The sequence below is a fragment of the Bartonella grahamii subsp. shimonis genome (assembly GCF_036327415.1).
Classification (GTDB): domain Bacteria; phylum Pseudomonadota; class Alphaproteobacteria; order Rhizobiales; family Rhizobiaceae; genus Bartonella; species Bartonella shimonis.
In genome coordinates this window covers 460,498-518,168 of record NZ_CP123961.1, presented here as the reverse complement: position 1 = coordinate 518,168, position 57,671 = coordinate 460,498, and the positions used below count along the sequence as shown (strand labels likewise).

General features: G+C 37.6%; 39 protein-coding genes, 1 tRNA gene and 2 pseudogenes (2 of these 42 only partly in view). 23 read left to right on the top strand and 19 right to left on the bottom strand.

All coding sequences use genetic code 11. The features are described 5' to 3' along the window. The 6 genes from pheT to QHG57_RS02305 all read left to right on the top strand — a co-directional run. On the top strand, nucleotides 1-491 hold the final stretch of the coding sequence (gene pheT, locus QHG57_RS02330) for a phenylalanine--tRNA ligase subunit beta (RefSeq protein ID WP_330169385.1). The gene continues 1,924 nt to the left of window position 1, outside the view; 491 of the gene's 2,415 nt are visible here — the last part of the coding sequence; its start codon lies beyond the left edge, outside the window; the stop codon is at nucleotides 489-491. Between the two features lie 291 nt (nucleotides 492-782). Continuing rightward, complete coding sequence (locus tag QHG57_RS02325) at nucleotides 783-1,691, top strand: metal ABC transporter substrate-binding protein (protein ID WP_330168474.1); 909 nt, start codon at nucleotides 783-785, stop codon at nucleotides 1,689-1,691. Continuing rightward, the gene (locus QHG57_RS02320) at nucleotides 1,688-2,518 is read left to right on the top strand and encodes a manganese/iron ABC transporter ATP-binding protein (RefSeq protein WP_330168473.1); all 831 of its coding nucleotides are present in this window, start codon (nucleotides 1,688-1,690) and stop codon (nucleotides 2,516-2,518) included. The genes QHG57_RS02325 and QHG57_RS02320 overlap by 4 nt, the downstream gene beginning before the upstream one ends. Then, complete coding sequence (locus QHG57_RS02315; protein WP_330168472.1) at nucleotides 2,515-3,381, top strand: metal ABC transporter permease; 867 nt, start codon at nucleotides 2,515-2,517, stop codon at nucleotides 3,379-3,381. Before QHG57_RS02320 ends, QHG57_RS02315 begins: the two co-directional genes overlap by 4 nt. Continuing rightward, the gene (locus QHG57_RS02310) at nucleotides 3,378-4,283 is read left to right on the top strand and encodes a metal ABC transporter permease (protein WP_330169384.1); all 906 of its coding nucleotides are present in this window, start codon (nucleotides 3,378-3,380) and stop codon (nucleotides 4,281-4,283) included. The genes QHG57_RS02315 and QHG57_RS02310 overlap by 4 nt, the downstream gene beginning before the upstream one ends. 409 nt (nucleotides 4,284-4,692) lie before the next feature. Continuing rightward, nucleotides 4,693-5,079: a YbaN family protein gene (locus QHG57_RS02305; protein WP_330168470.1), complete on the top strand. Its 387-nt coding sequence runs from the start codon at nucleotides 4,693-4,695 to the stop codon at nucleotides 5,077-5,079. A gap of 1,586 nt (nucleotides 5,080-6,665) precedes the next feature. Here the strand turns inward: QHG57_RS02305 and pncB are convergent. From pncB to aroA, 5 genes and pseudogenes are all read right to left on the bottom strand, one after another. Continuing rightward, a complete protein-coding gene (gene pncB / locus QHG57_RS02300) occupies nucleotides 6,666-7,970 on the bottom strand; it encodes a nicotinate phosphoribosyltransferase (RefSeq protein WP_330168469.1) in 1,305 nt (434 codons plus the stop codon). Nucleotides 7,971-8,107: 137 nt separating this feature from the next. Further along, a pseudogene (locus tag QHG57_RS02295) lies at nucleotides 8,108-16,677 on the bottom strand (glycoside hydrolase family 94 protein). A gap of 229 nt (nucleotides 16,678-16,906) precedes the next feature. After that, a complete protein-coding gene (gene rpsA, locus QHG57_RS02290; protein ID WP_330168468.1) occupies nucleotides 16,907-18,607 on the bottom strand; it encodes a 30S ribosomal protein S1 in 1,701 nt (566 codons plus the stop codon). 131 nt (nucleotides 18,608-18,738) lie between these two features. Beyond that, complete coding sequence (gene cmk, locus QHG57_RS02285) at nucleotides 18,739-19,386, bottom strand: (d)CMP kinase (RefSeq protein WP_330169383.1); 648 nt, start codon at nucleotides 19,384-19,386, stop codon at nucleotides 18,739-18,741. Continuing rightward, nucleotides 19,383-20,711, bottom strand: a complete 1,329-nt coding sequence (gene aroA, locus QHG57_RS02280; RefSeq protein ID WP_330169382.1) for a 3-phosphoshikimate 1-carboxyvinyltransferase — start codon at nucleotides 20,709-20,711, stop codon at nucleotides 19,383-19,385. The genes cmk and aroA overlap by 4 nt, the downstream gene beginning before the upstream one ends. A gap of 187 nt (nucleotides 20,712-20,898) precedes the next feature. Between aroA and QHG57_RS02275 the strand changes: the two genes are divergently transcribed. Together QHG57_RS02275 and QHG57_RS02270 are read left to right on the top strand one after the other, a co-directional pair. Continuing rightward, on the top strand, nucleotides 20,899-21,279 hold the full coding sequence (locus QHG57_RS02275) for a TIGR02300 family protein (protein ID WP_330168465.1): 381 nt from the start codon (nucleotides 20,899-20,901) through the stop codon (nucleotides 21,277-21,279). Nucleotides 21,280-21,396: 117 nt separating this feature from the next. Further along, nucleotides 21,397-21,472, top strand: a tRNA-Ala gene (locus QHG57_RS02270). 1,608 nt (nucleotides 21,473-23,080) lie between these two features. On the opposite strand, the gene QHG57_RS02265 is transcribed toward QHG57_RS02270, so the two are convergent. Then, a complete protein-coding gene (locus tag QHG57_RS02265) occupies nucleotides 23,081-23,668 on the bottom strand; it encodes a transglycosylase SLT domain-containing protein (RefSeq protein ID WP_330168464.1) in 588 nt (195 codons plus the stop codon). Nucleotides 23,669-23,779: 111 nt separating this feature from the next. Next, on the bottom strand, nucleotides 23,780-24,961 hold the full coding sequence (locus tag QHG57_RS02260; RefSeq protein ID WP_330168463.1) for a DNA recombination protein RmuC: 1,182 nt from the start codon (nucleotides 24,959-24,961) through the stop codon (nucleotides 23,780-23,782). A gap of 90 nt (nucleotides 24,962-25,051) precedes the next feature. On the opposite strand from QHG57_RS02260, the gene def reads away from it, so the two are divergent. Genes def through truA form a run of 3 tightly spaced genes read left to right on the top strand, consistent with a single transcriptional unit; the run spans nucleotide 25,052 to nucleotide 27,262 of the window. Further along, nucleotides 25,052-25,588, top strand: coding sequence for a peptide deformylase (gene def, locus QHG57_RS02255; RefSeq protein ID WP_330168462.1), 537 nt, complete (start codon nucleotides 25,052-25,054; stop codon nucleotides 25,586-25,588). After that, nucleotides 25,588-26,517 carry a methionyl-tRNA formyltransferase gene (gene fmt / locus QHG57_RS02250; protein WP_330168461.1) on the top strand — a complete coding sequence of 310 codons (930 nt, stop codon included), beginning with the start codon at nucleotides 25,588-25,590 and terminating at the stop codon, nucleotides 26,515-26,517. Before def ends, fmt begins: the two co-directional genes overlap by 1 nt. Nucleotide 26,518: 1 nt before the next feature. Continuing rightward, nucleotides 26,519-27,262: a tRNA pseudouridine(38-40) synthase TruA gene (gene truA, locus QHG57_RS02245; RefSeq protein WP_330169381.1), complete on the top strand. Its 744-nt coding sequence runs from the start codon at nucleotides 26,519-26,521 to the stop codon at nucleotides 27,260-27,262. Between the two features lie 32 nt (nucleotides 27,263-27,294). Here truA and QHG57_RS02240 read toward each other — a convergent pair whose 3' ends face one another. Next, on the bottom strand, nucleotides 27,295-28,158 hold the full coding sequence (locus QHG57_RS02240; RefSeq protein ID WP_330169380.1) for an LOG family protein: 864 nt from the start codon (nucleotides 28,156-28,158) through the stop codon (nucleotides 27,295-27,297). Nucleotides 28,159-28,264: 106 nt separating this feature from the next. Between QHG57_RS02240 and dapD the strand changes: the two genes are divergently transcribed. Next, nucleotides 28,265-29,113: a 2,3,4,5-tetrahydropyridine-2,6-dicarboxylate N-succinyltransferase gene (dapD, locus tag QHG57_RS02235; RefSeq protein WP_330168458.1), complete on the top strand. Its 849-nt coding sequence runs from the start codon at nucleotides 28,265-28,267 to the stop codon at nucleotides 29,111-29,113. 572 nt (nucleotides 29,114-29,685) lie between these two features. Here the strand turns inward: dapD and lepA are convergent. The 5 genes from lepA to dnaK all read right to left on the bottom strand — a co-directional run bounded on the left by lepA (nucleotide 29,686) and on the right by dnaK (nucleotide 39,261). Next, a complete protein-coding gene (lepA, locus tag QHG57_RS02230; RefSeq protein WP_330168457.1) occupies nucleotides 29,686-31,491 on the bottom strand; it encodes a translation elongation factor 4 in 1,806 nt (601 codons plus the stop codon). Between the two features lie 826 nt (nucleotides 31,492-32,317). Then, nucleotides 32,318-33,232 (bottom strand): DMT family transporter, encoded by a 915-nt coding sequence (locus QHG57_RS02225; RefSeq protein WP_330168456.1) that lies wholly within the window; start codon nucleotides 33,230-33,232, stop codon nucleotides 32,318-32,320. A 33-nt stretch (nucleotides 33,233-33,265) separates the two neighbouring features. Then, nucleotides 33,266-34,171: an acetylglutamate kinase gene (argB, locus tag QHG57_RS02220; RefSeq protein ID WP_330168455.1), complete on the bottom strand. Its 906-nt coding sequence runs from the start codon at nucleotides 34,169-34,171 to the stop codon at nucleotides 33,266-33,268. A gap of 1,897 nt (nucleotides 34,172-36,068) precedes the next feature. Further along, complete coding sequence (gene dnaJ / locus QHG57_RS02215) at nucleotides 36,069-37,211, bottom strand: molecular chaperone DnaJ (protein ID WP_330169603.1); 1,143 nt, start codon at nucleotides 37,209-37,211, stop codon at nucleotides 36,069-36,071. 157 nt (nucleotides 37,212-37,368) lie between these two features. Continuing rightward, complete coding sequence (gene dnaK, locus QHG57_RS02210) at nucleotides 37,369-39,261, bottom strand: molecular chaperone DnaK (RefSeq protein ID WP_330168453.1); 1,893 nt, start codon at nucleotides 39,259-39,261, stop codon at nucleotides 37,369-37,371. A gap of 722 nt (nucleotides 39,262-39,983) precedes the next feature. On the opposite strand from dnaK, the gene QHG57_RS02205 reads away from it, so the two are divergent. Next, on the top strand, nucleotides 39,984-40,538 hold the full coding sequence (locus tag QHG57_RS02205; RefSeq protein ID WP_330169379.1) for a copper chaperone PCu(A)C: 555 nt from the start codon (nucleotides 39,984-39,986) through the stop codon (nucleotides 40,536-40,538). 114 nt (nucleotides 40,539-40,652) lie between these two features. On the opposite strand, the gene lysM is transcribed toward QHG57_RS02205, so the two are convergent. Next, complete coding sequence (gene lysM, locus QHG57_RS02200) at nucleotides 40,653-41,108, bottom strand: peptidoglycan-binding protein LysM (protein ID WP_330168451.1); 456 nt, start codon at nucleotides 41,106-41,108, stop codon at nucleotides 40,653-40,655. Between the two features lie 386 nt (nucleotides 41,109-41,494). Between lysM and QHG57_RS02195 the strand changes: the two genes are divergently transcribed. From QHG57_RS02195 to thpR, 6 genes and pseudogenes are all read left to right on the top strand, one after another. After that, a complete protein-coding gene (locus tag QHG57_RS02195) occupies nucleotides 41,495-42,217 on the top strand; it encodes a response regulator transcription factor (protein WP_005774392.1) in 723 nt (240 codons plus the stop codon). 39 nt (nucleotides 42,218-42,256) lie between these two features. Then, complete coding sequence (locus QHG57_RS02190) at nucleotides 42,257-44,041, top strand: sensor histidine kinase (protein ID WP_330168450.1); 1,785 nt, start codon at nucleotides 42,257-42,259, stop codon at nucleotides 44,039-44,041. Between the two features lie 23 nt (nucleotides 44,042-44,064). Continuing rightward, on the top strand, nucleotides 44,065-44,529 hold the full coding sequence (locus QHG57_RS02185) for an HPr kinase/phosphatase C-terminal domain-containing protein (protein ID WP_330168449.1): 465 nt from the start codon (nucleotides 44,065-44,067) through the stop codon (nucleotides 44,527-44,529). 135 nt (nucleotides 44,530-44,664) lie between these two features. After that, on the top strand, nucleotides 44,665-45,063 hold the full coding sequence (locus QHG57_RS02180; protein ID WP_330168448.1) for a PTS sugar transporter subunit IIA: 399 nt from the start codon (nucleotides 44,665-44,667) through the stop codon (nucleotides 45,061-45,063). Between the two features lie 17 nt (nucleotides 45,064-45,080). Then, complete coding sequence (locus QHG57_RS02175) at nucleotides 45,081-45,374, top strand: HPr family phosphocarrier protein (RefSeq protein WP_330168447.1); 294 nt, start codon at nucleotides 45,081-45,083, stop codon at nucleotides 45,372-45,374. 616 nt (nucleotides 45,375-45,990) lie between these two features. After that, a pseudogene (gene thpR, locus QHG57_RS02170) lies at nucleotides 45,991-46,533 on the top strand (RNA 2',3'-cyclic phosphodiesterase). Nucleotides 46,534-46,640: 107 nt separating this feature from the next. Here the strand turns inward: thpR and grpE are convergent. Both grpE and hrcA read right to left on the bottom strand, forming a co-directional pair. Continuing rightward, nucleotides 46,641-47,303 carry a nucleotide exchange factor GrpE gene (gene grpE / locus QHG57_RS02165; protein ID WP_330168446.1) on the bottom strand — a complete coding sequence of 221 codons (663 nt, stop codon included), beginning with the start codon at nucleotides 47,301-47,303 and terminating at the stop codon, nucleotides 46,641-46,643. Between the two features lie 124 nt (nucleotides 47,304-47,427). After that, nucleotides 47,428-48,498 carry a heat-inducible transcriptional repressor HrcA gene (gene hrcA, locus QHG57_RS02160; protein WP_330169378.1) on the bottom strand — a complete coding sequence of 357 codons (1,071 nt, stop codon included), beginning with the start codon at nucleotides 48,496-48,498 and terminating at the stop codon, nucleotides 47,428-47,430. A gap of 524 nt (nucleotides 48,499-49,022) precedes the next feature. On the opposite strand from hrcA, the gene rdgB reads away from it, so the two are divergent. Then, entirely contained in the window at nucleotides 49,023-49,670 is a 648-nt protein-coding gene (rdgB, locus tag QHG57_RS02155; protein WP_330168444.1) for an RdgB/HAM1 family non-canonical purine NTP pyrophosphatase, read from the top strand. Continuing rightward, complete coding sequence (gene hemW / locus QHG57_RS02150) at nucleotides 49,667-50,866, top strand: radical SAM family heme chaperone HemW (protein ID WP_330168443.1); 1,200 nt, start codon at nucleotides 49,667-49,669, stop codon at nucleotides 50,864-50,866. Before rdgB ends, hemW begins: the two co-directional genes overlap by 4 nt. 1,617 nt (nucleotides 50,867-52,483) lie before the next feature. On the opposite strand, the gene dapE is transcribed toward hemW, so the two are convergent. The 3 genes from dapE to QHG57_RS02135 form a co-directional block, all read right to left on the bottom strand. Next, complete coding sequence (gene dapE / locus QHG57_RS02145; protein WP_330168442.1) at nucleotides 52,484-53,656, bottom strand: succinyl-diaminopimelate desuccinylase; 1,173 nt, start codon at nucleotides 53,654-53,656, stop codon at nucleotides 52,484-52,486. A 243-nt stretch (nucleotides 53,657-53,899) separates the two neighbouring features. Further along, nucleotides 53,900-54,646, bottom strand: coding sequence for a M48 family metallopeptidase (locus tag QHG57_RS02140; protein ID WP_330169377.1), 747 nt, complete (start codon nucleotides 54,644-54,646; stop codon nucleotides 53,900-53,902). Nucleotides 54,647-54,677: 31 nt separating this feature from the next. Beyond that, nucleotides 54,678-55,457, bottom strand: a complete 780-nt coding sequence (locus QHG57_RS02135) for an alpha/beta hydrolase (RefSeq protein WP_330168440.1) — start codon at nucleotides 55,455-55,457, stop codon at nucleotides 54,678-54,680. Nucleotides 55,458-55,648: 191 nt separating this feature from the next. Between QHG57_RS02135 and infC the strand changes: the two genes are divergently transcribed. Then, nucleotides 55,649-56,167: a translation initiation factor IF-3 gene (infC, locus tag QHG57_RS02130; protein ID WP_026500140.1), complete on the top strand. Its 519-nt coding sequence runs from the start codon at nucleotides 55,649-55,651 to the stop codon at nucleotides 56,165-56,167. Between the two features lie 596 nt (nucleotides 56,168-56,763). Then, on the top strand, nucleotides 56,764-57,671 hold the 5' portion of the coding sequence (locus tag QHG57_RS02125; protein WP_330168439.1) for an ABC transporter ATP-binding protein. It continues 859 nt past the right edge of the window; the window shows 908 of its 1,767 coding nt (coding positions 1-908); its start codon is at nucleotides 56,764-56,766; its stop codon lies beyond the right edge, outside the window.

Sequence of the window (57,671 nt, the reverse complement as noted above, 5' to 3'; positions counted from 1 at the left end):
GGGCGCCTGATTGGTATCATCCTGGTCGTTCAGGTGTCATAAAACTTGGATCAAAGATTATTCTTGGTTTTTTTGGTGTTTTTCATCCTGCCACATTAGAAAAGTTAGATGTCAGTGGCCCTTTATGCGGCTTTGAAATTTTTCTAGATCAAATTCCAGAATCAAAGAAAAAAACGACCAAAAGCCGTCCTCCTTTGAAACTCTCACCTTTGCAAATGGTGCGGCGTGATTTTGCCTTTATAGCGGATAAAACTGTTGCCTCTTCTCTTATTATTCGTGCAGCAAGTGGAGCCGATAAAAAACTTATTCATTCAGTGCAGATTTTTGATATTTTTGAAGATTCAAGCTTTGGTGAAGATAAAAAATCTGTTGCGATTGAAGTAACTATTCAGCCCATAGAACGGACTCTAACAGATGAAGACTTAGAAAAACTTGCCTTAAAGATCGTAGAGAATGTTACTAAAATGACAGGTGCATATTTGCGCAGCTGAGTATTCTCATTTTTTATGAGATATTTTACATGAAATGGAAGCATTTTTGAGTGCTCCCTTTTTGTTTGGCGTTCAAGAGCTAAAGAGCTTCTTGAAAGAGGGTTTCCTTACAAAAAAACAGGCTGCTTAAATCATCAATTTTTTCAAAATGAAAAAAGCTGTTTTAAACATCTTGAAAAGTTATTTTTTCTCTTAATCCTTCATTGCAAACGTAAAAAATAACTGTTATTGCTAAATGATAATGCAAATTATTTGCAATAAAAGAAGGCATATAAAGGAAAGAGAGAATCAATGAACTTAAGAACGTTTTTCACCATAGTTTTTGGAAGTGTTATTTTTTTTACACCCAATTTTGCTTTGTGTGCTGGTAAATTTAAAGCTGTTACGACATTCACTATCATTGCTGATATGGCGCGCAATGTAGCAGGTGATGCCGCTGATGTTGAATCCATTACAAAACCAGGTGCGGAAATTCATGAATATCAACCCACCCCTCGCGACCTTATGCGTGCTCAGGGAGCTAACCTTGTATTGTGGAATGGATTAGAGTTAGAGCTTTGGTTTGAAAAGTTTTTTCAAAATATCAAGGATGTTCCAAGTGTTGTTGTTTCAAAAGGTATTGTACCCATTAAAATTGGTGATGGCCCCTTTAGCGGTAAACCCAATCCTCATGCGTGGATGTCACCGACCTCTGCTTTGATTTACGTTGATAATATTTGCGATGCATTTGTAAAATATGATCCTGAACATGCTGCTATTTATAAAGAGAATGCTGAAATTTATAAACAGAAAATTCGTGCAACGATTGATCCAATTAAGGCTGAATTAGAAGCCGTACCGCAAGATAAACGTTGGCTTGTAACCAGTGAAGGGGCTTTTAGCTATTTGGCGCGTGATTTTGGTCTAAAAGAACTTTATTTATGGCCCATTAATGCTGACCAACAAGGAACACCACAGCAGGTCAAGCATGTTATTGACATGGTTCGCAAATACAACATTCATGCAGTTTTTTCTGAAAGCACTATTTCCCCTGCGCCTGCTAAGCAGGTTGCCAGAGAAACAGGGGCTAAATACGGTGGTGTTCTTTATGTTGATTCTTTAAGTGAGAAAAATGGTGAGGTACCTACTTATATTGATTTATTACGTGTCACGAGTGGGCGTATTAGCAATGCTTTATTAGAGGGAGTAAAAAGCCAATGACGGAATGTGGAATATTTGCCCAAGGAGTAACGGTAACTTATCGTAATGGACATACAGCTTTACGCGAAGTGAATTTTGAAAGTCCAAAGGGTTCTATTACGGCATTAGTTGGTGTTAATGGATCCGGTAAGTCAACGTTATTTAAAGCGATTATGGGGTTTGTACGCCCCTCAAAGGGGAAAATTCGCATGTTTGATTTGCCCGTTGATATAGCTTTGAAAAAAAACCTCATTGCTTATGTTCCTCAAAGTGAAGATGTTGATTGGAATTTTCCTGTCTTGGTTGAAGATGTTGTATTGATGGGGCGGTATGGTCACATGAATTTCTTTCGCTATGCCCGTACACAAGATTATGAAGCCGTTCGTATTGCCTTAGAACGCGTTGATATGTTGGCTTTTGCCAAGCGCCAGATTGGAGAACTTTCTGGTGGACAGAAAAAGCGTGTTTTCCTAGCGCGCGCTCTTGCACAGAAAGCAAAAGCTATTTTATTAGATGAACCGTTTACAGGGGTTGACGTTACAACAGAAGATAAAATCATTGCTTTGTTACAAGATCTTCGTAACGAAGGAGCAGTGATCTTGGTTTCAACTCACAATTTGGGGTCTGTTCGCGAATTTTGTGATCATACAGTTTTAATAAAAGGAACCGTTTTAGCTTCTGGGTTAACAGAAAAAATCTTTACAAAGGAAAATCTGGAGAAAACTTTTGGAGGGTCTTTGCACCACCATATTTTTGATCTTCAAAGCACAAAAAAAAATGATGTTTTCATGAGAAGAAAGCAATCTGCAGTTTGTGAAGATATTGAAAAAGTGGAGCACGTTGCATGATTTCTTGGTTGCTTGAACCACTGAGCTATCAATATATGGTGAATGCAATGTGGGTTTCTGGGTTAGTTGGGTGTGTTTGTGCCTTTCTTTCGGCTTTTTTGATGTTAAAAGGTTGGTCATTGATTGGTGATGCTCTTTCCCATTCGATTGTTCCTGGTGTAGCAGGAGCTTACCTTTTAGGGTTACCTTTTTCACTCGGCGCTTTTTTTTCTGGTGGTCTTGCAGCAGCAGCAATGCTCTTTTTTAACCACCGGACAAAGCTTAAAGAAGATACTATTATTGGGCTCATTTTTTCTTCCTTTTTTGCCTTTGGATTGTTTCTCAAATCATTAAAACCAATGGCTGTTAATATTGATACGATTGTTTTGGGAAATATTTTAGCAGTTAGTTCAACAGATATTCTACAATTGGCTTTTATCGGCTTTTTTTCTTTGCTTATATTGCTTTTGAAATGGAAAGATCTTCTTGTTTCGTTATTTGATGAAACGCATGCGCATGCCATTGGATTAAACGTAAAGTTTTTAAAAATTCTCTTTTTCACATTGCTTGCCGCTTGTACTGTTGCTGCTATGCAAACTGTTGGAGCGTTCTTGGTCATTTGTCTTGTTGTGACACCTGGGGCAACAGCCTATCTTTTAAGTGATCGTTTCGTGAACATCTTGGTTATTGCAGTTGTAATTGGAACATTCACGAGTGTCTTGGGTGTTTATGTGAGTTATTTTTTGAATGCACAAACGGGGGGGGTTGTTGTGCTTTTTCAAGCATCTTTATTTGTTTTGGCTTTTATTTTTGCTCCTAAACATGGGTATATTGCTGCGCGCTTACGCATAAATGCAGCAAAAAAGGATGTAATATTATCATGATTGATCAATTACTGCTTCCGTTTCAGTTTTCTTTTATGCTTAAAGGTATGCTTATTGTCATGATTCTTTCTATTCCCATGGCGATGCTTTCCTGTTTTCTCATTTTGAAAGGATGGGCACTGTTAGGCGATGCCATTTCTCATGCAGTTTTTCCAGGTGTTGTTGTTGGTTATATGACAACACCATGGGTAATCGCATTTTTAACTTCTTTGCCATTTGCTTGGTTTCAGCATATGCGTCCAGAGAATATTACAATGACTTTGATTACTTGCGGTGCTTTTGTTGCAGGAATGGTGTGTGCACTATTAACGGGTTTTTTAGGGAGCAATAGCCGTATCAAGCAGGACACGGTGATGGGGGTAGTCTTTTCTTCGATGTTTGGTTTGGGACTTGTTTTAGCCACGTCTATTTATAGTAGCTTAGATTTGAATCATATTCTATTTGGTAATCTCTTGGGTGTTAATTGGCTTGACATCACGCAGACGGCGATCATTTCTGCTGTTGTCACTTTTATTTTAGCAGCAAAATGGCGCGACTTTATGCTGTATATTTTTGATACAGTTCAAGGACATGCAATGGGGTTACCAATATCTCTACTCCACTACACCCTTCTAACGATGATTTCTCTTACAATTGTTGCGGCTTTGAAAGCTGTAGGTATCGTGCTCGTTATTTCTTTACTGATAGCACCAGGAGCAATTGCCTATCTTGTTACAAAGCGGTTTTCTTTTATGTTAATAATCGCGATACTTGTTGCAGCTTTTTCTGGTTTTTTAGGGATTTATCTCAGCTTATTTCTCGGCTCTGATTCTGCTTCCACAATTGTGTTGATCTTGACGTTGATTTTTATGGCTATTTTAATGATGATTTTCTTTCGTCGAAACACAGCTCAAGAAGTTTGAAGGTATTAGAATTCATGCATATCAGCCATGCATTTTTATATATTGTTTCTCATGTTTATTTTAATTAGAGTTTGAAGTGCTAGGTTATTTTTCCTCCTAATGTCTAGCAGGTGAATGCAGTATATCTTCTCCCCCCCCCCCAACGCTGCATTCTTAATTAAGAGGCTGCATTGATTTATTCTGCAGCCTTTTTATTTTTTTGTTTTTTAAAATCTCTTCTTTTTTCTTGAAATCATTTAAACTGATTATCATATTGCGTAAGCTATTCGGTATTTTCGAGGAACTTATAACAGCAAAGACGCTTACGCATGAAGGGGTAGAGCGTTATTGTGCACTCAAACATGTAAACAGAAAAAACAGATACAATGTTTTGTATAAGATTTTGCGTAGAGGAAAATAGTACGAGAGAATGAAAAAAGGTTTGAAGATATCTCACCCTTTGCGTATCTGCTATTATATAGCAGGATGGGCGATGGTTATATTAGGTATTATCGGTGTCGTATTGCCTATTATGCCAACTGTGCCTTTTTTGTTGGTTGCCTCATGGTGTTTTACACGTTCTTCTCCACGTTTTCATCAATGGTTGAATAATCATCGTATTTTTGGCCCCCCTATTAAGCGATGGGAAGAAAAAAAAGCAATCTCTCCATTCATTAAAGTTTTTGCAGTGGTGAGTATGATAGGAGGATTTTTATCCTTTTTCGTAATGGTACACCCCCCTTTATGGATTTCCTTACTTGTTGCGGTTATATTATTGCTGATTGCTATTTATATTGTAACACGTCCATCTTCATAATGATAGAAAAGGCTATATGCGACACTCTTTTTAGCTTCGACTTATTTGTAAAAACTATGAGGACTTTTAAGTTGTGAGTATAAGCTCTCTATATTCAAAATGCATATGAAATAGCAAGCTTTTTGAAGGCAATTAATTAATAATATGTTTGTGAAATAATTTTTATGAACAAAGAAGACTGTTTACAAACACTTAAAATGTTCTCATTTGGTAAACAATGATAAATCACATTCATGGAAAAAAGTCATTATTTTTGTAAGGTATATTTGTATGAATCTCTATATATATACATCATTGAGAAATCATTGATATGATAGCTATTTCTTTCTAAAAAACATTTCGTTTGTTTTCATATTTTTTAATGAGGATATAATACAAAGCTTACTAAACACTATCATTTTTATACTTATACAATTAAGAAGCCGGTCTATTATATCAATTTTTAATGTTACATCTGTTCTTAGCTTAAGAATAATTCATAAGAAACAACAGAGTTTTTCAAATGGTTTTATGCATACACGCATTCTTATTATAATATGCGAATAAGTAAATTCTCTGTCTTTGTATAAAACTTATTCGAAATAAAAATATTATTGCATTCTCTGTTTTTAATGAGGTCATGCCCCTCACGTAAAACAAAAGGTCTCCCAAATCATGTTATCTACACATTTATTTTAATGAAACATTTCTCAACGTTTTACTCATTTCATGATAGAAGACCATACATGGTATAAAGTAAAATCTCCTGTAAAGTGTATAAAATCTATTTGAGCACCATTATCCTTGCCTTGCAAAATGCACACCAATAGCCACCATGCTATTTGTCATCCTCCAATGTTGCCTTACCAAGGCCTAATGTTGCAATTGTAGCTTGTCATCTGGTTTTTTATACTTTGATACTAGGTTTTGTACCTATTTATTTTTTTCAAAGAGTTTTAAAGGTGTTCTCAAAAGGTTTTCAAAGCCTTTTCTCATTTTTACTATGAAAACGCACTTTTTTCTGATTTTCAGTAATTTTTGCAATTTTAGGTGCCAAAATCTATTTTAACAGAACGCGCATTTAATGGTAAAAACTGTACATAAAAACAACAAATTACCACGTATTCCTACTTAATCCCACCTCTTCCCACTTAGTACAAAACCTACTGTCAAACTACAACAATAACCTTTAAAACTTAAAAACCTTCATACATGCAAGGAGATGAGTATGCTTGATTTAATAGGGTTGAAATGAGAAAAGTTTATGATATTCGTGCGCACTCATTCAACATGAAAAATGATAGTATCTTGTTATGCCGTATAACACCGTTATTTATGACAATGATATAATAAGGAAGCCTCCTTGGCTAAACTTCCCTAGCACGTTAAGTATTTTTTTAATGCGTAATAAATATTTTTAAGTCTTATCTGTCGATCCTTATGTAAGTGAAGCGTATGCATGGTAGGCCAAGTAGAATCTGCTTAAAAAAACAGCCGAACTATTTACAGATCAGCAAAGGTTCAGAATCCTCATCCTTAGAGTAGAACAAAAATCAATCTTATAAACAATATGATGAGTCAATATACTTATTTTAAAGAACCTGAAACTACATCTTTATGGGTCTAGCAATTCGCTTTTTATTACCAAAAAAATCGAGATAACGTTGTACCTCTTTTGAATCACCAATCGTTTTTTCAGGATTATCTGAAAGTTTTACGGCTGGTCGACCATTGGCATAGGTCACCTTACAAACAAGGGAAAGAGCATCAAGGGTTTCGATTTCCTGAGGTGCACAACCTGTAAAGTCATTGGTAAGATCCGTGCCCCATCCAAAACTCATGCGCACTCTACCATGGAAATGATTATAGGTTTTTTCAATTGTATTGACATCAAGAGCATCAGAAAAAATTAAGAGTTTTTCGCGCGGATCTTTTCCTTTTTCTTTCCACCATTGAATAATACGTTCACCACCTTCAATAGGAGGTGCACTATCAGGTCTAAAACCCGTCCAATCAGCGACCCAATCTGGAGCATTGCATAAAAATGTTTCTGTACCAAAGGTATCAGGTAAAACAATAAGAAGATTTCCACCATAATAACGATTCCAGTCTTGCAAGACTTGATATGGAGCTCTGCGTAATTCATCGTCGTTGTTGCTAAGAGCAGCAATGACCATGGGCAATTCATGTGCATTGGTCCCAAGAGCTTCTAAATCTGTATCCATGGCAAGAAGGACATTAGAAGTTCCCGTAAAAGAATTACCAATGCCTTCTTTTAATGCTTCCACACACCAGCGCTGCCATAAAAAAGAATGGCGACGCCTTGTCCCAAAGTCAGATATTTTAATATCAGGCAATTTTTTGAGACGTTCAACCTTATTCCACACTTTTGCTTTAGCACGCGCATAAAGGACATCAAGAGCAAAACGATCTAGTTTTTTGAGAGCTGCACGTGAACGTAATTCACTGATGATAGCAAGGGCTGGAATTTCCCACATAGAGCTATGAGCCCACGAACCATAAAAATGAAGAATATACTGGCCATCTTTACAGGTTAGTTCATATTCTGGAAGTTGAAAATTCTCAAGCCACTGAAGAAAATCCGGTTCAAAAATTTGTTTGCGTCCATAAAATGTATTACCAGCAAGCCAGATCATTTCTTTTTTTGTAAAGCGCAAACTAAGAGCATGGTCAAGTTGAGCACGTAATTCACTCTCATCAATATCATCGGCAAGACGTATTGTTTTAGAGCGATTTATGAGGGAAAAAGTAACATTAACATTAGGATACAACCCCCAAATCATCTGTACCATAAGAAGCTTATAGAAATCCGTATCGAGAAGTGAACGAATAATGGGATCAAGTTTCCAGGTATGATTGTAAACACGTCGAGCAATATCCGGATGATTCATAACCTTTTTCTTTCAGTTTCATAAAATCTAAAATATTATGCACCAACACGGACAATATAGGCGGTGCAAGGACTATAACAACTTTACCGTTTTGGGCAAGAATAAAAAATTCTGCTCTCTTTTTTCATCTTTCATCTTTAAAATTTGACAATACGTATAATTTCATGCTGACCTGTTTTTTTTAGCTTTATCCCTGTATGAACTTCGGCATATTCTTTGCCATTAACATGGAGCATATTTTTAGGCCCCCATTTTACTTTAATGATATAAACAGCATCATAAAATTTCATTGTTACTTCATATTTTGGCCAAATAGAGGGTAAATATGGCTGTAAAAACAACAGATCTCCTTGACGCTGTATTCCAAGAATAGCTTGTGTTGCGGCACTATAAAACCAACCGGCTGAGCCGGTATACCATGTCCAACCACCTTGACCACATCGTGGTTCAACAGAATAAATATCTGCGGCCATCACATAAGGTTCGACACGATAAGTTTCAGGATCTTGTCCATGAGTAATGGGATTTATCATAGAAAATAAAGCATAAGCTTTATCGTTTTGCCCCATTTTTGCCAATGCTAAAATACTCCAAATAGCACCATGCGTATATTGACCACCATTTTCTCGGATTCCTGGAGGATAACCTTTTATATAACCGGGCTCGAGTGTACTTTTATCAAAAGGTGGCCAAAAAAGGCGAACGAGTCCGCCTTTTTTATCATAGAGACGTTCCAACATTGATGTCATTGCTTGCTTTTGACGTTCAGGCGATGCCATTTGAGAAATGACAGCCCAAGATTGAGCAATGGTATCAATTTGGCATTCATCATTGATTTTAGAGCCTAGAGGTGTTCCATCATCAAAATAACCACGTCGATACCAAGCACCATCCCAACCGTTTTCTTCTAGGGATTTTGTTAAGCGTTCAAGGTATGCACTCCATATTTGCATATGGCTGTTATCACCACGTTTTTTGGCCAAAGGAATAAATGCTTGTAGCGTGCTCCCAAGAAACCATCCTAACCAAGTGCTTTCACCTTTTCCTTCTACACCTACTAAATTCATACCATCATTCCAATCCCCACCTAAAATAAGAGGGAGCCCATGGGGTCCACAACGTTCAATGGCAAGGTCTAAAGCTAAAGCACAATGTTCATAAATTGTTGCAACCTTTGAGGATTGAGTGGGTTGAAAATAAGCATCCTGTTGCCCACTTTTGAGAACATCGCCTTCAATAAAAGGAATGAGCGTATCAAGAAAGGCGTCATCGCCAGTGGTATTGACATAAAAAGCTGTTGCATATGCAAGCCAAACGATATCATCAGAAATGTATGTGCGAATACCAGCATTTGTATCGGGTAACCACCAATGTTGCACATCCCCTTCAAGAAATTGGTGCGCAGCGGCGTTTAACAGTTGTTCACGTGCCAGTTGTGGTTCCAGCAATAATAAAGATAAGCTATCTTGTAACTGGTCACGGAAGCCAAATGCACCACTCGCTTGGTAAAATCCTGCGCGTGCCATGATACGGCATGCATAGGTCTGATAAGGGAGCCAATGATTGACCATAATATCAAAAGAGGGATCCGGTGTTTTAACTTGAAAAGGAGAAACAAAATTACTCCATTGCTGTTTTTGTTTTGTGAGCAGAATTTCAAAATCACTTGCACGTACTTGATTGAGTAATTTTTCAGCTTCTTGTCTATTTTCAGCACTGCCAAGATAGAAGATGATTTCTCTTGTTTGCCCTGGTTGAAGATCAACATCATAGGCGAATGCTGAACAAGGATCACATCCTGCTTCAATGGTATTCGAAAGAGCACCGGCTTTACGGATCGCAGTTGGATGTGTTACGGTTCCCGTTGCACCAATAAATTCAGCACGATCGGTTGTGGTGCTGGTTGGCATTTCAGATGCCGATAAAAATGTGACTTGTTGAAATTTTTCAATGTGATAAGGATTTTGAATAAAATGTACTCCCCTTTTGTCCTCATAAGAGGAAATAATGAAGGGGACATATTTTGTACGGGTATTTCCCAAAACCCATTCAACGTAATTATAAAGGCGTAAACTGCGTGGTTTTTTCCCTTCGTTTGTGAGGGTAAGACGTGAAAAGCGAACTGGTTTTTCCGGATCGAGTGTATGAGTCAGTTCTAATGCAATTTCTGAATGTGTCGATTTAAAAGTTGAAAATCCAAAACCATGACAAGCCTCATAGACAACATTTTCATCACACTCTACAGCAGAAACGGGTGAAAAACGTTTTAAAGACTGGCGATCAACCAGATAAAGCGCTTCTCCTGGCCGGTTAGACGTTGGATCATTTGTCCAAGGAGTTAATTTATAATCGCGGCTATTGTTAACCCAAGTAAAAATTGCACCTTCAGCAGAGACATGAAAACCAAATTTGTGATTAGCGATGACATTAATCCACGGGCGCGGTGTAGTTGTACGTCCATGAAGACGTATTACATAATGGTTATACTGGTTAAAACCACCGTAACCATTCCAATATTTTAGATCTTCTCCATTTATGGGAAAAGAGGATGGTTTTTGTTGGCTAATAAGACCAATGAAAGCAAAAAAATTTTGTTCAGTTTGTGTTGTAACTTGCCTTCCTTCGTTATATTTTTGAAAATCTAATTGATCATGAAATTCATGATAATTTTTATGAATTGTAAGATCAAAATCACTCTTATCAAGCCGTTTAAGCTGTTCAGATAAAGAGCCATTTTGGGCATCAAGAACGATGCGCGCTGATGCAAGAAGCGTTTTAAAACTTTGTTCATTTATTTTGTCACGCTGAAGCATGAAAATATGTTGGCGTTCATCTGCTTCTTGTGCGTGGTGTCGATAAGATTCACAGACCCATTCAAGAGCCCGTTGTGTATTTTGTATATAGGAAAATGCTTGTTCATTGAGAATCACCAAATCAACGATGAGTCCGCGCATACGCCAATATTCGTGTGCTTTAAGGAGCTCACGCAGTACAGAGATATTTCCCTCATTATTTAATCTAAGGAGACAAAGTGGATTGTCCCCTGAAATGGACATAGGCCAAAGATCAGACTGTTTTCCAAGCGTTTTTGCTAATATTTCAGGAGAAAGACGCCATATTCGATCAAGGTAGATAAGCGATGTGGCATATTTTTGATAGACAATAGCTTCTTTAGGCTGGGTTCCACTTTGATATAGTGCAACTTGTGAGCGTGTCCATGCTCTTGAAAGTTCTTTTTGAAACATATCGGGTTGTCGATAATGTTTAATATGATTATACAGCGCTTCTTTTGTATGAGCAGCAAAAGTCCAAAAAATAAGTTCTGCTTTTCCATATGCTGAAATTTTTATACGGCATCGCAATGACATAATAGGATCAAGAACACAACCTTGACTATTACTAAAACGAGCATTTTGGTCAAATGCAGCGGGACGATGAATGGATCGACCCCGCCCAATAAACAGAGAACGATCCGTTTCAGCTTCTGTCTCTTGGAGAATATCTGTTGTACTGGAGACAAAATGAGTAACATAGATTTCAGGATCGCTAGGTGAGCGTTTGCGCCTTTGGGCAAAAATTGTTTTACCTTCCTCAGCAATTTCTGTCTCTATAAACATACGGGAAAAAACAGGATGAGCTTGGTCTGTATCCATTGTGGCAAGCGCTAATTCACCATAAGAAGTCACTTCAATGAGGCGATCTTTATTTGTCGTATTCATCAGTTGAATACGTCTACCTTCGCCACATCCTTCAGATGTAATAAGACACTCAAGTGTTGATTTTATACCGTCAACCATTTTTGTATATTCAGCCTTTTCATCTGTAAAAATGCTGACAGCTTCTTCTTCAATAACACGTGTTGGCTCACTAGTAACAGACCACCACCGTCCACTATGCGTATCGCGTAAGAAGAATAAAGTACCTTGTTGATCTTCTGTTGCATCAGGAATAAAGCGCGTAATCGCATAATCGTGCCACCGACTGTAACCAGAACCATTCGCTGTTAACATGGTAAAATAAAAGCCATTAGACAAAAGTAACGTTGCTCGTGGTTTGAGCAACGGGTTTGTAATAATGCGCAACGGAGCAGCGTCAAATGCTTGAGACTTATTGCGCATGCGATTAACAGCTTTGGTATGGATAATAGGAATGAGATGGGGCGCCCTTTCCTGTAACAGAAATTGCGTTGCTTCAATAACGGGATCACGATGAAAACGATCACGCATTCGCCCTTGAAAGATAACATTGTTAAGAGCAAGGATAGACATGCCATGATGGTGCGCATAATAATTGCGTACAACAGCGTATTTTTCCCCTGTTTTCACGCGTGAAGGGGTAAAATCGACAGAGTCATAATAACCATATGTTCCTAAAGCTCCAAGATCACGGAGTCGTTTTAAATTAGCGACAGCGCAAGCAGGAGCATATTGTGCCGCTAGAAGGCTGGCATAGGGAGCAATGACAGCATTGCGTGAAAGACCACGTTGGAGTCCGAGATTTGGAACACCAAAATGAGCGTATTGGTAATTCATTAAATGATCGCGAGCGTTAAATGCGGCCTCTGAAATACCCCATGGTAATTCCCGTTTATGGGCATATTGTATTTGACAACGAACAATCAATCGATTTGTTTGATCTAGGAGAGATCCTAAAGGTTCATGCATTACGAGAGATGGCATAAGATATTCGAACATCGATCCAGACCATGATAGGAGCGCACCTTTCCAACCTATGGGTACGAGGAGTCGACCAAGACGAAACCAATGTTTAAGTTTTATGTCTCCTTTTGCGATAGCAAAAAAACTTGCAAGACGTGCTTCTGAAGCAAGTAGATCATAACAATTTTCATCGAGTTTGTTTTCTTGAACACGATATCCAATGGATAAGAGATGCCGTTTAGGCTGTTCTAAAAAGTCAAATTTCATATCAAAGGCTATTTGCCGTGCCACTATCGCCAACCTGTTTAGTTTTTTACGTAATTTTTCAGTATCACAATGAGCAGTCGCATCATGATGATAAGCGTTACAGGTATCGATAAGGCATTTAGCCCAAGAAAGCGCACGAGCAGATTCTATCGTTTGAATTTTGTGGTCAAGTTCACTGACTAAGTGCACAATATCGTGGGCTGCATGTGAAAGGTCTATGATGTGAGAAGGAATCGTATTTTCTTGTTCTACAAAAGTGAAGACAGAGTCATGAAAACGAGTGATGTTTTCTTCGATTTTTTGACGTAACGAGCGTAAATTGGGTTGATGCTCTGGAATTTCTTTGACAGTTTCTTCAAGAATAGCAAGAACATCTGATAAGCCTTCTCGATCACTTTGAAAAAAAAGATGCGGTTTTTCAGCCCATTCACTTAAGGCAGAAGAGAGTGTTACCAAATGACCGGCAAGATTTCCTGAATCAACGGTTGATACATAAGTAGGTAAAAGAGGCCTGAGTGTATCCGTTTCATACCAATTATAGAGATGACCACGGAACTTTTCCATTTTTGTAAGAGAGCGTAATGTACATTCAATACGGGTAATGGTCTCTTCAAAACCAATCCAGCCAAAATCACGTGCAGCAATAATAGAAAGGAGATAAACGCCAATATTCGTAGGAGATGTACGTTGAGCAACAAGAGGTTCAGGATCTTCTTGAAAATTATCGGGAGGCAAATAGTTGTTTTGTGCATTAACAAAGGTTGCATAATAAAGCCATGTTCGCCGTGCAATAGAACGAAGTTTTTTTTCATCTTTTGAAGAAAGATCAAGGCTATCTTGAAAGGTTGAAGGTTGACTCACAATCCAAGCAATGAAGGGTGAAAAAAACCATGCTATCCCAAAAGGTAAAGCAATCAAGCTTGCAAAACTATCAGAAAAAAGAGCGACTGCTATAGTAAGGATACCAATAAGCGATGCTGGTGCCATTGTAAAAACATAGAAACGCAAACTATTGGGTATTGATTTTGTTGCGGCAGAAGTTTTCCATTCAAGAAGATGCCGTTTTGAAATCGTCATACGATAGAGTGTACGAACAATCGCATCGGTCATAAAATACGCCGAATAAGCAAAAAACGTTGTTTTAAGAAATATATCAGCGCTTGTAAGAGCAGTTCTGTTCCAAATTAATTGAAAATGTCCACGCAAAGAATGATCTATATTGGACGAGACAAGCGTTTTTAATACACATAGAATGGGTGAAATGAAGGAGCTAAACAACAAGAATATTTGCCAGACGATTGCACTCTTTAAAGGTAAAAAAGTCCATCCTGCAAATGCTGCGATTAACCACATAAGTGGAGTGAGAGAACGACGTAAATTATCCTGCATTTTCCAACGCGTCACAGAACTTATTTGACGGGGACAAAAAAGATAAGGCAAAAGTTGCCAATCACCGCGAATCCAGCGATGATAACGCATAACATCAATATTATAAGCGATTGGATAGTCTTCAATGACTTCTATGCTACTTACCAGAGCAGTACGAGCATAACCTCCTTCTAAGAGATCATGACTAAGAATAGTATTTTCTTTAATTTTGCCATCAAGTGCTTGTTCAAATGCATCAATATTATAAAGACCTTTACCGATAAAAGTGCCTTCCCCTAAAAGATCTTGATAAGTATCAGAAACAGCAAAAACATAAGGGTCAATGCCACGGTTGATAGAAAAAGCCCGTTGGAAAATTGATGTTGTTTTTCCTGTTGTAAGAGAAGGAATAATGCGTGGTTGTAAAATGCTATAGCCTTTTACAACCTTTCCACTTTGCGGATCAAAAATGGGATGATTAAGTGGATGGTTAAGCTTTCCAACAAGTTTCGCGACGCTTTCTGGAGTAAGACGTGTATCACAATCCAGCGTCATAACAAAACGGCAATCCATAGGAAGATGTGGATTGGGAGGATAAAAGCTTGTGTTTTTATCACCTCTTAAGAGCCGATTGAGTTCATGAAGTTTTCCTCGCTTTCGTTCCCATCCCATCCAACATTTTTCGCTTGTATTATAAAGGCGTCGGCGATGTAAAAGGAAAAAAAGAGGAAGTTTATCACTATGATAACGACTATTGAGTTTATCAATACTCTTTTGCGCATAGTGTAATAAATCAAGATCATCTTGCGTTTCTTTCAATGGAGCATCCACCCAATCTGTAATTAATGCAAAATGAATGGCACCTTTGGGATTAGAAAGATAGTGCACTTCAAGATTGCGCACTTGTTCATCAATATCATCGCGTGATGTAATCAAAGTAGGTACAACAACCATTGTCCGTGCATGTTTTGGAATACCTTCTTTATATTCATAACCAATGAGTTGTCTTGATGGGACAAACCACGAAACAACAGTGTTAAATAAAGCAAAAGCAGCATCGATAGCAGGAAAAAGCGCCAATACAGTAAAGCAAAAAGACATCCATTGTGTCATGCCAGATATTTGTAAAAGGACGTAAATTACAAGCAAAAAAGCGAGCGTCAGAAAAGAGACAGGAATGGCGATGACTCTCAATTTTGAGAAACAGGAAGCGCGCATCCATTTTATGAGAAAGGGCGGGATATATCCACAAGCCTTTTCAAATATGCCACGACCATCATCAACAAGGTACCACCCCACACAAGAATGATGAGGCATATCTTTAGAAGTGGAATTTGCCATTTCTACAACTTTATGTGCAATTTCCAGCTCACTAAGAGGTGAAAAGCGTGCAACTTTTTCAATGACTTGTCGATAAATATTGCGTGAGTGAGAATCAATTTCAGAAAAATCACTATTTTCACGCAAAATAGAATCGACACAACTCACTGTTTCAAACCATGCTGTCCAATCAACATCATCTATAGCTTTAAGAGCACAGATAATATTTCCCATGGTCACACCATCTGCTGCTTGTCGGGTATGTTCATCGGCTGTTGCAATCTCTAAGCTACTGCCTTGGCTTTCCAATTGCTTTTCAAGCCACGTTAATGCTACGGTTGAATCGACAGATGCACTGCGCAGGCGATAGAATAAATGTGCTGAAAAAGTTGGATCAACAGTAAATGGTTTATACTGCGTAAAAAGAGAGTGTAGATTTGTTTTATTTTCTACAAGAGAAATTTTATCAGCCACTTGACTAGCAAGATGGCGCAGATGTCGCGCTTTTTCGATACGTACTGAAAGACGACGGACATTTTCAATGAGCAGCATTTGCATAACAGAAGGAAGAGCCCACAATTCACCAATTGTGAGCGCACAAACTTCCTGAAATCCATTGATCATAGCAGTAAGTGTTTCTTGTGAAAAGCTGCTATCGGTATGCGCAATATAAAGCCAAGTTAAAGCAAAAATTCGTGGTATTCCCGCTTTGTGTGTAGAAAGAGGAAGTTGCTTTATGAAGGACTTGGGTAGATTACGACGTAGCTTTTGTATGGTTTTATCAATGGTGTAATGATTATCAATGAGCCATTGAGCAGACGGTGCGATAGTCTCATCATTTCGGGCAGCAAAATCACTGGTATGAAAAGCATGAAGAATACGTTTAGCATTTTCATTCAATCTCTTGCGAAAATCTTCTACTCCTTCATATTCAGGGAGTAAAATTTCTTTACCAGAAGCTATATCATGCCCTAAGTTATAAAGATCCTCCTGTATCTTATAAATTGCACGAAGAGGAAAATCCGTATTAATAAAGTGTTTTTTTTCTCTTTTTGAGAAAAAAAGCCCTTTATGAAAGATATTATGCACGTCATAATGTCCCATTGTTATTCAATTACATCGTTTTTTATTTAAATTGTAAGCATTTTATTTGAATAGTGAACCGTTAATAGACAAAAAACAAACTTTTTGTTTTTATTTGCAAGCATTTATAATTTTTGACGTAATAATTTAGAAAATAAGCAGACAATTTTTTTAGAAAATAAAAAGGTCACTCCTAAAATGAGTGACCTTAATAACACCGTCAACTTTAATGATTGATGATTAATCTTGCTCTTGTTTTTTCAAAGCTGCACCAAGAATATCTCCAAGAGAAGCACCTGAGTCTGTAGAACCATATTGTGCAACAGCTTCTTTTTCCTCTGCAATTTCTAAAGCTTTAATCGATACTGAAATTTTACGTGTTTTTTTATCAAATGCTGTGATACGAGCATCAACCTTTTGCCCAATTGCGAAACGCTCAGGACGTTGCTCATCACGATCACGCGCGAGATCAGCACGCCGAATGGTTGTCTCAAGATTGTGGTCAATCAATTTCACACCAATGTCATTGTCGTTAACAGCAATCACTTCGCATGTTACAACAACACCTTTTCGCAATTCGCCAGAAGCAGCCGCCTCTCCAACTTTATCGCTGGAAAGCTGCTTAATTCCAAGAGAAATGCGCTCTTTTTCAATGTCAACATCAAGGACCACAGCTTTAACGATATCGCCTTTATTGTAAGTATCAATGACTTGTTCACCAGGACGGTTCCAATCAAGATCAGACAAATGAACCATACCGTCAACATCGCCTTCAAGCCCAATAAACAGACCAAATTCTGTTTTATTTTTAACCTCTCCCTCAATTTGCGAATTGACAGGAAATTTATTAGCAAAAGCTTCCCATGGATTTTCAAATGTTTGCTTTAAGCCAAGAGAAATACGCCGTTTAGAAGGATCAATTTCAAGAACAACCACTTCTACTTCTTGTGATGTAGACAGAATTTTTCCAGGATGAACATTTTTCTTTGTCCAGCTCATTTCAGAAACATGGATCAGCCCTTCGATTCCTGGCTCAATTTCAACAAAACCACCGTAATCAGTAATGTTGGTAACAGCACCCGTAATTTTTTTACCAATCGGATACCGAACACTGATGCTTTCCCAAGGATCACTTTCAAGCTGTTTCATTCCAAGAGAAATACGATGCGTATCTTGATTAATGCGAATAATCTGAACTTTAATTGTTTGACCAATTGTGAGGACTTCAGATGGGTGGTTAACACGCCGCCATGCCATATCTGTAACGTGCAAGAGACCATCAATCCCACCAAGATCAACAAAGGCACCATAATCTGTGATATTTTTCACTACACCTTCAACGATTTGGTTTTCTTCAAGATTTTGTACAATTTCTGAACGTTGCTCGGCGCGACTTTCTTCTAAAACAGTACGACGTGAGACCACAATATTGCCACGACGACGATCCATCTTCAAAATTTCAAAGGACTGAGAATTATGCATGAGAGGTGAAACATCACGAATGGGACGAATATCAACTTGGCTGCGCGGCAAAAAAGCAACGGCACCATCAAGATCGACTGTAAAACCACCTTTTACTTGGCTAAAGATCACTCCATCAACGCGTGCACCAGCATTGAATTTTTCCTCCAAACGGACCCAACTTTCTTCGCGCCGTGCTTTTTCACGCGATAAAACAGCTTCACCCATCGCATTTTCAATGCGTTCAATGTAAACTTCAACTTCATCGCCAACTTGCAAAGAACCGTCTTTTGCTTTAGCTCCAAATTCTTTGAGAGGGATACGTCCTTCGACTTTAAGACCAGCATCAATAATGGCCATGTCTTTTTCGATTGCAATAACACGGCCTTTAACAACAGATCCTTCATTAAGATCATTGGTTTGAAAAGATTCTGTTAAAAGGGCTTCAAAATCCGCTGTTGTGGGATTGTATTGTGACATAAGAACTCCTAATATATACCTTTGTTATAAGGTATGAGCGCTAAGTTAGTGTTAACACGAGCAACTTCCCGCCTTTTTCCTTGAATAAAGGAAGAAAAGTTAGCGCTAGGCTGGAAGTCACCTTAACGAATTTATCCAATTATATGCATTTTTATGATTGGATCAATAAAACTACATGCAATTTCAAATGTTGCTTCTATACTCAATTCTGACGTATCAAGCAAGTGGGCGTTTTTTGCTGGTTTTAGTGGACTTTGTTTGCGCGTTATATCGCGACTGTCGCGCTGTTCTAGTTGAGCTAGGATTTCATGATAATTTGCTTGAACACCCTTTTTTAAAATCTCCTGGTAGCGACGTTTGGCGCGTGTTTGAACATTGGCTAGAACATAAAACTTGATATCGGCATCAGGACAAACAATAGTTCCGATATCACGCCCATCAAGCACACAGCCGGGCAAAACTTTAGCAAAGTTGCGTTGTTTTTCGACAAGAATTTTGCGTACAGCAGGGTTAATCGCTATTTTTGAAGCCGCCTCACCAAGTTCATGAGAAGAAAGAAAAGCAGGATTCAAGGTATTAAAATCAAGTTTTTTAGCATAAATAATAGCATTTTTTTCGTCATTAAGAGCTAAATTTTGCTGTAAAAGCGTATGAGCAACACTACGATAAGTAAGACCAGTATCGAGATAGCGAAGACGATAATATGCAGCAATTTTGCGTGCTAAGGTTCCTTTGCCTGAGGCTGCAGGTCCATCAATGGCAATAATAAAAGGCTTCAAGCGATTTTCCCCCCAAGTTGTTTTATAAAAGGAATAAACTCTGGAAAGCTCGTAGCGATCATTCGTTTATCATCAATGGTAACAGGTTTTTCTGACACAAGCCCAAAAATGAGAAAACACATAGCAATTCGATGATCAAGATGTGTGGAAACATGTCCACCACCCAAACCTTTGGCAGAACCTTTCCCATAAACAATAAGAAAATCTTGACCTTCTTCACAGTCTACGCAATTAATTTCGAGTCCTCGAGCAACAGCAGACAGTCGATCTGATTCTTTTACGCGCAATTCTTCAATTCCTAGCATCACTGTTTTGCCTTCTGCAAAAGCTGCTGCTACTGCCAAAGCAGGATATTCATCAATCATCGATGGAGCACGTTCTTTGGGCACCGTAACGCCTCTAAGGACCGATGATTTTATCCGTAGATCAGCAACATCCTCTCCACCTGTTTGACGTCGGTTCAAAAATTCAATTTGAGCACCCATTTCCCACAATGTTTCGATAAGTCCTATGCGAGAGTTATTTATCAAAACATTTTCAATGGTGATATCAGAGTCTTCTACAAGAAGGGCTGCGATAATTGGAAAAGCAGCAGAAGAAGGATCCCCCGGAATATGAATCGTTTGCCCCGTAAGATGGGGTTGACCATTAAGATGAATCAAACGCGCACCTTCATTATCTTTTTCTATTTCAAGTTGCGCGCCAAATGCTTTTAACATTTTTTCCGTATGATCTCGTGTCAAAACTGGTTCAATAACAGTTGTAATGCCGGCGGTATTGAGTCCAGCAAGCAGGATTGCTGATTTAATCTGGGAGGAAGCTATTGGAACACGGTAACGAATCGGATTAGCCATTTTCGGACCATAAAGCGTTAAAGGAAGGTGATCGTCGTGCGTTGCCTCAATTTCAACCCCCATGAAACGCAGTGGATCAAGGATACGTCCCATTGGACGCTTAGAGAGAGAATCATCACCAACAAAGGTTGTTTTCATATGATACGGGCCAACCATTCCCATAACCAAACGAGCACCTGTTCCAGCGTTTCCAAAGTCTAAAGGTTTTTGTGCAGCTAAAAGGCAACCATTTCCTGTTCCTCGTATGATCCAGAAATCATCTTTTTTAATAATACAGGCACCCATAGCTTGCATAGCAGCAGCTGTATTAAGTACATCAGCACTTTCAAGTAATCCATGAATATATGTCTCACCACTTGCTAATCCTCCCAATATAAGAGAGCGATGAGAGATTGATTTATCTCCTGGTATTTGAATTTTTCCAGAGAGACTACTTGATTTATAGGCGGTTATAGGGATTGCTTTTTGCATGAAAATTCTATTTAATTCTATCTAACTTTTATGAAATTGTGCATCCTTTAGCACATGCTTTAAAAGACGTCATGAAAAAATCATTGTGGAACAGTGTATTTATCTTTGACAAAGGCATTATTTTTCGATTAAGCACCATAAAATTTATCTTTTAATGGAATAATAGTTAATCAAAGAGGCACGGTTTATGGCAAAACAAGAACTTGGAACTAAACGTGTTGATCCAGAAACAGGAAAAAAATTTTATGATCTAAATCGCGATCCTATTGTGTCGCCCTATACAGGGATTTCTTATCCGCGTTCTTACTTTGAAGTTGCTGCAGCTGAAGCAAACAATGAGGAAGAAGTTGATACTGAAGAGCTTGATACAGCACTTGAAAAATCTGCTTTTATGCTTCTTGAAGAGGATGATGAGGATTCTAAAGATGACGATCTTCCTGATTTAGAAGATAGTGATGTAGATCTCGGTGATGACGATGATACATTTTTATCTCATGATGATGACGATGAAGATGATGACGTTACTGATATTCTCGGAGGTGGTGTTTCTAATGATGACGATGCTTAAGAGAAGTAAAAGAAGATATCTTTTCCATTGAGTGCAAATTCTTCTTGATCTTCAATTTTGATCGTTCTAGAAAAGCGGGAATTGTATACTGTCCTTTTGGGAAAATTTGTTTTTATAGGGGCTATAGCTCAGCTGGGAGAGCGCTTGCATGGCATGCAAGAGGTCAGCGGTTCGATCCCGCTTAGCTCCACCAAAAGGACCAGTTATTCTATCAAGAGAATTAATTGTGATAGAGAATGTGTGCATCAATTTAAAAGGTTTATGTGCTATTTAATCATCGTTTCAATAGCGCCTGTTCCTTACGTTTTAATGATATTATAATATATCTTTAATTGTTTGTTGGGTTATAAAATTTTACTGTCGTAACCGTGAAAGTAGATAATTTTTTATGCTTTGCACAGAAATAGAAAATGAGCTGTTTAACTTACGCCTTGTTTTAAAGGATAAAATTTGAATTCCCTTTACCACAACATTCCCACAAAATCATAATATGTTAGTTACCGATATCTTTTTAAAAGGTACGAAGTACCTCAACAGAGATTAGAAAATAAAATATTAAAATATACTTCTCAATTATTGCGAATCAGAACTTTTTTCGAGTATTTTCAGCCTAATCAGATGTCCTTCCAATTAAAAATTAACCACCTTAAGTAGCATCTACCTGCTTAATACTAAGGTATATTAACGCTTAAATAGTATATTGAATCTATTAATTTTGTTTCCTTGCACGCCACAAGCAAAGTTGAGGTGTGAGAGAAAAGTGGCGCCATCATTATACGTGCTAATTTCCAATGTTGCCTATAATTCTTACATTTGAGAATGTTCATAAGAAATATTTTTAGTCTTTTCTTTCACAGTTTTTATCCCCATGCCAATTGTGCTTGTTATGTGCATGCCAATTGTTTTTATTGATTCAACCTCAAGAGATCTAAAACGATAAAACCCTACGCTATTCGAGATTCTTACTTTAATATGAATAACGATATATTATCTTTATAAATCAATATGCTGTAAACCATTTAAGAAAAGAATAAAAATGCTTCTCATAAATATTCTCAAATACAAAAACTATCACAACATTGGAGGATGACTTGTTACTTCATAAGCGCTACAGACAAATCTTTCTCTGAATATTCCCTACCCTGAATATTCATTGTGTGTAAAATTGCATATATCTTACCATCCTATAAACGATAGTGTTTTTACAATACAATAAGATAACGTCTTTCAACTAAGATGGACAAACAAGATGAATGGACATGCTTCATTTCATACAATATTAAATACTATTAGTCTTTTTGAGGAATATAGCTGCCCCTACAAAGCAATGTTTTATGAAGTAATGTTCTTTCCTTTAATGTATTTCTCGTTTTTTATATTGAATGTTTTTTTACAATGCTCGAATTGCATTTGTTTTTAATTGCTATTTTATACGCTTAACAAAGAAAATATTCATGTAATAATCCGCCATTAATACGCATTGTGAAAATAAAAAAGATACTAGCTTTAAAAATTTCTCTTCAACAATCTCTGGTATTTCATCCAGCGCTAAATGCCAGCACCAAATAGAAGATCGTTTCCATTGTAAATTCTTTTAACAAAGGAGGTAAAAATATCGAGAGTGCGTTCAAATATATTGTGCTTTGCAAAAGCTTTCTGTCGCTTGAGTTTATTCTATTCAATAACAATTTATTTTGTTAGACAACCGGAAAAACAATACAGCCTTACCACACTATAAGAAATTTGGTTCTCAAATAATTTTACCACAACAATTCCCTGATTAAGACTTTCAGAATCCTTTCTAACGCCATCCACATCTCTTTAACTGCTGTTCATAGAGCCTCGATATTCTTGCCATGCGCTGTGCTGCCTGTGAAAGTGCAGCATTGGCATGCCCACCACTACGTGCATAAGCACCATGTCCCATATGATAATTTAAATAAAGGCTATAGGCATCATCAAACCTCACACCATTGCGTTGAACACTTTGGCGATGGTACCAAGCAACAAAATCAGCAGAATCTGCAAAATTCGTACGCCATGCAAAAGACTTTTCCGTGGAGCGAAGATACATTGCCCATGTACTGTCAAGCGCTTGAGAATAACCATAGGCTGTCGATCGACGCTTCCATGGAATAAAACCAAGTAGTTTTTTACGTGGAGGACGTGCATTGTGACGAAAGCTCGATTCCATATTAATGGTTGCAAGAATAATAGGCATAGGAATCCCATAACGCATTTCTGCACGTTTAGATGCCTTACCCCAATTGTTAAAAAAACCATTTTTTTGCGCCAAAATAGCACAAGCATTGTTTGTGTATATGGGAGTAGTTGTTGCACATCCCTCTAGCAGAAACACCAGTGCCCCTAAAAACAAAAGGTGTCGCATATCCCTATTCCTCTCGTTTAAGAAATAAAACAAGATAGAGATACTAAAAAACTATTACCAATCAATAAAGAACATGATCTGACCTGTGATATTTAAGAAGCTTGCTTTGCTTTATTCCTCATCAGCAAAACGCAATGTTTGCGATTGAGCCGATGTTGCCATTTTTGTTGATTCAGAGTACTTTTCCTTTAATTCGATAGTTTCAATGCGATTTGCCCGTTTCATAATTTTGGATGACGATATTAAAATTCCCTCTATATCTTCACCGGCTTTGTGAAAGTGCTTCTGTAGTGCGCGAACACGCATATCCATTCGTCCAAAATCTTCCATCAATTTTGCTACTTCTGATTGAATTAAATGCGCTTGTTCACGCATCCGCGCATCTTTCATAATGGTTTGGACAACTTGAACAGAGAGCATCAACAAAGACGGTGAAACAATAATTACATGGGCTCTATTGGCTTTTTGTACCAATGGCTCAAAATCCTCATAAATTGTTGCAAAAATTGATTCCGACGGTACAAAAAGAAAAGCAGTGTCATGGGTTTCTCCAGGAATCAAATATTTTTGCGCAATATCACGGATATGGACTTCCATATCGGTACGAAATTGGCGTTCTGCCTCTTGACGCTCTTGCGTTGATTCTGCCTTACGCATAGCATTCCAAGCCTCCAGAGGGAATTTAGCATCAACAACAAGAGACGGTGCTTTATTAGGCATATGAATGAGACAATCTGGGCGCTTTCCGTTGGAAAGAACAGCCTGAAAAGCATAAGCATTTGTTGGTAAGGCATCGGCAATAATGGCTTCCATCCGCCCTTGACCAAAAGTACCACGTGTCTGCTTATTGCTTAAAATAGACTGCAACTGAACAACTTGTCCCGTAAGCGATTGAATATTATTTTGTGCCGCATCAATCACTGCTAAACGCTCTTGCAAACGATTCAAATTTTCATAAGTGGATTTGGTCTGTACCTGAAGTGTTTGGCCTAAGCTTGTTGTCATCCCATTGAGTTGCTCACTGAGTGATTTATTCAATTCAGCTTGCCGTTGACCAAAAATTTCTGCCATCGTTTGCATTCGCCCTTGCATTTCAGCTTGTGTTTTCAGCAAAATAGCCATCTGCATTTGTGCTTCACGCGCGCGTTCAGCAGTTTCATTTTCCCACAATGTTTTTTTTCGATGAGAATGTATCAGCATAAAAAATGCCAAACAGACAAGTATACATAAAAGCAAAAGCATTAATTTAGAAAAAAACTCATCTGCGAGTATGGAAAAAAACGAATCAAACATAAATTGTAATATAACGCTCTTATCGTAAAAAAGCGTAAGAATCCGTTATTCAATATTGACCAATAACAAACCATTGATTAATCTCTACTTATGCCAATGAGATCTTTAGTTACTTTACCTGATCCGATTTTACGAGAAGTGTCCAAACCCGTTGAGCAGGTCGATTCAGCTCTCCAAAAACTTGCGAATGATATGTTGGAAACTATGTATAATGCTAAGGGCGTTGGTCTTGCTGCTATTCAAATTGGTATACCGCTACGTATGTTGGTTATAGATGTCTCTAGAAATTCTGAAGATGAGCAGAAAAAACCATTTGTTATTATCAACCCTGAAATTTTATGGCTTTCAGATGAGCGTAATATTTATAAAGAAGGTTGTCTTTCTATTCCTGACTATTTTGCAGAGGTTGAACGTCCTAAACGCCTTTGTGTTCGCTATCAGAACCGTGAAGGAAAGCAAACAGAAATTGAAGCAGACGATCTCTTGGCAACTTGCTTGCAGCATGAAATTGATCATTTAGATGGGCGCCTTTTTATTGATTACATTTCAAAGATCAAACGCGATATGGTGATACGAAAATTTAAAAAACGCGCAAAAGAAAAAAACATGCAGGAAACAGTTTTGTAATGGCTTTACGACTAAGTTTTATGGGGACACCAGATTTTTCTGTTCCTATTTTACATGCTTTATTGGATGCAGGTCATGATGTTGTTGCTGTTTATAGTCAACCCCCTCGCCCTGCAGGACGTCGAGGACTTAAATTAATCCCCTCAGCTGTTCAAAGTGCAGCGCAAGAAAAATCCATTCCTGTCTTTACGCCTCAAACGCTTAAAACAATCGAACAACAGGAGAAATTTGCAGCACTTTGTGTTGATGCTGCTATTGTGGTGGCTTATGGCCTCCTGTTACCCAAAGCTATTCTCGAAACACCGCGTTTTGGTTGCTTTAATGCTCACGCTTCACTCTTACCACGTTGGCGTGGTGCTGCGCCTATTCAACGAGCAATTATGGCTGGTGATAAAGAAACAGGGATCATGATTATGAAAATGGATGAAGGATTAGATACGGGACCTATCGCTCTTTCTCGCTCTGTTCCCATTACTGATAACACCACAACTGCTGAGCTTTCAGACAAACTTTCACATATTGGCGCAGAACTTATGATAGAAACTCTATCAACTCTTGAAAAAGGACAACTTAAACTGATCCCACAATCAGAGAAAGGCATCACCTATGCTGCTAAAATCAAAAAGGAAGAGACCCGCATTGATTGGACAAAACCTGCAGAGTTTATTCATAGGCATATCTGTGCGCTCTCTCCTTCTCCTGGTTGCTGGTGCAATATGAATATTGGGGGACGAGAAGAACGTGTAAAAATTCTTGATAGTCGCTTAGCAACCGGTCCTTCTCTTGAAATTGGACGGATAGAATCAAATCCTTTGATTGTCCATTGTGGACAAGGGCGGATAGAAATAACCTCTCTCCAAAGATCTGGCGGTAAAGTCCTTGAGAGCACAGCTTTTTTGCGAGGTGCTCACATTTCTGCTGTTTTTTAAGATGCCCCGTTTTAAACTCACCCTTGAATATGACGGCTCAAATTATGCTGGCTGGCAGCGTCAAGAAAAGCTTCATACTGTACAAGGAGCTCTTGAACAGGCACTCTTTTCCTTTAGTGGACAACAATTGACCATAACAACAGCAGGAAGAACCGATGCGGGTGTACACGCTACGGGACAAGTTGCGCATGTTGATTTCATAAAAAATTGGCACACCCATACTGTACGTGATGCACTCAACGCGCATTTAAAAAAACAGGGTGAAGATATTTCGATTTTGCATGTAGAAAATGTTCCCTATAGCTTTGATGCACGATTTTCCGCAATCAAACGCCATTATCTTTTTAAAATTCTCAATCGCCGCTCACCACCAGCTCTAAATGCCAAACGCGTGTGGTGGTTGCCAAAGCCTCTTAATGCTGAAGCCATGCATGAAGCTGCTCAAAAGCTTGTGGGACAACATGATTTTACCACTTTCCGCTCCGCCCATTGCCAAGCCAAAAGCCCTATTCGCACCCTTGAACGCCTCGATGTTCAAAGAGAAGGAGATGAGATTTTCCTTTATGCGCAGGCTCGTTCTTTTCTTCATCATCAAATCCGTTCATTTGCAGGAAGCCTCATGGAAGTTGGTATTGGACGTTGGACAATAAGCGATCTTGAAGCAGCTCTCCTTGCTAAAGATCGTACACGCTGTGGTATGGTCGCTCCTCCTTCAGGACTCTATTTAACTAAAGTAGAATATTAATTCTCCTTCAAAAGTGAACGTCTTAAAAGTTGTTAGGGCAGTTTATAAAAAAAACGAATTTGTTCAAAAGCTTCCGCTGCTGTATCGACAAATGTTATAAGATCAACATCCGAAGGAGAAATTGTACCTTGCGCAGATAAATATTCAAAATTTATAACATTGTTCCAAAATTCTTTGCCAAACAGGAAAACCGGAACCTGTTTCATACGTCCGGTTTGCATTAAAGTTAATGTCTCAAACAACTCATCAAGAGTACCAAACCCTCCAGGGAAAAGGACTACTGCCTTTGCCCGCATTAAAAAATGCATCTTGCGCATCCCCAAATAATGGAAATTAAAACATAAATGTGGAGTCACATAAGAATTGGGCGATTGCTCATGCGGTAAAACAACATTCAAACCAATCGTTGGTGCACCAACATCAGCCGCACCACGGTTTCCTGCCTCCATGATTCCTGGTCCGCCCCCCGTAACAACCACAAATTCACGATATTCTGTCGTAGCAGAATAAAGTGAGCACAAACGCGCAAACTCTCTTGCTTCATCGTAATAATGTGACATAGCATGCAAATTTTTCTTTTGTATTTCATTTTTTGCAGCCCACGCTGCTTGCCCAGGTTCAGGAATACGCGCACCACCAAATAAAACAACTGTTGATTGAATATCATATTCTTTAAGGGTTATTTCCGGCTTTAAAAATTCAAGACCAATACGTTGCGAACGCAGCTCTGGACGCATCATAAAATCTTGATCGATATAGGCTAAACGATAAGTAGACGAACGCATTTGCGCTGAATTAGAAATTTTATGTATTTGTTGTAAAGCATCCTTCGTATGGAGAAGTGGTGTCCAGTTTTCTTGTTCTTCTTTTCTTTTGTCTTTACAGCCTTTTTTCATACACCTGTCCTACTTCTTCATCGTTTTATTGACTGAACACATTTCTTCGCGTAGTCCATAGAGAATAAATCTTGAAACTTTCAACTTGTTTAACGGAACTCTCGTCATGACCCATCTTACACAACTTGAAATTATTATTGAAAAGGCTTTTGATAATCGTGATTTTATCGATACCACGACAAAAGGTGAAATCCGCGAGAGTATCGAATATGCATTAAACCTTCTCGATAAAGGTGAAATCCGCGTAGCGGAACGTCAAAAAAATGGACAATGGCACGTCCATCAATGGTTAAAAAAAGCTGTTCTTCTCTCTTTTCGGCTCAATCCTATGCAGATTATTGCCGGCGGAGTAAATGGAACACACTGGTGGGATAAAGTCCCTTCAAAATTTTCTGGTTGGCAAGAAGCTGATTTTAAAAAAGCTGCTTTCCGTTCAGTTCCTGGAGCCATTGTGCGCCATTCCGCCTATATTGCACCCAATGTCATATTGATGCCATCCTTTGTCAATCTCGGTGCATTTATTGATGAGGGCACAATGGTTGACACATGGACCACTGTTGGTTCCTGCGCACAAATTGGTAAACATGTACATCTTTCTGGTGGTGTTGGGATTGGAGGCGTTTTGGAACCCCTGCAAGCAAATCCAACAATCATTGAGGATCATTGCTTTATTGGTGCTCGCTCTGAAGTTGTTGAAGGCTGTATTATCCGTGAAGGTGCTGTTTTAGGCATGGGAGTGTTTATTGGAAAATCTACAAAGATTATTGATCGTACAACAGGGGAAATTTTTATCGGTGAAGTACCAGCCTACTCCGTTGTTGTACCAGGTTCCCTCCCCGGAAAGCCATTACCAAACGGTGAGACAGGTCCGAACCTTTATTGTGCTGTTATCGTAAAACGCGTTGATCAAAAAACACGAGAAAAAACATCTATTAATGATCTTTTACGTGATTAAACACAATATTCCTTTATAATGATAATTTATCCTTATTTAACTTAAATAACACCCTCAAATACAAGGATTCTCTCATTTCAAATCCTTTCATGGTGAATCAATCACTCTCATTTCCTTGCACGTTACAAATGCAGTTGGTGTGTGGGGAAAAAACACTTTAATAAAAGAGTAAAAATGTTTTTAATGAATTCTCTCAAATGCCGAGGACTATCATAACATTTTGAACTGGAAAAGAATATGATGGGTAAACCTTTATGAGGTGTAAAGAGGGTGATGCCAAATGGTGGGTTTTATATCATTCACTATCGATTTTACATTATACCTTTCAGGATCCCTATTATAAAATGGAGCTTGATACAGTGAAAAATGATTCTTTAAAATAAGAACGTGAACGTGCAACACAAATGTATTTTGTTTAAAATATTTTGTTTTACGTGAGAAATACGACACTATTATGCAATACACAAAAGCATGAAATACTTTACAATCTCCATTTAAAACTGCTCTTTAAAAACTGAACTAATCGACAAAAGCAAAAGCGTAATCAATGAGAGAAAATACTTCTTTTTTCATTATTTGTTCATTTTGAGCGCTTGAATAAATGCCGATTGTGGAATTTCTACTTTTCCAAATTGGCGCATCCGTTTTTTGCCTTCTTTTTGCTTTTCCAAAAGTTTGCGCTTACGCGTGACATCACCCCCGTAACATTTCGCTGTTACATCTTTACGCAAAGCGCGAATTGTTTCGCGCGCTATAACTTTACCACCAATAGCTGCTTGAACTGGAATTTGAAACATATGTTGGGGAATAAGATCTTTCAGTTTTTCACACATGGAACGCCCGCGCTTTTCCGCAATCGTGCGGTGCACAAGCATCGACAATGCATCTATAGATTCTCCATTTACCAAAATAGACATTTTAACTAAATCCCCTTCTGCATAATCTGCCATCTGATAATCAAAAGAAGCATAACCCTTTGAGATCGATTTTAGGCGATCATAAAAATCAAAAACAACTTCATTCAGTGGTAAATCATACGTTACCATAGCACGCGTTCCAACATAGGACAAACCAACCTGCATCCCCCGACGCTCTTGGCATAGTTCTAAAATTGACCCAAGATAATTATCAGGAGTCATGATTGTCGCTCGAATCCAAGGTTCTTCGATAGAAGAAATTTTAACCACATCAGGCATATCCGCTGGATTGTGCAACTCTTTAACAGAACCATCATTCATATTCATGCGATAAACAACTGAAGGTGCTGTCGCGATTAAATCCAAATTAAACTCACGCTCTAATCGCTCTTGAATAATTTCAAGATGAAGAAGTCCCAAAAAGCCACAGCGAAAACCAAACCCCAAAGCCGCAGATGTTTCCATTTCAAAAGAAAAACTCGCATCATTTAAGCGTAATTTGCCCATGGCTGCACGCAAATCATCAAAATCGGCAGCATCAATTGGAAAAAGACCACAAAAGACAACTGGTTGTGCCGGCTTAAAACCAGGCAACGCATGTTCACAAGGACGACGCTCTTCAGTAATCGTATCCCCAACCCGTGTATCGGCTACCTCTTTGATAGAAGCAGTGATAAAACCAATCTCGCCTGGTCCTAATTCATCAACCTGTACCATTTTAGGTGTAAATACCCCAACGCGCTCAACGGGATATTTTGCCCCTGTACCCATCATACGAATGGTTTGGCCTTTTTTTAAAATACCATCTATCACCCGTACCAAAACAATGACACCAAGATATGCATCATACCAGCTATCAACCAACATAGCTTTCAAGGAATTTGCAACATCGCCTGTGCGTGGAGGTGGTAATTGCGTAACAATTGCCTCCAAAACATCAGGAACACCCAAACCTGTTTTTGCTGATATTTCTACTGCTTGAGATGTATCAATGCCTATCACATCTTCAATTTGTTCTTTAACACGCTCAGGTTCTGCTGCGGGAAGATCAACTTTATTGAGTACAACGACTAACTCATGGGAATTATCAATGGCTTGATAAACATTCGCCAATGTCTGCGCCTCTACACCTTGGCTTGCATCTACCACCAACAGAGAACCTTCACAAGCTGCTAATGAACGCGAAACCTCATAAGCAAAATCCACATGACCAGGTGTATCCATAAGATTTAAAATATAGGTTTCACCATTCTTTGCCTTATAGTGTAAACGTACCGTTTGTGCTTTAATAGTAATTCCACGTTCACGCTCAATATCCATGGAATCGAGCACTTGTTCTTTCATTTCACGTGTATCAAGTCCACCTGTCATTTGAATCAAACGATCAGCTAAAGTGGATTTGCCGTGATCAATATGCGCCACGATGGAAAAATTACGAATATAATTACGATCTATTGTCATATAAGGCGATTTAGCAAAGAATAATACAAAACGCAAAGACCAATTATGTTTCGGCCTCTTTCAAAAGAATATACACCTCAAGAGCTTCTCAAAACACAACTTCTTGTAGCCTAAAAATAAGGCTTTTGTTTACTAAATTAAATACCAAAGGGACTAAAATAATCTTTTCACATCTTATTTGATGACTCATAGGCTGGATAAGCTGGTACCATCACAAACTTTGCAAGCCTCCAATGGTTGTGAAATTCCTTGGCACTTAAAAGAGCTTATAAGAAGCATGCCTTTCTTATACAGTTTTAACACATGGCCACCCGCTTGTGGTGTGCAAGAAAATGATTTTAACTGATTCAAGATAAACAGATTTAAAATGAGAGAATCTGACGCTACTCGGGTCTTTAACTCAATATAAATAAAGATAAATTATCATTATAAATCAATTCATTGCTGTATTATTGCAAGCTGCTTTGTGTGTTCTATTTTGCTTGAAGAGCTTAACTCAATTAAAAAACAAAAGGCATAAGGTGCGGCAATGCAAAATCCCCATTAGGTATCATCTTAGATGTTTTTGAACATTGTAAAGCCGAATTTAAAAATTAAAGTAAAGATGAGAGCTGATTTTTATCTTTACCACTTCATGTTTTGACTCAATGAAAGGCGGCTTCCCGTTTCAGAGGTTAAGTAAACAGATACTATTGCTCAAATTTGTATACAAAAGCTGGAATAGCTTATAGAGCCTCCTTATCTTCATATTTAAAAAAACCTCAAAAATGAAAACTTTGCAAGCAAAAATCTCACACAATAAAATCATAATAGAAAAAATACATAGTTAATCAATTTTTTCAGTTGCTTTATTTTTCTTACGCCATTGTGAAGGTTGTAACTCAGCCACAATGATCCCAATCAGAATAAGCAAGCCACCTAATAAAGCTAAAGAGGATAAATGCTCTCCAGCCAAACGCCCAACGATACCGGCCCATACCGGTTCACCTGCGTAAATGAGTGTCGCACGCGTAGGGGAAATAGATTTTTGTGCCCAGTTCATAGCCAATTGAATGATGGCACTCATTAATGCCAATCCGATGCCAATACTAAACCATATCCACGAAAATTCAGGAATGCTTTCACCCATCAAAGGCATACAAGCGAATGAAAAAAAACCACTAAAAAATAACTGGGCAATAGTCACACGCCGACTATCAACCTTGTTAGCAAAAATTCCAATGAGTATGACTTCTCCAGCAATCGCTAAAGCACCTAATAAAGTCAAAATTTCGCCTTTTGAAAAATCAAAACTTCCCGGCTTTTGTCCTGAAACAAGTACAAGCCCAATAAAGGCGAAAACAATCCCAATCCAACAAGCTAAACGGGGAGGTTTTTTAAAAACAATCCATTGTAAAATTGGAACCATCGGTACATAAAGCGCTGTGATAAAAGCCGACTGACTACTAATAACCGTTTGAAGTCCAGCTGCTTGAAAAGCATAACCTAAAAACATGGCTAAACCAATCGCCATTCCAGCGAAAACTTCATAAACTGTTATACCTTTTATAGAGCGCCAAAAAATTGCCCCACATATAAGAGATGAAACAATAAAACGAAATCCAACAAAAAACAGAGGACCGCTATAGCGTACCGCAATATGAATGACTAAAAATGTAATACCCCACAATATTGTTGCAGCAAATATTGCCAATTCCTGCTTGCTGAGTAACGGGCGTTTCAATTGTTTTATATCAACCATGAAAGGTTTCTTTCCTCCGATTTTATGTACATCTTATGAAACAATAAGCGTTCCAACTCCTTGTTCGGTAAATAGTTCTAACAAAACAGAATGGGGGGTTTTACCATTTAAAATGACAACACCTTCTACTCCATTTTGAAGAGCCTTTATACAAGTTTCTACTTTTGGAATCATCCCCCCTGAAATTGTGCCATTTTTGATGAGGTTTTCAGCTTCAGAAATTGTCAATTCCTTTAAAAGTTTTCCCTGTTTATCCAAAACACCAGGAACATCTGTGAGAAACAAAAGGCGTTTAGCCTCTAATGCACCGGCAATGGCTCCAGCAAAAATATCAGCATTAATATTATAAGTTTTACCATCGCGTCCTGGAGCCACAGGAGCAAGAACTGGGATCATTTCAGAACAAGCTAAAAGATCCAGCAATGTGCGATCAACTTCAATAGGCTCACCAACAAATCCCAAATCTAAAACACGTTCAATATTCGAATCAGGATCAATGACAGTTTTATAAGCCTTTTCGGCAAAAACCATATTGCCGTCTTTGCCACACAATCCTATTGCCCATTCACCCTCAGCGTTGATGAGAGCAACTATTTCTTTGTTTATGGAACCCGCTAAAACCATTTCAACGACTTCAACGATCCGCTCATCGGTTACCCGTAAACCATTTTCAAATCGTGATTCAATCCCCATTTTCATCAAAATTTCAGCAATTTGAGGCCCCCCACCATGAACAACAACAGGATTAATCCCCGATTGCTTTAATAGAGCAATATCACGCGCAAATGCTCGCCCCAAAGCAGGGTCACCCATAGCATGGCCGCCATATTTTACTACGACCGTTTCATTTTCGTATTTTTGCATATAAGGCAAAGCAGACGATAAAAATGCTGCTTGTTTTTCTAAAACATCTACAGCATCGTTTTTAGCATCATCCATTAATAGAGCCTCCTCACCACTTTTTACCATCTCTTAGTGAAATTTAGGAAAAGTGAAAACAATAAAACAAAGCTTTACTCTATCCATCCCCTAAAAATCGTCAATTTTCCTTTAAATTACGAAAATGTAACAACGAGATGAACAAGAAAACAACTTCCTCAAAAAATTGACAGCGAAAAATTAAACAATACAGGCGTGCAAAACGTCATTATTTTATGAATTTATGTATAAAAATTTTATGAATTTATGTATAAAATTGAAAAGCAAAATTCTGAAAAATTTAAAGCTACGCCGTATATTCAACTCATTAGTTTACGCCTATGAATACTTAACAATGAATAGGAATATATACAACTATTGATTTTGTAAGATAAAACAAAATTTTCTTATAATAATAAAATTAACACATCACCAAGATAAATTGACTTAGCACTGTACTTATCCAAGAAATTTTCTAGAAGAGATCCGTAAAGCTATACGATGGTTCCTTTATGCTAACTGTCTTCATGATAATTGAAACTGTTCCGAAATCCGAATAAGAAACCTCTCTAACAGCTTAATAAGAAATTTTTAAAAGAATTCTGAAGGATTCTACTAAAATTTTACGATACAAGTAAATTCTGCTTTTATATCCCATTAATTACTGTCTTTAATCAGACAACATCAATCCATATAAAAGATAATAAAAGAAATACGCTACAGTATAATCCTCACACCTATCTATAATATCTTGTTATAGAACATTATCATATCCTTTAAATTTATTGCGAATAGCTCTTAACGCTCTCTAGAAGCACCTTTATAAAAACATTTAATTGTTTAGATTGCTATCTTCGTAAAGTTTTATAAACTTTTTCATTTTTACGATCTGTTCATTAAATTTTTCTTTCTGCACAGCAAGACATGCTTAAATTCTTCAATGTCTTTTAGAATTTTTTAATTCTCTTAATATATTGTTTTAATTATGTTATTTTATGAAAAAGATTCACTTCGTGAATTTCTCTTTCCATATCACTATCAATTTGGACAATATATCGTGCTGTTTTTTAAGCATATCGTGCCATTTTTTTATTGTATTTATTTTTCTTTTCGAAAGTAACTCCCTTTTTCTCCCCACCAAATTTTTATCATGCCAATAAATTCAACTAGGTGAATTCCATCGAATTTGTTTCTCCAAAAGAGAGATGTATCAAGCATCTCAAGACATATTTTGCTATGTCTTCTTTAGCATTCAACATGCACCATCTCATTTCATAATTTCTTTGGAATAAAATAAATCTGATTATAGCGTTTTTTATTATCTGGAAGAAGTATTTTATGACACCAGAAATACAAAACAAAATCCGCAATCTAAAAGAAAATGAAGCTGGTATAAGGCATGTAAAAGCTATTCCGAATAAAATACCCCTTATTTAAAGGGAGACAGTAGTTAAAACTATCAAAAATTCCAAAAATAAATTGGTTATGAGGAATTGATATTTTATTTGAAATAAGATGGATTGTCTAATAGCTATTTAGCATTTCTTGGTAAGCTACTACCTATTTTACAGTTTTAGTATAGGGCTTTTAAAAAGGAATTTTGAGTAAAACAATAAATACAAAAAATGCTGAATGCATAAAAGCTGTTATCATGACACTGGAAATCAGTCACTCAATTGCATCTTTCTTACGGATAAGCCCTTTTTTAAATATCATAGACACTCAAAAATAAGACTTACCCATAAAACTTCGTGAAATGTAAAAAACTATCAACGACAGGAACTTACCCTCAATTAATCGTTTCTCTCTTTTCTTTTCAAGAAAAAATGCTTTTCAAAGATGATAAGACTATAGAAAGTTTAATTAAAATAACTTTCCAAAAGTTTTTTCTAATCTATTCTGAGAACATTCACATATTTTAACCAGAAATATTTTCAAAAAATTCTTTCATACGTGAAAAAAAGCCATGTGATTGTGGTGAATTCTCGTGATTTGAAAGTTTTTCAAATTTTTGCAATAGTTCACGTTGCTCTTGCGTTAGTTTCTGTGGTGTCTCAATCGTGATATGGATGTAAAGGTCACCCCTTGCTTGCTGCCGACGCAACATGGGCATACCCTTGCCTTTAAGGCGGAATTGACGTCCATTTTGTGTCCCTTCTGGGATCTTAACACGCGCTTTAACACCATCAAGATCGGAAACTTCAAACTCTCCTCCTAAAGCAGCTGTTACCATTGAAATAGGAATGCGACAGTGAAGATCTGCTCCTTCTCGCTGAAAAAATTCATGCGGTTTAACGGAAAAGAAAATATAAAGATCACCATTGGGTCCACCACGAATACCAGCATCACCCTCACCAGAAAGGCGAATACGCGTTCCATCTTCAATACCAGCTGGAATATTTACGCTCAATGAACGTTTTTTCTCTATGCGTCGTGTCCCCTTACATTTGGGGCATGGATCCGTAATAGTTTCACCACGTCCATGACATGAAGGACATGTCCGCTCAATGGAAAAGAAACCTTGTGCAGCACGCACACGACCAGATCCATGACATGTTCCACAAACTTGTGGCTTAGAGCCCTTTCTCGCTCCTGATCCTTCACAAACATCGCACGTAACAGAACTGGGAATAGTAATTTCTGCAGTTTTTCCTGAAAATACCTCTTCTAAGGTTATTTCCATATTATAACTCAGATCTGCACCACGTTCGCGACCATCACCACGCTTACGGTGCGCACCTCCCATAATTTCGCCAAAAAAATCTTCAAAAATATCAGCAAATCCACCACCAGCAGCAAAACCTCCAAAGGGATTTGCTCCTCTTTGACTACCGCTATTTTCAAAAGCCGCATGACCAAATCGATCATAAGCAGCACGCTTTTGGGGATCTTTAAGGACTTCGTAGGCTTCGCCAATTTCTTTGAATTTTCGCTCTGCCTCTTTATCCCCAGCGTTGCGATCAGGATGATATTGCATTGCCAACTTGCGAAAAGCAGATTTCAATTTTTTATCATCACATTCACGAGTCACGCCAAGAATTTCATAATAGTCAACCTTCATCATGTATTCCTGATAATTTCTCTATCATCCATCTTTATGGATAAGATTGCTTTTAATTTATATTTTTAACAACAAAGTTGCAACTCACTCAAATAATAAAGCCCAGCCTTATATTTCAAAGGCCGGGTTTATAAATTAATCAACACATATGCCGACACTATTTCTTCTTATCATTAACTTCTTCAAAATCAGCATCAACAACATCATCATTCTTTTCTTCTGTTTCAGTGTCAGCGCTCGCTGCTTGTGAAGCTTCATACATAGCCTGTCCAAGCTTCATACTGACTTCAGCTAATTTTTGCATCTTTGTTGTTACTTCTTCAGTATCACTGCCTTCAAGCGCAGATTTCAACTCAGATATTGCTGTTTCAATCTGTCCTTTTTCTTCAGCTGATACTTTATCGCCATATTCACTGAGTGACTTTTCAGTTGAATGAATAAGAGCTTCCGCTTGATTTCTAGCTTCAACACCTTCACGGCGTTTTTTATCCTCAGCTGCGTGCTCTTCCGCATCCTGTACCATTTTTTCAATATCAGCATCACTTAAACCACCTGATGCCTGAATACGAATTTGATGCTCTTTACCAGTTCCCTTATCTTTGGCCGAAACATTAACAATACCATTCGCATCAATATCAAAAGTAACTTCAATTTGAGGTATACCACGCGGTGCTGGAGGAATACCAACAAGATCAAATTGAGCCAATAACTTATTATCACTCGCCATTTCCCGCTCACCTTGGAAAACACGAATAGTCACAGCACTCTGGTTATCATCAGCTGTTGAAAAAACTTGAGATTTTTTCGTTGGGATAGTGGTATTACGCTCAATGAGACGTGTAAAAACCCCACCCAAAGTTTCGATCCCCAAGGATAAAGGTGTTACATCTAAAAGCAACACGTCTTTGACATCACCTTGCAATACCCCCCCTTGAATGGCAGCGCCCATTGCGACAACTTCATCAGGATTAACGCCTTTATGTGGATCCTTACCAAAGAAGCTCTGCACAACTTGCTGAATCTTGGGCATACGTGTCATACCACCCACTAAAACAACTTCGTCAATCTCACCGGCCTTTAATCCAGCATCTTTCAATGCAGCTTTACAAGGCTCGATGGTACGCTGCACTAAATCGTCAACCAGAGATTCAAATTTCGCCCGAGTCAATTTCATTGTTAAGTGCTTGGGGCCTGATTGATCTGCTGTGATAAATGGTAAATTGATTTCTGTTTGCTGCGACGAAGAAAGTTCAATTTTTGCTTTTTCTGCCGCTTCTTTTAAGCGCTGTAAAGCGAGTTTATCATTTTTCAGATCAATTCCTTGTTCTTTCTTAAACTCATCTGCAAAATAACCGACCAAGCGCATGTCAAAGTCTTCACCCCCTAAAAACGTATCTCCATTGGTTGATTTAACTTCAAAAACGCCATCTCCAATTTCAAGTACTGAAATATCAAATGTACCACCACCAAGATCGTAAACAGCTATTGTTTTTCCGTCTTTTTTGTCCAAACCATAAGCTAAAGCAGCCGCAGTCGGCTCATTAATAATCCGTAAAACTTCAAGTCCAGCAATTTTACCCGCATCTTTAGTCGCTTGACGTTGCGCATCATTAAAATAAGCAGGAACAGTAATAACCGCTTGTTCAACTTTTTCACCCAAATAAGATTCAGCTGTTTCCTTCATCTTTTGCAAAATCATAGCTGAAATTTGCGATGGAGAATATTTCTTACCCGCTTCTTCAACCCACGCATCACCATTGTCACCTTTAACAATTTTATAAGGCACAAGTGCTTTATCTTTTTCAACCATAGGATCATCAAAACGACGCCCTATCAAACGTTTAACTGCAAAAACTGTTCCTTCAGGATTTGTTACCGCCTGCCGTTTAGCAGGCTGTCCAACAAGCCGCTCTCCCCCATCAGTAAAGGCAACAACGGAAGGTGTTGTTCGTGCACCTTCTGAGTTCTCGATAACCTTTGCGTTTTTGCCATCCATAACAGCCACACAAGAGTTCGTTGTCCCCAAATCAATACCAATTACTTTTGCCATATTATAATCTCCATTCAGCAAGCTACCTCAACCTTCATAAAGCATCTTTTTAAGACAGCTCCTCATAACACTCAAAGCCCGTATATTGCTTCAAGCAACATAAAATAATAACAAATTGCAAGTCGCAATAAGCCTTGCTGCCTCGTATATAAGAACAGGCTTTTATTGCTACAAGAGAATAATGAGAGAAACATCTCCAAAATAAAAAATTTATTTTAAAATAAGCGCTCTAATGACCCATAAATACCATATTTATGAGAGACTTGAGATCATAATATATTTTTCTTGCAACTCTCAACAAATATATCTTTCTATAAAAATTAAAAAATAAAAGAGTGATTGCTCTTTCGCTCTTGATCTGCCCATCATTAATAAAAAATACTCATGTAAAAGCTTTTTAAAATGCCAAGAGCTGTCGTAATATTAAAAATTGGTAAAGTGGTTAATGTTTGTTCTGTATTATATCTTTTTAAGTAAAATGGTAGTACATCATAGATTTTATACCATTTACAAATACTTTTGCAAGATGAACACGGAAGTATTGAGAGGTGTGTTGTCATTGTAAACCTTACTGTCTTCCTTTAAAATCTAAGAATTCTATGGTTTTTATTCTCATATTCAAATCAATTTCATTTTAGCATTTCTTTCTTTTATTTTAAATAAAAGTTCTGCTAAAATAAAAAAACATTCAAAGTGTGAATCTTATGAAGGAGGGTAAATCAATGATGACATCTATTATTAAGAAAATAACAAATCTCATCTTTAAGAATATAATACATACGCAATATCCATACAAAAAGGTTATCATAAATATCGTGTGTGTTCTTCTCTTTGCTGGTATAACCCTGCCAGCAGGTGCTCAGCAATATAAACTTGGCGACATAGAAATTCTTAATCCTTGGACACGCGAAACACCTAGAGGTATAAGAGTTGGTAGCGGTTATCTTTACATTATTAATCACAGTAATACCCCAGACCGTTTGGTTTCTATTTCCACAAACGGAGTAAAAACAACAGAGATACACTCTATGGCTGTCGTTAATGATATTATGAAAATGGAAAAAATGCACAATGGCATTGAAATTCCGGGAAATGGCGAAATCACGCTTAAGCCTGGCGGTGATCATATTATGTTTATGGGGCTTTCACAACCATTCAAGTTAGGTGATAAAATTAGCGCAAAATTGACATTTGAGAAAGCAGGAACAATTGATGTTGATTTCTCTGTAAACGCTATGAAAGCACCATCACCTTCTAACTCCTCTCCTGTTCACTAAGCTCCTTTTTTTATTATAAATACACACTTTTAAAATGAAGAAGCGTGAAAATTTTGTACGCTTCTTTATTTTTTTGTTTAATGCCATCAGTAAAAAATTATCCCCTTTGATGAATTAACTATGGTCAATTTCAGGAATACGTAAAACTTGTCCAGGATAAATTTTATCGGGAGATTTTAGCATTGGCTTATTGGCTTCAAAAATAAATGTGTTTTTATTACCTTGCCCTTTTCCATAAACCTCTTCAGCAATTTTCCAAAGATTATCACCAGATTTAACCTCATAAAAGCGAGAAGGTTTTCTAGGCGTTGTATCTATAATCTTTAATTGATCAACATCTACAGAAGAGATACCTTGTGAATTGCCAACAACCAGCAGTGCTTTTTCAAGTGTTTCCCTGTCTGGAACTTCACCGCTTAAAATAGCTTCACCGTCTTCAACTTGAATATTTACTTTTTCTGTACCGAGTTGAAAATGATCAAATGCTGCCTTAAAATCTTTTTCTTTTGGTTCATGGTCCCCAATACCTAACTTTTCCCCTACAGTTTTAATAAAATTAAAAAATCCCATTACGACCTCCTTTTGTGTAGCAGAAACAAATTTTTGTGCATATATTGCCACATTCTTTTCTTTGCTCTTAAAACACATAGGCATATTTTCTAAACTTCAACAATCAAAACTATACCTGTTCAATTATAGGACAAAGACAATAATAAACTTTATAATAAATCCTGATAAAAAAAGCCTTTATGAAAATTTTCTCTCAAACGAAGGGATCTTAATAAACGCAGAAACGTTATAAATTATGAAAGCAAAACAATATTTTACAGTAATGACAAAAGTTTTTTTACTTTGCTATAATTTATATCATATTTGTTTTGCAAAAAAAATATGAACTCCCATATAAATAAGTGTGGGTAATTTGCTACCACAGCAATAGAAAGGTCTAAGAAACCATGAAAGATACACCAACAATCACGCAAACGATTGTACTAGTTGATGATGATCGCAATATTTTGACATCTTTATCTTTCGCGCTTGAGACAGAAGGATATCGGGTTGAAAGCTATACAGATGGAGCATCTGCACTTAAGGGTCTCACACTTCACCCTCCACACTTAGCTATTTTTGATATTAAAATGCCCCGAATGGATGGGATGGAACTCTTACGCCGTTTGCGTCAAAAATCTGATCTTCCAGTTATTTTTCTTACCTCTAAAGATGATGAAATTGATGAATTATTTGGTCTCAAAATGGGAGCTGATGATTTTATTACTAAACCTTTCTCCCAACGTCTTCTCATTGAACGCGTGAAAGCTATTTTGCGCCGTTCTAATGCACGTAACCAACCGCTTTCTACAGGAACTTCTTCCACCTCTTCTCTCAAACGTGGAGATCTTGTGATGGATCAAGAACGCCACACCTGTACATGGAAAGATAAACCTGTTATTTTAACCGTTACGGAATTTTTGATTCTGCAAACCTTAGCACAAAGACCAGGAGTTGTAAAAAGTCGTGATGCTTTAATGGATGCTGCCTATAGTGATCAAGTCTACGTAGATGATCGCACCATTGATAGTCACATTAAACGTCTGCGTAAAAAGTTTAAACAAGTGGATGATGATTTTGCAATGATTGAAACACTTTATGGTGTAGGTTATCGTTTCCACGAGGTATAAAACTGCTTTGTCGCAAAAATTTGAACGGCAATCAAATCGATGACAGACAATTCTCAACTGGAAACTTTACAAAAAACAACCGTTGATGGTACATCCTCAATGCCATTTTTTATGTTTTCTCGTTTGCATCTTCGAACACAACGTCTCTTTAGACAATTGCTTTTTTCCAGCCTCACACGTCGCATTGTTATATTAAACATTGCTGCCCTTGCCGTTTTAGTTACAGGCATTTTATATCTTAACCAATTTCGTGATGGTTTAATTGAAGCAAAAATTAAAAGTTTATGTACCCAAGGAAAAATTATTGCTGGGGCTATTGCTGCTTCTGCAACAGTAGATACAAATTCTATCCTCATTGACCCCCAAAAACTCTTAGAGTTACAGACTGGTGAAAGCGTTACACCCGCCCCTCAATCAACCGATTCTTGGGATTTCCCTATTAACCCTGAGCAAGTTGCCCCTCTTTTACGGCGTCTCATCACCCCTAAAACGACAAGAGCACGTATTTATGATCGTGATGCTACTCTCCTTCTTGATTCGCGCGTTCTTTATTCTAGTGGAGAAGTTTTTAGTTATGATTTACCTCCACTTAAAACAGAACAAAACATGTGGGATCGCCTTACTTCATGGTATTCAAGCACATTTTATGGCAAAGGTATTGCTCTTGACAGAGAACAAACCAAAATCAGCGGTATTGCTTATCCGGAAGTGTACCGCGCATTAAACGGATCTCTTGCTACAGCTAAAAGACGTAACAGACAAGGTCAATTAATTGTTTCTGTTGCCGTTCCTGTTCAACGCTATCGTGCTGTGGTTGGAGCTCTTCTTCTTTCAACCACTGGTTCCGATATTGATAACATTGTAAAAGGCGAAAGACTGGTTATCTTTAAAGTTTTTGCCGTTGTAGGTAGCGTGCTTTTGGTTCTTTCTCTCTTTTTGGCCCATACGATTGCTCATCCATTAAGTAAATTATCTGCCTCGGCTAATCGAGTGCGTAATGGCAATAATCAGCGTGTAGAAATTCCTGATTTTTCAATGCGTGAGGATGAAATTGGTCACCTTTCAACTTCTATTCGTGATATGACCAACGCCCTTTATATGCGTATTGAAGCCATTGAACGCTTTGCTGCTGATGTAAGCCACGAATTAAAAAATCCTCTCACCTCTCTACGCAGTGCTGTTGAAACACTCCCTCTGGCTAAAAATGAAGAAGCACAAGAGAAATTGCTTGAAATTATTCAACATGATGTGCGCCGTCTTGATCGGTTGATTACAGATATTTCTGATGCATCGCGACTCGATGCAGAGCTTGCACGAGAAACCGCAGAGGTTGTTGATATGACACCGCTTTTGGAAAGTCTTGTTCATGCTGTTCAGGAAGTGTATCGTAATACACAAACCATTGATATAAGCCTTAATATTGTCCCACGTCCTCATGGAAAAGCCTATCTTGTATTGGGACATGAACTCCGTTTAGGGCAAGTGATTTCAAATCTTCTTGAAAATGCACGTTCTTTTATTCCTCGGAATCGTGGCAAAATTTGCATTACTATGAAAAGTCATGCTTCAACCCTTATTTTAACCATTGAAGATAATGGCCCAGGCATTCGTTCAGAAAATATTGAACGCATTTTTGAGCGTTTTTATACAGATCGACCAAACGAAGATGCTTTTGGTCAAAACTCAGGCCTTGGCCTTTCTATTAGTCGGCAAATCATCGAGGCTCATAATGGAACAATTACAGCCGAAAATATTATTGATCCTACACTGGGAAAGTGTAAAACTGGGGCACGTTTTATTATTATGCTTCCCCTCGCTAAATAAATCTTTTATCCAAAGTAAAAGGCATGAAAACAAAATGTGAAATACTCCACGCAAATTGCCTTCAATTGGGCGGCAAGGGGCTTTTAATTATAGGTCCATCGGGGTCAGGAAAATCAACCCTTACCCTTTCTTTGCTCGACCGTGCTGAGTGGTCAAAACGTGAAGCGAAGCTTATCAGTGATGATTATACAATGTTGTGTGCGGAAAATGGAAAGCTTCACGGATACACTCCTGATAATTTAGAGGGCGGTATCGAGATTCGTGGCGTTGGTCTTTATATGATTGAATTTGAAAAGCACACAACTATCGATTGCGTTATTTTTCTCGGTCCGGAATATGAACGTTTTTCCACAAATAAAACTTTTCAATTTGAAAATTTGCATATTCCTCTTTTAAAACTTCCCTCTCTTCGTGAATCCGATTGTACAGCCATTTGTCAAGCTATTGAAGCATTTTTGTTTAGAAAAATATGGCAAAAATCTGTCTAATTTTTTTCTAAAGATAAAAAAATCACACTTTTTGCCTTTTTTTTGCAAATTTTTCTTGGCAGCAGAACAAAGCCTTGTAAAATGTCCTTCCCACCAATATGGTCGGATCTTATTAGTTAACAGGAGTTTGCGTAAATGATTGGACTCGTGCTTGTAACGCACGGTGAGCTGGCTGTTGAATTTTTACATGTCGTGGAACATGTTGTTGGAGTGCAAGAAAAGTTTGCAACAATATGCGTTTATCCCGATGACGATATAGATCAGCGCCGAGGTGATATTATAGCCGCAGTAACCGATACAGATACGGATCATGGCGTGATCATATTAACAGATGTATTCGGTGGAACACCATCAAATATAGCTATTCCTGCTATCGAAAAAGGACGCGTTGAAATGATTGCGGGTGTTAATTTGCCCATGCTTATTAAACTGATTTCTATTCGCAAATGTCCTGATATTTCATTATCAGACGCATTAAGAATAGCACAAGAAGCAGGGCGTAAATATATTAATGTACCAAGTATGATTTTATAGCGGATAATAAAATACCAATGTTTTCCAAAGATACCCTTCCATGTATAAGTCGTCATTTCAATATCTGTAATAAACGTGGGTTGCATGCACGTGCTTCTGCAAAATTTGTACAAACTGTTGACAATTTTAATGCTACTGTTGAAGTTGAAAAGGATGGAAAAATCGTTGGCGGATCATCAATTATGGGACTTATGATGCTAGCAGCTTCATCCGGTTGCAACCTCACCATTCATGTTTCAGGACCAGAAGCAACAGATGCTCTTAATGCTCTTGAAAAGCTCATCAATAACAACTTTGGAGAAGAAAACTAGCGTTTTCTCACCATAAACAAGGATGATGATTCTTAGAAAATAGGAAATTTCCATCATTATTTTGAATTTCTTTTTCGCTTTTATACCAATATTCATATTCATTATGGATTGGCATAATTATCATAAATGTAAAAACTTATAGTAATTTGTTATGCTGAATTTTTTCTTCCTTTCCTAACATTATTTGACCAATTTGATTAGTTTTGCGTATTATGGCTATTACCCAACTTAATCTTATAATTAAATCTTTACAGAAAAGAGAACTCTTCACTTTGTATTAGAATATGCTTTATTTTAAGCTAAAAATAAATGTCAAAATAATTTTGCACATCAAAAATCTATCAACTTTTCTTATTTTCTGCTAAATTTATAGCCTTTATAATACACAAGTAATCTTCCATTGCACATCATTGTGAGATAGATCATGAAAACACAATTCTTATCGATATCATAACCATTTTCTTAAAACGAATAAGCTTTGTACACTCATAATTATAGTAAGCATTTTTTAGACATTCTTTTTCTATACTATTGCCTTTTTTTCTGTGGTACGTACTTTGCCCTTATTATTTATATTGCCTTTGGGATAGCATCTTTCATTATAAGGAAAATAATATTGTGGGGTCGTCTATTTAGCGCTCTTCAGATTCCTCAACAAACAACACAAGCCCTCGTATCATTGCAAAATAGCTTACCAAAAGCGTAATGGATCAACCCACAAAATTTTTACGCCACCTTATCTTTTTTTGGCGAAGTTGAAAGCTCCCTAGCAGATGAAATTATGCATACCTTTAACACTATAGAACTTCCTTCTTTTACGCTACAGATAAAGAGTTTTGCAGTTTTTGATTCAGAAAATGCTCCCCATTCTCTTGTGGTTCGCATTGAACCTTGTGAAAAGCTTAATCTTTTACATGAAAAGATGAAATATATCCGAAATAAATTAGAGTTAAAGCCTGATGAAAGACAATTTATTCCGCATATTGCTCTTGCAAGAATATTTGATATTAATCTTGAAGATCTTTCTTATTATCTATCTTTTCAAGATGATTTTTTTGTCCCTCCTTTTGTGGTTGATCATTTTGTTTTATTATTATCGGCTTCTCCCTTAAATCAGGCTTCCTATATTGTAAAAGGAAGTTGGACGCTTCAAAAATAAAAGGGTGTTTATAACACCCTTTAAAAATCCTTTGATATAAAAACCTCATATATGTGTAATTGCAGGGAATACTGCATTTTATGTTGGAGATTTATTATTGATGTTTTTTAAGCCGAATCAGCTTCAACAGAAGCTTCTTTTGCTCCTCCTTTGGCTACACCCACTATAGCTGGACGTAGCACCCTTTCCCCGATAATATAACCTGCCTGAACAACTTGTTGAACAGTGTTATCTGGAACATCAGCATTAGGAATTTCAAACATCGCTTGATGAAAGTGAGGATCAAATTTTTGCCCTTCTGGATAAATTTTTTGCACCCCATGACGTTCTAATGCTGCCATCATGGCACGTTCAGTCATTTCAACGCCTTCTGCCAATGATTTCAAACCAGCATCACTCTCCTTTGCTCCTTCTGGAATAGCTTCCAAAGCACGATTGAGATTGTCAGAAACAGATAACATATCCCGTGCAAAATTAGCAATGGAATAAGCCCTTGCATCCGCCACATCTCGCATAGTACGGCGTCGAAGATTTTCCATATCTGCAACAAGACGTAAAAGCTGATCTTTCAGTTCTTTATTTTCATCCTGCAAAGATGCTAAAAGATCACTAACCTCATTGCTTTCTTTTTCAACGTCTTCGTGTTCTTCTGTTTTATGTGTTTTTAAAAACTCATCGGCTGCCTGTTTAAGTGTATTACGATCAGCTGGATTTTTTAAATCACAATTTTCAAATGAAGCGTCAGTAAATTTGTTTTTTTCATCAGACATAAAAATTTTATTCCTTCATAAGATTCGTTATTCTCGATATCGAAATTCTACAGACAAAAATCAAGAGGTATCGATGTATATAATACAATGAGCTTTTATAGTACAAATACTTACCTGCATCGTTTTAACGCAATAACTGTGACACAAGTTGAGCTGTATAATCAACCATGGGCACAATCCTTGCATAATTAAGCCGTGTAGGACCAATAACGCCTAAAGCACCAATGACTCTTTGTTGTGAATCACGATAAGGTGCTACAACTAAAGAAGAACCAGAAAGTGAAAATAACTTATTTTCTGAACCAATAAAAATTCGAACCCCAGAACCTTCATCCGTTAAATCGAGAAGCTGTGCCATACTCTCACGCGTTTCAAGATCATCAAACAAATGGCGTAACCGTTCTAAATCTTCTTCTGCTTTCACATCTTCAAGTAAATTGCTACGCCCGCGAACAATGAGGTGTATTTTATGATCAGCACCTTCTCCTCCCCAAAGAGCTAATCCCGTTTCAACAAGGTGATGCGATAAATCATCAAGTGCTGCCCGTGTTTCTGCGCATAAGCGGGCAATTTCCCCTTTAGCTTCATTCAATGTACGCCCTTGGATATGGGCATTAAGAAAATTCGTTGCTTCCGTCAATTGTGCATGAGTAACCCCTTCTGGCAAATGAACAATACGATTTTCAACTTCACCTTGTTGAGTCACTAAAACGGCAAGAGCGTGCTCCCTATCAAGGCGCACAAATTCAATATGTTTCAATGTTCCTTCTTGTTTTGTTGCTAAAACAAGCCCTGCCCCACGTGAAAGATCTGAAAGAACTCGGCTTGCTTGAACAAGAAAATGTTCAACCGATTGTGCATGACCAGCCTCTTTAACTTGCATTTCAATATTTTCTCGCTCTTCGTTTGGCAAATCGCCCGCTTCCATAAATGCATCAACAAAAAAGCGTAAACCTGATTGTGTCGGCATTCGACCCGCAGAAACATGTGGTGCATAAATCAAACCGAGATGCTCAAGATCACTCATTACATTGCGAATCGTCGCAGGCGATAATGTCTGTCGTAAAAGCCGTGAAAGATTGCGTGACCCTACAGGTTCACCATCATTAAGATAAGCTTCAACAATATGGCGAAAAATATCACGCGAACGTTCATCAAGATATTTTAGTTCATTATCAATAGTTTCGTGCTTCATCACAATTGTTTCACTACTTTTAAAATACTCATCTCTTATATAAGTTTTGCCAAGGTTTGGTCAAATAGTCTAAAGTAGTATAAAAATATATTATCCTATTGAGCCATAAAATGCTACCTTTCAGAGTGATGATTGATAAATTACGCAGGAGGTATTTTTTGTTAGAGTATGTGAGAAATATTTAAGATAAGAGTTGATCTGTAAAGTGGTCTGCTGTAGGAACTTGCCAAGAGAATTTGATCAAAAGAATCTGGATTGTTTACAAACCGCTACGGATAGAAAATTTCACCCTTTAGAGCAAGTAGGAAATTGGAAATTTACCATAAAAATGCTATTATAAAGAAGGTGTGCCTTTTATATCTTTGCAAAATTATCTTCACACAAGATAAAAAATTTTTATTGGAATAAAATATCATAAAACGTGTAAAATAATCATATCATGTAAAATTGAGTAGAATGTATGTGAGCATTTATGTTGGTTTTAGCACAAAAATAGTTCCTCTTTCATTTTTGGAGAAATCTATATGAGAAGTATAGCCGATAAAAAACTTGTCATTGCTACACATAACACCGGCAAATTGCATGAAATCACTACTTTGGTTGCGCCTTTCGGTTTAATAATACAATCGGCAAAAGAACTAGGCTTGCCAGAACCAAAAGAAACGGGAAAAACATTTGAAGAAAATGCTTATATTAAAGCCTTTTCAGCAGCAAAAAAGACAGGACTTCCTGCCCTTTCTGATGATTCAGGCTTAGAAATAGATGCATTGGAAGGTGCGCCAGGCGTTTATACCGCCGATTGGGCGATTCAAGCCGATGGTACACGCAATTTTCCAAAAGCTATGAAAAAAATAGAAAATGAACTCCAAAAAGTCGGAGCGCAAGAAAAAAGCCAACGAAAATGCCGTTTTATATCCGTCATTTGCATTGCATGGCCTGATGCCCACGCAGATTACTTCCGAGGATGCGTTGAAGGAACATTCATTTGGCCTCCACGGGGAGACAAAGGCTTTGGTTTTGATCCTATTTTTTTACCAGATGGATGTGAAAATACCTTTGGAGAAATGTCAACAGAGCAAAAACACAACTGGAAACGTAATGATATTCCCCCTCTTTCACATCGCGCACGTGCTTTCAAACTTTTGGCAGAAAACCTTTTAGCATTCTCATGAATGAACCTTTTGGCATTTACATTCATTGGCCCTTTTGTGCAGCTAAATGTCCTTATTGTGACTTTAATTCGCATGTTCGCACCCATGGTGTTGATCAACCACGTTTTGTCACCGCCTTTAAGCGCGAAATAGAAACGCAATACCACAAAATAGGCCCACGCCATATTACAAGTATTTTTATTGGTGGGGGAACCCCTTCTCTTATGGAGCCGCAAACTGTCGATGCCCTATTGCAAGCACTTGCAAAAAGATGGGTAGTCGATGATAAAGTTGAAATTACATTAGAAGCTAATCCATCCAGCGTGGAGGCAGAGCGCTTTCGTGGATACCGTGCAGCAGGTGTTAATCGCTTATCTCTAGGGATACAAGCGCTCAATGATAAAGCATTGCGTAAACTTGGCCGACTCCATAATGTGGAACAGGCTCTTTGTGCCATTGCTTTAGCACGGCAAATTTTTCCACGTTTATCCTTTGATCTCATTTATGCCCGCCCCGAACAAACCCTTGAACAATGGAAATCTGAACTTGTACAAGCAATTGATTTGGCAGCGGACCATCTTTCTCTTTATCAATTGACGATCGAAGAAGGAACTGCCTTTAAACGGCTTCATGATACAGGAAGACTTATCCTTCCCTCATCAGAGTTAGCAGCGGATCTGTATCATCTTACCCAAGAAATAACGGCGCTGCATGGACTTCCTGCCTATGAAATCTCAAACCATGCAATGTCCGGTGCTGAATCAGCACACAATCTTCTTTATTGGCGTTATCACCAATATGCAGGCTTTGGCCCAGGAGCACATGGACGTTTCATTGAGCACGCACCGAATCATTCCTCTACCTGTTCAAAAATATTGTCATCACACCTTGAAAACTGTAAACGTTATGTCACAATAAATGAAAAACATCCCGAACAGTGGCTTAATTTGGTAGAAACAACAGGACATGGTTGTATCGAAACGGAACATTTAACCACTGAACAACAGGCAAATGAAATGCTCCTTATGGGATTACGCCTTTGCGAAGGCTTAGAACTTATACGCTATGAAACCTTAAGCCCTAAACGCATCCCAATGGAAAAACTTATCGCTTTACAACACCAAGAATTGATAGAAATGGTGGATAACCAACGCTTAAAAGTGACAACCAAAGGACGTATTGTTCTTGATCATATCATCAGCCAACTCGCAAACTAAAGTTTTTACAACAACATACTGATTTTAATTATAATTATCATTTTTCATAGCAAAATCAAGATTAGAATATCGTGAGATTCTCTCATTTCAAAACTATTTATAGTAAATTAGTTACCACCATTTTTTTACATCTTAAAAGTAGGGAAGCGTGCGGATAAAAACTATAAAAAAGGAGTAAATGCCTCTTATGAATACTCTTAAGTACTAAAAGCTAGCGCAATATTTTGAGCTAGAAAGTGTATGGTGGTCTAACTTTCTTTTTCATAAACATAAAGATGGTGAGGCACTATAGATCTTGTACATTTCACGGAAAATTTTATATTGCACTATTTATAAGCACCGTAGTAGCATGAATGTGACAAACATTGAGAAAACTTCTTTAAAACAAGTATGTGAATGCATAATACAATAATGTATTGTTCTTTATGAAATCGTGGCACAATTTAAAGAACTAGAGAAATAAGCATGAAACTATGCATTAATCTCTGATTATTTAAAAAGATATTACTCTAGATACTTTTGAAAACCGTAAAGCAAAATAAAAAAAGAGAGTAAAAAAGCACGCTGATTTTTACCTTTATACCTTTTCCCTCAGTGAGGTTGTGGTTGTATGTCTGCTTCAGAGATTACAAAAATAGATATACACAATACTTTTATCCTATTCTGGCATGTAAAGGCTGTTGTCGCAAAAAATACTGAACCAATATTTATTTGAGATACGCGGCTGTATGATTGGTATTGATTTATAGGTCAGAGTAAAATCATGAGCTTTATTAAAAAATAATGCACTTAAAATGGCAAATATACCAAATATGAATCGAGATTGCTTTGTTAGCGAGCGAAATGACATTAATCCCATATAATCTTACTTGTATGCGTACATGCTTATGAGTATCTGTACGCGCCCTTTAAGATTATTTTATTAAAAAGAATAATACCAGGGCAATCCTTGACTAAAGAAGTCAACGTGCTGCTACAAAAGAATTTTTGTGTATCTTTATCATAACCAATATTAAAGCTGAGTAAATAAGCTCACCTTCTATCTCATAATGATTTTGCAACGAAAGTTCTTGAAAACAAAAAAAGCAGGGAAAAATATATGAAATAAAACAAACTTAAAGCGCATTCCTATGGGCTTTACTCTAAGAGAAGCTAATTGAAACAAGAAGTACCTTTATGAGAGTGCAGAAACCATATTAAGGCATAAACCGTGAATGAGCACATTTATGCTGTACGAACTTTTTACAATAGCAATATATTTTTGTATATCTTTATGGCTTCAACCTGTCATCACACAATTGCGATATAGTATTCATTGTTTTCCATATATGATTGCATGTTGACTTCCTTTCTATACTTTAAAGAACGAATATTTTTAATCCAATACAGTCTGTAAAAAGTTCTGCTTCTTAAAGCAGGTCCCTCTTGGCTTTCCAATTATGTAATTCACTTAACGAAAGGCTCTACAGGCAAGAACCCAACTTAAGAATATTCACCACTTACTCTAAAACCACTTAATATATTAAGTCTTACGTGTCTCATATCACCACATCTCAAATGGCAATGTCTTATGGCACAACAAGATAAAGGTATTTTTAAACCAGCAATCATTTCTTTTTATGCAAAAAAATCAACAATAAAACGCTCATAAATAGCAGTAAGCGTTTCCACTGCATCAAGGGCTACACACTCATCTACCATATGCATCGTTTGCCCTGGTAAGCCAAATTCAACCACTGGGCAATAATCCTTAATAAATCGCGCATCTGAAGTACCACCAGAAGTGGAACATTCTGGTATACTCCCTGTTACACTTTTAATAGCATTGGATAAAGTTTGAATGAGTTTATCATTTTTGGTCAAAAAAACATCCCCTAAACTTGGAATCCATTCAAGCTGATAAGAGGGATATTGGTCACTATTGTTTTTTGGTTGCACCAAAGCAAGACGCTTTTTAATTTCCTCCATCAGTGTTTCTTTTGTCCAAAGATCATTGTAGCGTATATTAAAATGAACTGTTGTCTGCGCTGGGATAACATTGACCGCTAAATTACCGGTATCGATGCTTGTTAGCTCTAAATTACTGGGTTGAAAATTCTCTGTCCCTTTATCTAAAACAGTTTGTGTCAATGCTTGAATAAGCTTACTTGCCAAAGGCAATGGATTAGCAGCCCGCTCTGGAAAAGCAACATGACCTTGGCGACCTCTCACAGTAATAATACCAGAAATCGATCCGCGGCGACCAATTTTGATGACATCCCCAACAGTCTTTACACTTGTTGGTTCCCCCACAAGAGCCGCAGTCCATTTTTCGCCTTTTTTTTCTGCCCATTTGAGAAGTTTGACAGTACCATTAATAGCAGGTCCCTCTTCATCACCGGTAATCAAAAAACTTACCATTCCTTTAATGGGCCGTTTCTCAAGAACTCGCGCTAGCGCCGCAATAAAACAAGCGATTCCGCCCTTCATATCAACAGCACCCCGCCCATATAATTTCCCCTGATCTATGACAGCTTCAAAAGGTGAGTAGGTCCATTCACCCAATGCACCTGGTGGTACGACATCTGTATGACCTGCAAACATAAGATGGGGTCCTTCATTTCCCATTTTTGCATAAAGATTTTCAACATTATCTGTATTTTTATCCGTAAAAATAGGGCGCTCGACATGAAATCCCATTTTTTTCAAAAATTGTTCCAAAGCTGATAAAGCCCCTGCTTCATGAGGTGTAACAGAAGGACAACGGATAAGCGTCTGTAGTAGCTGAAGTGGATCTGTAAGAACAGGCATAAGGTCCCCTTCCCATTTTTTATAAGTCATCGAAACTTAAGATTATTACGCTGAATTACGAAAAAGATAAAGCAAAAACATTGAAGACACTCAGCAAACCAAGCAGGGGAGAACAATCGTGCTGAGAGCTTCAATGGCTTCCTCATTATGCATGAGCAAGTACACACACAACAAAACACTCAACAAAAAGTTCCGTTAAATATTGCCTTCATTAGAAAGTTTTTTACGCCTCTAAACTATTTTTTACGCCTCTAAACTATATGAATCAAAATTAATTGCTTGTAATCTATGAGCATTTTCCTTCAACCAAGCACGATACATTTTACTATCAGGACATAGTTCTTCACAAAGAGCCCAAAATCTTGGACCGTGATTCATTTCAACAAGATGAGCAACCTCATGAGCAACAACATATCCCACAACTTCTTTTGGTGCCATAACAAGGCGCCAAGAAAAAGAAAGACGCTTATCTATTGAACAAGATCCCCAACGACTTCTCGTATCTTTATAACAAATTGATTTGACTTTACGCTCTACTTTATGGGCATAATGTGCCACCAAAGGTGTTATAATGCGTGCTGCTTGTTTTTTCAAAACGTCGGCAATGCGTCTTGGGAGGTATTCTAATCGACCATAAACAATAATTTTAGGTCCTTGCTCCGCATCTGCTGTAATGATTTCTGTTACCCCACGTCCTTCTCCATGCTTTATGGTATGGGAAACACCCAATAAAGGAATAGTTGCCCCCTCTTTGAGATAAGCATGTTCATGAGAGATTTGTACACAAGTAAGACGTGCCTCAATCCAAGAGCGGTGTTTTTCAATAAAAGTTTGAATCGTACAGAGACTTACCGCTGGTGGTGTTGTTACACAAATCCTCTGTCCGCTCGCATCAACACGTAAGGTAAGACGGCGTGCACATTTATTTTCCCGCACCCGTACAGGTACGGAGCGATCAGAAAAACTAAAATACTGTTTAGAAATGCTCATATATTTTTATCTTCATCAATAAATGTATCCCTTATTTTGTATTAATCTGATTAATAAAAGATCTCAATACCATTTCAAGGCAATCCAAATCTTGTGGACGAGAAAAGCGATGATCTGCATCACGAACAAGTGTCAATGTTACATCATGGAGAGGCAAATGATCAAGTAAAGTCATAGTATGCTGATAGGGTATCTCCACATCTTCCATCCCTTGTAGAATATGGATTGGACATCCAACATCTATACATCCCTTCATGACGCAGTTGTCTCTGCCATCTTCAATAAATACTTTTGTAAAGGGAACCGGCTCCGTATAACTAATCGCAGATCGTTCAATATGCTCTGTTTCTTCTAAAATTTTCCACCCCTTTCGACCCACCCCTGATTCTATCAATGTTTGTGTAAAATCAGGTGCTGGCGCAATCAAGACCATGCCAGCAAGCTTCTTATTTTTCTGTGCTAGCATCATAGCAAGCTTTAGCGCAATCCACCCGCCCATAGAGGTGCCAATCAAAATTTGTGGCCCCTCACAATAAGTTTCAAAAACCGCTAAACTTTCTTTAACCCAGCGCGAAATCGTTCCTTGAAAAAAATCACCACCCGATTCTCCATGTCCAGAGTAATCAAAACGTAAACAAGACAAATCATTCTTCTGAGCAAAACTATCAACCAACATCGCCTTATCCCCTGACATATCGGATAGATAGCCATGAAGCCAAACCAAACCTGGAGATTGGCGCCCCTTGCGATAGCGTACTGCAAGTGCGGTGTTCTCAAATGAAAAAAACTGACAAGAAATATTTTGATCCATAATTCTGTAGCCTCCATAAAACAATTTCTTTAAATTAAGAGAAAAACTTTTATAATCTAAATCCCAAAAAGTAATAAATCAAATAATGAAAAAGGCGCGAATTATAGTTGTTTTTAGGTGCATAATTGTATATTAAATTAACTGTAGTTGAATCAAATTAAGGAGCATAAACCATTCGTAAACCGTTTAAAATGACACCTACCCAAAAAGACGGACCACGTTCAAATCAGGATATCCGGGTACCTCATGTTCAGCTTATCAATGATGAGGGACAACATCAGGGAGTTGTTGCGATACAAGAAGCTCTTGCTATGGCTGCAGATGCCGGACTGGATTTGGTTGAAATTGTACCGAATGCAGAGCCACCCGTGTGTAAAATCATCGATTTGGGCAAATTAAAATATCAAACCCAAAAAAAAGCTGCTGAAACGCGTAAGAAGCAAAAAGTCATCGAAATCAAAGAGATTAAGATGCGCCCAAATGTCGATGTCCATGATTATGGAGTCAAACTCAAGGCTGTTCATCGCTTTATTGATCATGGTGATAAAGTAAAGATTACTTTGCGTTTTCGTGGTCGTGAAATGGCTCACCAAGACCTTGGATTAAAGCTTCTTCAGCGTGTGAAAGAAGATACAAGTGAAATTGCTAAAATCGAATTGGAGCCAAAGCTTGAAGGCCGGCAAATGATGATGGTGATAGCGCCTAAATAGTTTTGCGTTGGAATAATATTTGCATGCAACTCATCAAAATGATGTGTATAGCATTATTTAGAAGTACCACATAGAATTTTTGTGGTGCTTTTAGGGTTTTATAAATGTGTATAAATCCTTTTAAGAGTCTAATAATGCTTTATCGATTTATAAAAAGAATTCGTTATTTTGCATCTTAAATGAGAGAGCTCGAACATCGTAAGATCTTTTCATTTCAAGCTCTCTTCTCATGCAATACAGCAAAATTGTTTGCTTATACATCACAAATAGAGATGATACATAAAAATTATTAAAAAAGCAGAAGTATTTTTTGTGAATCATTTCAAATGCCAAAGGCTATCACAATATGGAAATTGGTAAATATAATGGTGAAACTCGCCGGTACCTTTTATTGAAAACTAAAAATAATGATGAACAATGAATTTTCGTTGTACCTTTCACCGAAACTTTGCACTACATTCTTCACTCTCGCCGTCGTGAAATTGATGTGATGAACCTTGAAACAAAAGGTTATTTTTGTAAAAAAGATTAAGGGACTTTTTAATTAAGAGTGTTCCAATCTTGCATAAAATAATGAGAGAATATAGAAGCATTTCATGGCTAAAAAACAAATTTCCTCTTTCGATAAACATCTTATTATCCGCCTTTTGCGAGAAAATTTTCGTAAACATATGCGTTGGTACAGTGCGGCTATTTTCTCAATGATCATCATTTCTTGTACCACGGCAACCAGTGCATGGATTATGCGTGATGTTGTTAATCAGATTATTGATGCACAAGATTTTCCTATGATTGTTTTGATTTCTAGCTTCATTGCTTTTATCTTTATTCTCAAAGGAGTTGCAACTTTTTCCCAAACTTACTTTCTAAATAAAGCAGGTAATAGTATCATTGCTGAACAACAGCGTAAAATTTTTGCACGACTTATGGAACAAGGAGTCTCTTTTTATCATAATAACACTTCATCTGATCTTCTTGTTCGTGTAACTCATAATGCGACAGCCGTACGTAATATAATTGATACTATTATCACAACTTTTGTACGTGATCTGCTTTCCGTTAGTGGTTTGTTGCTTGTCATGTTCATTCAAAACTTTGTGTTAATCTCTATTACTTTAATCGTAGGACCACTAGCCTTTTTAGGCGTTCGAATGGCTTTAAAACGCGTTCGCCACCTGATGGAAAAAGAGCTCCTTTCACTTGGTGAAATTATCAAGATCGTACAGGAAACAGCTGTTGGTATTCGAGTTATTAAAGCTTTTTCACTAGAAGAAGTCATGAAAAAACGTATGGACAAAGCTATTTGTGATGTTGAAAAACAAACAAACAATATTGCAACACTCGAAGCTATTACTAATCCGATTATGGAAACACTCACGGGTGTTGCCATTGCAGGTATTATTTGTTTTTCCGGTTATCTTGCAACCCAACGTGCAGGTGTTCAAGGTGAATTTATGTCCTTTATTGTTGCTTTACTTTTAGCTTATGAACCCGCAAAAAGGCT

Excerpts from the sequence above, each read along its gene's own strand:
- QHG57_RS02275 (WP_330168465.1), top strand. The coding sequence starts at position 20,899 with ATGGCAAAACAAGAACTTGGAACTAAACGTGTTGATCCAGAAACAGGA.
- QHG57_RS02265 (WP_330168464.1), bottom strand. The coding sequence starts at position 23,668 with ATGCGACACCTTTTGTTTTTAGGGGCACTGGTGTTTCTGCTAGAGGGA.
- QHG57_RS02205 (WP_330169379.1), top strand. The coding sequence starts at position 39,984 with ATGATGACATCTATTATTAAGAAAATAACAAATCTCATCTTTAAGAAT.
- pncB (WP_330168469.1), bottom strand. The coding sequence starts at position 7,970 with ATGAATCATCCGGATATTGCTCGACGTGTTTACAATCATACCTGGAAA.
- QHG57_RS02240 (WP_330169380.1), bottom strand. The coding sequence starts at position 28,158 with ATGAAAAAAGGCTGTAAAGACAAAAGAAAAGAAGAACAAGAAAACTGG.
- truA (WP_330169381.1), top strand. The coding sequence starts at position 26,519 with ATGCCCCGTTTTAAACTCACCCTTGAATATGACGGCTCAAATTATGCT.
- dnaK (WP_330168453.1), bottom strand. The coding sequence starts at position 39,261 with ATGGCAAAAGTAATTGGTATTGATTTGGGGACAACGAACTCTTGTGTG.
- grpE (WP_330168446.1), bottom strand. The coding sequence starts at position 47,303 with ATGTCTGATGAAAAAAACAAATTTACTGACGCTTCATTTGAAAATTGT.
- hrcA (WP_330169378.1), bottom strand. The coding sequence starts at position 48,498 with ATGAAGCACGAAACTATTGATAATGAACTAAAATATCTTGATGAACGT.
- QHG57_RS02315 (WP_330168472.1), top strand. The coding sequence starts at position 2,515 with ATGATTTCTTGGTTGCTTGAACCACTGAGCTATCAATATATGGTGAAT.
- dapD (WP_330168458.1), top strand. The coding sequence starts at position 28,265 with ATGACCCATCTTACACAACTTGAAATTATTATTGAAAAGGCTTTTGAT.
- QHG57_RS02185 (WP_330168449.1), top strand. The coding sequence starts at position 44,065 with ATGAAAACAAAATGTGAAATACTCCACGCAAATTGCCTTCAATTGGGC.
- rdgB (WP_330168444.1), top strand. The coding sequence starts at position 49,023 with ATGAGAAGTATAGCCGATAAAAAACTTGTCATTGCTACACATAACACC.
- lepA (WP_330168457.1), bottom strand. The coding sequence starts at position 31,491 with ATGACAATAGATCGTAATTATATTCGTAATTTTTCCATCGTGGCGCAT.
- QHG57_RS02325 (WP_330168474.1), top strand. The coding sequence starts at position 783 with ATGAACTTAAGAACGTTTTTCACCATAGTTTTTGGAAGTGTTATTTTT.
- argB (WP_330168455.1), bottom strand. The coding sequence starts at position 34,171 with ATGGATGATGCTAAAAACGATGCTGTAGATGTTTTAGAAAAACAAGCA.
- infC (WP_026500140.1), top strand. The coding sequence starts at position 55,649 with ATGACACCTACCCAAAAAGACGGACCACGTTCAAATCAGGATATCCGG.
- aroA (WP_330169382.1), bottom strand. The coding sequence starts at position 20,711 with ATGCAAAAAGCAATCCCTATAACCGCCTATAAATCAAGTAGTCTCTCT.
- QHG57_RS02310 (WP_330169384.1), top strand. The coding sequence starts at position 3,378 with ATGATTGATCAATTACTGCTTCCGTTTCAGTTTTCTTTTATGCTTAAA.
- hemW (WP_330168443.1), top strand. The coding sequence starts at position 49,667 with ATGAATGAACCTTTTGGCATTTACATTCATTGGCCCTTTTGTGCAGCT.
- QHG57_RS02305 (WP_330168470.1), top strand. The coding sequence starts at position 4,693 with ATGAAAAAAGGTTTGAAGATATCTCACCCTTTGCGTATCTGCTATTAT.
- lysM (WP_330168451.1), bottom strand. The coding sequence starts at position 41,108 with ATGGGATTTTTTAATTTTATTAAAACTGTAGGGGAAAAGTTAGGTATT.
- rpsA (WP_330168468.1), bottom strand. The coding sequence starts at position 18,607 with ATGTCACAATACAATCCCACAACAGCGGATTTTGAAGCCCTTTTAACA.
- QHG57_RS02195 (WP_005774392.1), top strand. The coding sequence starts at position 41,495 with ATGAAAGATACACCAACAATCACGCAAACGATTGTACTAGTTGATGAT.
- dapE (WP_330168442.1), bottom strand. The coding sequence starts at position 53,656 with ATGCCTGTTCTTACAGATCCACTTCAGCTACTACAGACGCTTATCCGT.
- QHG57_RS02320 (WP_330168473.1), top strand. The coding sequence starts at position 1,688 with ATGACGGAATGTGGAATATTTGCCCAAGGAGTAACGGTAACTTATCGT.
- QHG57_RS02225 (WP_330168456.1), bottom strand. The coding sequence starts at position 33,232 with ATGGTTGATATAAAACAATTGAAACGCCCGTTACTCAGCAAGCAGGAA.
- def (WP_330168462.1), top strand. The coding sequence starts at position 25,052 with ATGCCAATGAGATCTTTAGTTACTTTACCTGATCCGATTTTACGAGAA.
- QHG57_RS02140 (WP_330169377.1), bottom strand. The coding sequence starts at position 54,646 with ATGAGCATTTCTAAACAGTATTTTAGTTTTTCTGATCGCTCCGTACCT.
- QHG57_RS02260 (WP_330168463.1), bottom strand. The coding sequence starts at position 24,961 with ATGTTTGATTCGTTTTTTTCCATACTCGCAGATGAGTTTTTTTCTAAA.
- QHG57_RS02175 (WP_330168447.1), top strand. The coding sequence starts at position 45,081 with ATGTTTTCCAAAGATACCCTTCCATGTATAAGTCGTCATTTCAATATC.
- QHG57_RS02135 (WP_330168440.1), bottom strand. The coding sequence starts at position 55,457 with ATGGATCAAAATATTTCTTGTCAGTTTTTTTCATTTGAGAACACCGCA.
- fmt (WP_330168461.1), top strand. The coding sequence starts at position 25,588 with ATGGCTTTACGACTAAGTTTTATGGGGACACCAGATTTTTCTGTTCCT.
- QHG57_RS02180 (WP_330168448.1), top strand. The coding sequence starts at position 44,665 with ATGATTGGACTCGTGCTTGTAACGCACGGTGAGCTGGCTGTTGAATTT.
- QHG57_RS02190 (WP_330168450.1), top strand. The coding sequence starts at position 42,257 with ATGACAGACAATTCTCAACTGGAAACTTTACAAAAAACAACCGTTGAT.
- dnaJ (WP_330169603.1), bottom strand. The coding sequence starts at position 37,211 with ATGAAGGTTGACTATTATGAAATTCTTGGCGTGACTCGTGAATGTGAT.